We start from the raw sequence: 57,671 nt of genomic DNA on the forward strand, positions 1-57,671 counted from the left end.
AGTGCGGCCGGGTGCGGCCTCAGCCGGCCGGTCGGCGCCGCGGATCCGCGGGGCTGTCGGACTGCGGGTGGCGGATGCCCGGGTGGCCGGGCGGCAGCGCCCGGCGCAGCACCCACCAGCTCACCGCCAGGCACGCGGCCACCAGCGGCCACGTCAGCACCGTCTGCGCGGCCGTGAGCCACAGGACCGACCCGGCCCACCAGAGCGGGATGAACACGGCCAGGCGGATGCAGTACTGCCCCACCCACACCCAGCTCGCCCGCTGATAGGCGCGCAGCAGGCCCGGGTCGCGCCGCCAGCGGGTCCGCTGGCCCAGCACCGTGCCCACGATCAGGCCCAGGAACGGCCGGCGGACCAGGATGCTCGCGGCCCAGGCCAGGACGCTCACCGCGTTGGTGAACACGCGGACGCCGAAGAAGTCCGCGGCCCGGCCGGTGCGCAGCGCGACGAGGGCTCCGGCGCAGACCAGCAGCAGGCTGAACACGGTGCCGAGGGGGCGCCGGCCGGCGGTGATCCGCCACGCGGCGACCGCGGCCCCCGCCAGGACCGCGACGCCGGCGCCGAGCGGTATCGAGTGCCCGCCGGCCAGCCAGCCGGCCGCGAACCCGACGAGCGGCACGGCGGTCTCGACGGCCGACCGCCAGCCTCCGAGCAGGTCGGCCAGCGACTCCGGAGCCGGAGCCTCGCGCTCGCTCGCCAATCGAACCCCCGCCTGCCGCCACCGCGCCCGGGACGAAGGTTAGCCTGCCCTAAAGCAAACCTCTACCCGTGACTCACCACCAGCGAATAGAACTTGACCTTCGCGCCGTTCGTCGTGCTCTCCGAGGAGGACTGGTTGTAGGAGCCGGCCTTGAAGTACATGCCGTACTGGTTGAACGACGACGGGATCGCGTAGCTCGTGGTACTCCCGTTGACCGTCAGCTTGATGGTGTTGCCGCCGGTCACCGCGATCACGTAGCTCCACTTGACCCCGAGCGGCACGTTACCGACCGTGTGCAGCGTCTGGCCGCCGTCCGGCGAATTCTCGGTGCCGAGGATGATGTCGCCGTTGGGCCGGTAGTACAGCTCCAGCAGCGGCTTCGTCGACGGGCCGCCGGTGCCGAGGTGGATCTGCCCGACGCACACGTTCTTCGTCACCGACGCGATGCGCAGGGTGGCCGAGAGCTTGTGCGAGCCGGCCAGCCTCCAGTCGGCCGCGGAGCCGTTCGCGTTCATCTCCCGCAGTTCCGAGCGCGCATAGTTGGAGTTCGGCGTGGTCACGCCCTTCTCCGGCGCCCAGAACGTCATCGAGCCGTCCGTCTTGTCGGTGAAGAAATAGGCCGGATTCGTGTACCCGCCCGCGCCCCGCAACTGCGCGGGCGCAATCGTCGTCGGCGACCCGGGGCTGCCGGTCGGGAGCTGCAGCTGCCAGATCGACAGGTCGAAGTTGCCGCCCGGCGCGACGGTGGGGTCGAGGCCGGACGCGGGCGGCGTGGTGGGCGCCGACGGGCCGCCGGGCAGCGTCCACTGCTGGTTCGCGGTGCCCGTGCACGACCAGATCTGCAGCCGTGTCCCGTTCGCCGAGCTCTGCCCGGTCGCGTCCAGACACTTGCCCGAACCCGCGTTGACGAGCGCGGACCCGTCCGCCGTCCACTGCTGCGCGGCGGTGCCGTTGCAGTCGTAGAGCTGGATCTGGGCCCCGTTCGCGGTCCCGGCGGCGCTCACGTCCAGGCACCGGCCGGAGCCGGCGTTGACCAGGGCCGAGCCGCTGAGCGTCCACTGCTGCACCGCGGTGCCGTTGCAGTCGTACAGCTGGATCGCGGTCCCGTTCGCGGTGCCCGCGGCGGCCGCGTCGACGCACTTGCCGCCGATGCCGGTGATGGGCCCGGCGGTTGCCGCGGTGGCCGCGGTGACCCCGAGCACGGTGAAGGTGCCGCCGACCGCGGCGACGGTGAACCCGATGAGGATCTTGGAACGGCGTTCCATGGCACTCCCTGACGGAGGACAAATTGGCAGGATGCCTAACTGATAAAGTGCCTGCCAATTAACACCGTCATCGATGGGTTGTCAACCCTGGCGCGGCAGGTCACCCGGGTCGACAAGGGCCTCGGCGCCGTCCCCGGCGATGTCCTGGCGCAGCTGGTCGAGGCGGCCGAGCAGGGACACCGAGTCGAGGGCGGCCACTGCCGTCGGGAACACCGTGTACACCCGCTCGACGGCCGCGATCAGCGCGGCCCGCAGCGCGGTGTCGTCAACGCTCTCGCCCGCGACCCGGCGCTCGAGCAGGTCCGCCAGCGCGTCGAGCAGCGCCCGCAGCGTGTCGCGCCCGAGGGCCGGCGGCGGCCCGGGCCGGTCGTAGAGCCGGTCGGCGGCGAGCGATATGGCCCGGACCTGCAGCGTGACCCGGACGAGCCAGAACTGCTCGCCGCGGACCTGTTCGACATCCCGGCGTACCCCCCGGGCGAACACGTTGAGCAGCGTGACCTCTTCGACACCGGCGAAGGCGGCCGCGGCCTGGGCCGCGACCTCGTTGAGCCGGCGCGACTGCGCGATCCAGCCGTGCCGCTCGGACGGCGCCAGGGGCTCCCCTTCGGCCCGGGTGGCGAGCTCCTCGGCGATCGAGCGCAGGACGGCGACGGCCTCGCGGCCCCACTCGTCGAGCGTCTTGCGGATCTTCGCGATCCGCGGCCGCTCCGGCACCACCACCGCGATCGTGAGCCCCACGACGGAGCCGATGGTCACGTCGATGAAGCGCCACTGGCCGTATCCGTGGGCGACCGGCGCGAGGACGAGCACGGCGAGGGTGGCCACGGTGAGCTGGTTGCGGGCCAGGGGCGTGTTGGTGATCTGCCGGGCGACCGCGAGCGCGGCGAACGCGGCCAGGGCGAGCGACCACCAGGCCAGGCCGAGCAGCTGCGTCCAGGCGATGGCGAGCGCGGTGCCGACCAGGTTCGCGAAGAGCAGCTGGGCACCGGCGGCGATGGAGCCGTACACACTCGCCTGCAGTGTCAGCACGGCGATGACCGGCGCGAACAGCACGGCGGCGTTCTCCCCGAGCTGCTTCGCGAGGACCCAGGCGACGGTCGCGGCGAGCGTGGTCTTCACGATGGTGATCCAGCTCGGCTTGCTCTGCGGCACGCTGGCCAGCAGGGCCCCGAGCGGCTCGGTCACGATCTCATGCGGTCTGCGCGCCACCCGCTGATCCTTCCAGACGGGCACCGGCCGCGGCCGCGAACGTCCTCAGCGTCCGCCGGGCGGCCAGCCGCCGGCCGCGGCGCGCACGAGGTCGGCGAGCTGCGCGACCGAGCGGCCGTCGGTGTCGACGCACAGGTCACCGACGCCGGCCGCGTCGAGCTCCCCGGCGATCCGCGCGGCCCGGTCCGCGTGCGCGCGCAGCCGCGCCTCCGGCCGCCCCCGCAGCTCGTCGCCCATGATGGCCGGCCCCCCGCCGCGGCCGCGCAGCATGATCCGCTCGGCCAGGGTGCCGGGCCCGGCGCGCAGCCGGCACACGGTCCACGCCGCCGACGGGACGGCCCGCGCATAGCGGCCGACGGTCGCCCGGTCGGTGACGCTCCCGGACACGATCAGGCACCCGGCGCCGGCCGCGCGGAACCCCTCCAGGAGCCGCGCGAGGTGGCGGGCCTTGAGCCGGTGCTGCTCGGGATCGCCGGCCGGCGCGGGCCGGGCGAAACCGATCTGGGCCAGGTCGACATAGGCCGCCGTGACCCCGGCCGCGCGCACCCGCGTGAAGATCTCGTACCCCACCGTGGACTTGCCGACCGCGGGCGGGCCGCACAGCCACAGCACCGGCACCGTCCCGGCGGCCCCGGCGGGCGGCGGCGGCGCGGTCGGCGGCGCGGACACCGGCCGGGGCGGCAACCACCCCGGCCAGCCGGCGGCGCGGACCCGCGCGACCACGTCCGCGACGGCCAGCCCGGCGGTGTCCACGACCAGATCGGCGAAGCCCGAGCCGTCGAGCTGCGCCGCGTTGCGGACCGCGTCCTCGGTCAGGTGCAGCAGCGACCCCCGGCCCGCGATCCGGCCGCGCAGCTCGTCGGCGCCGACCCGCAGCCGGCACACCGTCAGCGCGGTGCCGGCCACCCGGCTCGCGGGCCGCCGCACCTCCTCGGCGCTGTCGACGACGCCGCTCACCACCAGGCACTGCGCGCCCGCCGCCCGGAAGCCCGCCCAGACCTCGCCCAGATTGCGGGCCTTCAGCCGGTCGTTGCGCGGGTCGTCGCCGGGCGCCGGATAGCAGAGCCCGAGCTGGTCCAGGTCCACGTAGGCCGCCGCCGCACCGGCCCGGCCGAGCTGGTCGAACAGCGCGAATCCGGCCGAGGACTTGCCGACCCCGGACGGGCCGCAGAGCCACAGGAACGGGACCGTGTCACGACGCACGGGCGCGACGCTAGCGCGGCCGGCCGGGTCCGGCGATCGAATTCCCGAGCGGCCGGCGCTAAGGTTCGATGCCGTGCGCAGCTATGAGCATCCCAACCTGTTCAACTTCCGTGACCTGGGTGGATACCCGACGGCCGACGGGCGGGTGACCCGCTGGCGGCGCCTGTTCCGGTCCGACTCGCTGAGCCGCCTCGACCCCGCCGACGCCGCCTCGTTCACCGCCCTCGGCGTGAAGACCGTCATCGACCTGCGCCGGCCCCGGGAGGTGGAGCGGGACGGGCGCGTCCACGCGTTCGCCGGCCTGACGTACCACCATCTGCACCCGGCCCACGCGGAGTGGGAGGCGGCCGTCGACGCCGACGAGCCCGACGACGCCCGCTGGCTGGCCAACCGCTACCTCGACATGGCCACCGACGGCCGGGCCGCGATCACCGCCGCGGTCGAGGTGATCGCCGACGCCGGCAACGCGCCGGTCGTCGTGCACTGCGTCGCCGGCAAGGACCGCACGGGCGTGGTGTCGGCGGTGACGCTCGGCGCGCTCGGCGTGCCCGACGACGTGATCGCCGAGGACTACGCGCTGACCCAGGGCGCGCAGGAGCGCAGCCTGGCCTTCCTGCGCGCGCTCAACCCGGAGGTGGCGAAGATGCCCACCCGCTGGCTGGCCTCCCCCGCCGAGACCATGACGATGTTCCTCGACGACCTGCGGTCGCGACACGGATCGATTCGGGGGTACCTCGGGCTCCCCGAAACCACGTACGCCCGCCTGGAGGAGCACCTGCTCGAAACGCCCGCCTGACGGCGCCGCGCAGATCGTGAACCCGGCTCGGCTTTTCGGGTGATTCCGGCAGGGCCGGGATGCTGCCATAGTGCCCTCGCAATATTCGCGGGGGAGGCACATCCAATGAAGCGCGTGGCGTTGCTGGCGTGTGCCGTGGCGCTCGCCGCGGTGGCGGCCGGCTGCGGCGGACCGACGGTGGGCGACGGGGACCTGACCGACGACTGGGCGATGCTGGCCACGGCCAAGGTGCCGGAGCCGGCCGCCGGCTCCTGCTGGACGTCCTCGGCCAACCAGGTCCGCGACACCACCATGTCGGAGGCGCAGCTGCAGCCGTGCGACATGGACCACGTCATCGAGACGGCGAGCGTCGGGCACTTCACCGGCGAGGCGGCCGCGGGCCGGAAGCGGCCCACCGGGGCGGCGCTCGCCCCGGCCTGGGCCGACTGCGACAAGGCCGTCACCGAGTATCTGGGCGCCGAGTGGCAGTCCGGCCGGGTGGTCGCCGTGCTCGTCCCGCCGAACCCGTGGCAGTGGGACGGCGGCGCGCGCTTCTACCGCTGCGACGTCGTATCCGTGCGCACCGAGCTCGGCGTCCTCGACCCGCGCAAGACCACGATGAAGGGCGCCCTCGGCCCCACCGGCGATCTGCGGCTCACCTGCGGCCAGCAGGTCGGCATGACGAAGGACAGCTGGTCGGACATCACGCCGGCCAAGTGCGAGGAGCCGCACGACGTGGAGTACGTCGGCACCATCTCCAGCCCCGCCGCCGACTACCCGACCGGCGCCGGGGTCGAGGCCGCGTTCAGCAAGACGTGCGAGGCGAAGATGCTGGCGTACATCGGCATGAGCCGCGGCAGCTGGAACGGCCAGCGGGCGCTCAACTACGGCTACTGGATGACCGGCAACAAGGACACCTGGGCCCTGGGCAACCACACCGCCCGCTGCTACGCCCTGATCAGCGGCAAGAAGGTCAACCGCTCGCTGCGGGGCGCCGGGGACGTGACCGTGTGAGGCCGGCCCGGGCCATCCGCACCGCCGCGGCCGTCCTGCTCCTGACGAGCGCCCTCGCCGGCTGCGCGAAGCCCGGCGGGACCGACGGCGACCTGCTCGACGACTGGGCGATGCTCGGCGCCGCGAAGGTCCCCGAGCCCGTCGTCGGGCAGTGCCGGGACTCGACAGGCCTCAACGCGTACGACCCGGCCGCCTTCGACGGGCCCTTCAAGGACGTCCCGTGCGACGGGCCGCACCAGTTCGAGATCGTCGCCACCGGGCAGCTGCCCGCCGACCTCGCGGCATCCGGCGAGCGGCCCGGGCGGGACCGGTTCGCGGCGCTGTTCCCGCAGTGCGAGGACCTGGCCGCGAAGTACCTCGGCGGCGAGTGGCAGGCCGGGCGCCTCTACCTGTACCTGCAGCCGCCGAGCACCACCCAGTGGCGCGGCGGGGCCCGGTTCTTCCACTGCGACGTCGCCGCGATCGGCCCCGACGGCGACACGATCGAGCCCGCCACGACGAGCGTCAAGGACGCGGTGCGCGCCGCGGGCCCGCTCGCCCAGGGCTGCTTCGTGACCGCCGGCGCCGACGCCGACAACCTCTTCGCCACCGCCACGCCGATCGCCTGTGACCAGCCGCACGACATGGAGTACGCCGGATACGTCACCGCGCCCGCGAAGTCCGACTATCCGAAGACCGACGACGCCAACGACGACCTGTTCGGCACCGCGTGCGAGAACAAGATGCTGGCGTACCTCGGCATGTCCCGGGCCACGTACGACAGGCAGAAGGACATCTACTACGTGTGGTGGCGCCCGTCCGGCCAGGCCGGCTGGAACGCGGGCGAGCACTCGTCGCGCTGCTACTTCCTGCTGCACAACCGCAAGCTGAGCCGCTCCGTGAAGGGCATCGGCGACGCCACGCTGTAGGACGCTGTGCTACCGTCGAAGGCGATGTGATCTCCAGACCTTCCCGCACCCGCGCCTGAGGACCGTTGCGTCCCGGCGGGTGGAAGTGTCTACCGTCTGGTGGTCCTCCTTGCTACCCCTCATCGCCGACGACCTCGTGCGCACCTACGGCAACCGCCGCGTCCTCGACGGCGTCTCGCTCGTCGCCGCCCCCGGCCGCCGCATCGGCCTGATCGGGGAGAACGGCACCGGCAAGTCGACGCTGCTGCGCCTGCTGGCCGGCGCCGACACGCCCGACGGCGGCACCGTCACCCGGCCGGCCGACCTCGGCTACCTCCACCAGGAGATGCCGTACGAGCCGGCGGCCACCGTCGCCGACGTCGTCGCCAACGCCCTGCACGAGTCCCGCACCTGCCTCGCCGGCATGGACGAGGCCCTCGCCGCCGGCCGCCTCGACGACTACGCCGCGCTCCTCGAGCGGGCGCAGCAGATCGACGCCTGGGACGCCGACCGCCGGGCCGATGTCGTCATCGGGGGTCTGGGGCTTGTGGGGGTACCGCCGCAAAGGGCTCTGGAAACGCTGTCGGGCGGGCAACGCGGACGGCTCGCGCTCGCGGCACTGCTGATCCGGCGCCCGGGCGCGCTGCTGCTCGACGAGCCCACCAACCACCTCGACGACGGCGCCGCCGCGTTCCTCGAAGAGCAGCTGCGCACCCTGCCCGGCGCCGTCGTCCTGGCCAGCCACGACCGCGCGTTCCTCGACGCGGTCTGCACCGACGTCGTGGACCTCGACCCGGCAGTGGACGGCCCGACGCGCTACGGCGGCGGCTACTCGGCGTATCAGGACGCGCGCCGCGCCGAACGCGAACGCTGGGAACGCCGCTTCGCGCAGGAGCAGGAGGAGCTCACCGCCCTGCGCCACGCCGTCGCCGTCACCGCCCACGAGGTCGCGCACAACCGCCCGAAGCGCGACAACGAGAAGATGAACTACGGCCGCACCACCGGGCGGGTCGAGGGCCAGATCTCGCGCCGGGTCCGCAACGCCGCCCGCCGCCTCGACACGCTGACCCGCGAGCAGGTCCGCAAACCCCCGCCCCCGCTGCGGTTCCGCCCGCCCGACCTGCCGGTCGCGGACGGCCTGCTGCTGAGCGTGCGCGACCTGCACGTGCCCGGCCGCCTGACCCTCGACTTCCTGGACCTGGCGGCCGGCGAGCACCTCCTCGTCACCGGCGCCAACGGCACCGGCAAGTCCACCCTCCTGGCCGCCCTGGCCGGTCGCCTGCCGGCCGAGGGCATCCACCGCCGCCGCGGCCTGCGCGTCGCCCTCCTGGCCCAGGACACCGCCTTCGACCGCCCGGACCTGACCGCGGCCGCCACCTACGAGCTGGCGCTGGGCGAGCAGCGCGCGGCCGCGGTGCCGCTGCGCTCACTGGGCCTGCTCGGCGCCCGCGACGCCGCCCGCCCCGTGGGCGAGCTTTCCGTGGGCCAGCGCCGCCGCCTCGACCTGGCCCTGCACCTGGCCGACCCGCCCGACGTGCTGCTCCTGGACGAGCCGACCAACCACCTCTCCCCCACGCTGTGCGACGAACTGGAAGCGGCCCTGCAGACGAGCCCCGGCACGTTCGCCGTGGCGAGCCACGACCGCTGGCTGCGCAGCCGCTGGCCGGCGAGGACGCTGGAACTGCGGTGACCGCGGCGCGCCCGCCCGCGCACCGCAACGATCAGGAACGGACGGCTTGCACGGCACGGCCCGCTTGGACCAGGGGACTTCGCACCCCGAGGTCGTAGGAGTCGTGCCGGGCGCGCGGCCCGTGGGCGTGCCGTCGCGCTTCGGCCGGCCGTGGCGATCAGCCGGTGGTGGCCGTGGCGAGGGGAAGCTCGGCGCGTTCGCCGGTGGCCTCGTCCCAGACGTCCACGTGGCGGCCGTCCGGGGGGCGGTGGCGGGGGTTGGTCAGGAGGCCGGCGAAGCGCTGGACGCCGTTGTGCCACCACGTGCCGGCCGGCAGCCCGAAGAGGTCGGCGTCGAGGTCCGAGTGGACGGTGACGGTGAGGTCGGTCCAGGCCGGGCCGGGGGCGGCGGGCGGGGTGGTGGCGTGGATCGTCGTCGTGCGGGACAGCTCCGTGTACCACATGCCGGAGCGGATGATGTCCGCTACCGGGCGGGGGGCGGCCGGGACCGTCGCGCCGCGGACGGTGGCCGACAGGGCGCCGTTGTGGTGGAGGGTGACGTCGACAGTGGGTGTCGACGGGGCCAGGCGGAGCAGGTCGGCGGCGGTCCAGGCGGCGATGACCAGGGGCCAGTCCGCGGCCGGGTAGGCGCCGAAGTACAGGCCGGGGTTGGCCTTCACGGAGCCGGCCACCGACCTCACCCGAGTGCGAAGACTCGGTAACCCGTTGTCAGCCACGGCGGAGACTTTTGCAGTCGCGCCCTTCGATGTCCAGACCCTTGCACCCTGCCGTTGAGATTTAACAGAAGTCCTAGGGGGTGAGCTGCGCGACGGCGGCGCGGCCGGCCCGGTTGGCGCCGACGGTGCTGGCGGAGGGTCCGTAGCCGATCAGGTGCAGGTTCGGCTCGCGGACGACCCGGGTGCCGGCCATGCGGATGCCGCCGCCCGGCTCGCGCAGGTGCAGCGGGGCCAGGTGGGTCAGGGCGGCGCGGAAGCCGGTGGCCCAGATGATCGCGTCGAACGGTTCGAAGTGGGAGCCCCACACGGCGCCGCCCGGGACCAGGCGGTCGAACATCGGGTGGCGGTCCAGGGCGCCGCGCTCGGCGGCCCGGCGGGTCAGTGCGGTCCAGCCCAGGCCGGTGACGCTGACGACGCTGCGCGGGGGCAGGCCGGCCTCGACGCGGGCGGCGACCCGGGCGACGACGGCGCGGCCGTGCTCCTCGCTGAACTCGCCCTCGTGGAACACCGGCTCGCGGCGGGTCACCCAGTATGAGGAGGGCAGCTCGGCCAGCAGGTGGATGGCCGAGGCCCCGCCGCCCACGACCAGCACGCGCTGATCGGTGAACGCCGAGGGCCCGCGGTATGCGGCGTAGTGCCTGGACGTACCGGCGAAGTCGGCAATGCCGGCGACGAACGGCACGTAGGGCGCGCTCCAGGTCCCGGTGGCGTTGATCACGAACCGCGCGGAGAGGCCCGCGACGTCGAAGCGGCCGTTCGCGAGGCGCGACACGGACCGCACGACGGCCGGCCGCACGACGGGCAGCGAGAAGGCGGCCTCGTAGGAGCGGAAGTACGAGGACACGACGTCGGCGGCGGTGCCGGACGCGGGCGGGGAGAACGGCAGCCCGGGCAGGTCGAAGATCCGGTGCAGGGCCGAGACCGAGAGCGACGGCGACCGGTACTGCCACGCGCCCCCGGGCCCGGCGGCGGCGTCGAACACGGCGAAGGACAGGCCGCGCCGCTGCAGCCAGTACGCCGCAGCCAGCCCGGCCTGCCCCGCCCCGATCACCGCCACATCCACGTCCACATCAGCGCGAACGCCGCCGCGGACCGGGATCATGCCGGTCAGTGAGCAGCCTTACTTCGCCTTGCCCTTCACCAGGGCCCAGGCGGTCGTGTTGAGCGTGTCCTCGGTGCCGAGCAGACCCTCGTCCGGCGTGTACGCGTCCTCGCCGAAGTCGTAGTCGTAGTCGTCGGCGGTGCCGCCGACGTTGTCGGGGCCGACGCCGAACAGGCCCGGGAACGCGCCGCCGGCGTCCATGAGGTTCGGGGTGCTGTTGAGCGGGTCGGTGTGGAAGTTGCCGTACAGGTGGCCGGCCTCGTGGGAGATCACGTTGCCGAGCGCCGTGCCGATGAACTTGATCTTGTTGCTGGCCGGCGTGATGTACGTGTTGAGCGACGCGTCCTCGCCGGCCGGGTCGCTGAGGATGTCGAGCAGGATGATCGCGCTGTCCTCGGTAGCGTAGTTGCCCGGGTCGATGTACTGCGCGATGCCGATCGTGTCGATGCCCGACTCGGCGACCGTGCCGCCGACGACGAGCCGGTGCACGTTGGGCTGGCCGAACGGGTCGGCGTCGTCGCGGCTGTTGAGGATCTTCAGGCCGATGCGCGGGTCGGTGCCGCGGGCCTTCGCGTCGGCCAGGATGTTCTCCCGGACGGTGGCGATGACCTGGTTGATCACCTTGTCCTCGTCGGCGGCGCTGAGGCCCCACCGGCCGAGGAAGCCCTGCAGCGGGCTGAGCTGGCGCACGCCGGGGCCGCCGAAGATGGCGGTGTTGATGCGGGCGCCGTCGAAGTCGAGGAACAGGGTCTGGGTGGTGCCCGCCTCCAGCGACTCGGGCCCGGGCCGGTACGCCTCGAGCGTGACGTCGTACTGCCCGGAGGTACCGCCGATCTGCAGCGTGTAGCGGCCGTCGCGCGGCGCCACGTAGGACACGACAGCGTTGCCGCCGCCCGGCAGCGGCGAGGCGGGCGCGTAGATGAAGCTGGCGTCCTGGTCGGAGCCGAAGACGACGCGGCCGCCCGGGTCGCGCACGGTCAGCAGGTTGCTGTTGCCGGTCACCGATGCGCCGATGACGTCGCCGGCGAGCAGGTCGACGGCGTAGAAGTCGAGGTCGGGGTACGCGAGGGAGGCGGTCAGGCCGTAGGCGCCCTCGCGGCCGGCACCGAGGCCGCTGCCGGAGTCGAACGGGTCCTCGGGCAGTGCGGTGCCGAGGCCGTAGCCGGAGACCAGCAGGAAGTAGTCGCCGTCGGCCGGGATGGTGAAGTCGAGCAGGCTGAGCAGGCCCGGCCCGCCGTCGTCGTCGGCGGCGATGAGCACGCCGGCCGCGTTGTACAGGCTGATCACCGTGTCGGTGCTGCCGCTGGTCCCGGCGACGAGCTGCTGACCGGCCCGGGCGTGGACCCGGGAGAAGTCGAAGTCGCCGCTGCCGTCGCCGGCGCTGCCGTGCGGGCCGTCGCCGATGGTGCCGGTCGTGGTGTACGCGTTGCGGCTGGTGCCCAGGCCGAACTCGTAGGCGAGAGGGATCGACCCGTCGTCCTCGGTGGCCGGGTTCAGGGTCGAGGGGCTCACCGAGTCGGGCGAGAACTGCCCGAGGATGCGGACCTTGTTGTTGAGCTTCTTGCCGGTGCCGAAGCCCTTGATGAGCTCGGCGGTGGCGTGGGAGTCGTTCGAGCCGTGGGTGCCCTTGGGCTCCGCCTCGTCATGGATGATCGGGCTGGCCGCCGCGGCGAGGGACTTGTTCTGCGTCTTCTTCTGCTGGGCGCGGGCGGCGGACGCGGCCTTGGCCTGCTCCGACCAGTAGTACTTGTCGACCTTCGACGGGTCGCGCAGCAGCGCGGTGTACGGGTTCGCCGTGCCGTTCGCGGCCAGTTTGCCCACCGCTGTCTGCTTGGGCACCACCTGGATGCCGGCGGCCAGCTGACGCTTGATCCCCGCCTGCAGGTCACCGTACGGCGACGAGGGTGCCGCGCTCGCCGGTGCCTGGGCGACCACCACCACGGTCCCGGCGATCAAGCCGGCCACGGCGATGCTCGCGAGCCTTTTCCTCACTTGGCCTCCCCATTGAGTAAGGCTGTTTCGAGCACGCTATGACCAGCAAGGTCACTTGCACCACCCTTTCCGCGGGAAATATCTCGATCAATGCGTAATGCGATCTTGCAACCGATCGTCGTCAATGTATTACGCTCCGGTACGGTGGACCGGTGCCCGCCGCCATCAGCCCGACCCAGCAGCAGCTGACCCCGCAGGCCGTCGCCGCCCTGCTCCACCGGCGCTTCGGCCGCATCGCCGTCCACTGTGGACCGCTCTCCGGCGGCACGTTCGCCGCCGTCTGGGCGGTCACGCTCGATGACGGCACGGAGGCCGTGGTCAAGATCGGCCCGCCGCCGGGCGTGCCGCTGCTGCGCTACGAGCGCGGGATCATCGCCGCCGAGGCCCGCTACTACCGCCTCGCCGGCGCCCGGCCCGGTGTGCCCGTCCCGCCGGTGCTCGACGCGGACGACGACGTCATCCTCGTCGGCCGCCTGCCCGGACGCCCCCTGTCGGAGCTGCCGCAGGAGCAGCAAGCCACTGCGGCTCCCGGTGTACGCCGAGCGCTCGGCGCCGCACTGCGCGACCTGCACGAGGTGCGGGGTGAGCGGTTCGGCTACGACGGCGAGGGGCGGGCGAGCGGCGGCACGTGGCCGGAGGCGTTCGCGGCGATGACCGCCGACCTGCTCGCCGACGGCCGGGACTGGGGCGTCGAGCTGCCCGTCGCCGGCGACGCGATCCTGGCCGCGGTGGACCGGCACGATCGCGCGCTGCGGGAGGTACAGACGCCGGCTCTTGTGCACTTCGATCTGTGGGACGGCAACATCCTGTGCCACGAGGGCCGGCTCACCGGCCTGGTCGACGGGGAGCGCTACTTCTGGGGTGACCCGCTGTACGACCTGGTGTCGCCGGTCCTCGGGCGGCGGATCGAGGAGGAGCCGTCACACCCGCTGCTGCAGGGGTACTTCGGGGCGGTGCCGCACGCGTTCACACAGGCGCAACGGACGCGGCTCAGGCTGTACCGGATCCAGTTCAGCCTGCTGCTGCTGATCGAGATGCCGAGCCGGGCCATGGTCGGCGACACGGAGCGCGAGCGCCGGGACTGGGTCACGCCGTGGCTGCTGAAAGATCTTCGCGATCTGGGCTGATCAATCACAATATGGTATGAATGACGTCACCTACGGTGAGGGCGGTCGATGGACAAGCTGGAGGGCAGGCGGCTCCTGGCCGGTTACGCCGGGCTGATGGCGGCGCTCGCGCTCGTGCTCGCCGTGTGGCCCGCCCTCGACTCCGTCGTGTGGGCCGCGATCGGCCTGAGCTCGGCCGGTGCGATCGTCGCGGGCATCTCGCGGCACCGGCCGCAGCACCCGGGCCCCTGGTGGGCCCTCGCCGCCGCGCTCGTCGCGATGATGATCGGCGACTTCGTCTACGGCCTCATCACCGAGACGCAGCCCGAGCCGCCGGTGCTGGCCGAGCTCGCGTACCTCGCGATGTTCCCGATCGTCGCCGTCGCCCTGGTCGGCCTGACCCGCGGGGGCGCCTTCCTCGAGGACCGCTCGCGCCTGCTCGATCTGCTCGCGCTGGGCACCGCCGCGCTGCTGGCCGGCTGGGTCTTCATCGCCTCGCCGCACATGGCGACCGGGATGAGCGCCGCCGACTGGTCGACCCAGGCCGCGTTCACGCTCGGTGACGTCATCGTCCTCGTGGTCACCGTCCGGCTGCTCACCGCATCGCCGCGCAACAGCGCCGCACAGCTGCTCGCGATCGGCGCGGCCGGCATGCTCGTCGGCGACGTGGCCTACGGCGTCGCCCAGGCCGACGGCGGCCTGCACCCGGGCGGGCCGGCCGACTTCGCATACGTCCTGCTGTACGCCGCGTGGGGCGCCGCCGCCCTTGACCCGTCGATGGCCAGGCTCACCGCGCCGCCGCCCGGCGCCGTGCGCGGCCCCCGCGAGCCCGTCCGCGGCCTCGGCCTGGCCCTGCTGCTGGCCTGCGTCGCGTTCGCCCCGCTGGTCCTGCTCGTGCAGGCCCTCACCGGCGGCGTCCACGACGGCCCGATGATCGCCGTGACCTCCGGCATCACGCTCGTCCTGCTCGTCGTGCGGCTCAGCGACGCGGTGGGCCAGCACGCCGGCGCCCTGCGCCGGGAGCGGGCCCTGCGCGAGACCGGCACCGTCCTCGTCGGCGCCCACGACGCCGGCCAGGTCGCCGCGGCCGTGAAGGCCGCCGTCGCCACCCTCCTGCCCGCCGAGGCCCCGCACGCGATAGTCGTCGACTTCAGCCTCACCGACCTGCTGCCCCTCGGCGAGCTGTCAACGCCGCGCATCCAGCCCGTCGGCGACATCCCGCCGCTGTGGGGCGCCAAGCTCTCCGAGTGGGACCACGTGCTGGTCTGCCCCCTCGACGCCGGCGTGCTCTACGTGGCCGGCCGCCGCCGCGACCTGCTGACCGCCGTCGACGCCGTCTCCGTCGTCGCCGGCCAGGCCGCGCTGGCCCTGGCCCGGATCGGCCTCACCGAGGCGGCCAGCCGCCGCGACAGCGACGACTACCTGCGGGCCGTCACCGAGCACGGCGGCGACGTCGTGCTCGTCCTCGACGACGACCAGCGCATCCGCTACACCAGCCCGTCGGTCACCGAGGTCCTCGGCATCTGGCCGACCCCGTTCGCCACCCTCCGCGAGATCGTCGCCCCCGAGGACCGCGACCAGGTCGCCCGCACCGTCGAACGCGCCCGCGCCGAGGACCGCGACGGCACCCGCGACCAGTGGAGCCTGCGCCGCCCCGACGGCCGCCGCATCCTGCTCGAGGTCATCTTCCGCGACCTGCGCGACGACCGCCTGGTCCGCGGCATGGTGGTCACCCTCCACGACATCACCGAGGACCGCCGCGCCGGCCACGAGCTCCTGCGCCGCGCCTTCACCGACACCCCGGCCGCCCAGAACCGCGACAGCTCGGCCCGCAAGTTCACCGGCCCCTGACGCCGCGCCATCCAGATCACCATCGCCTCCGGCGCCGCCACCGTCCTTGCCACCTACTCCCCTCGGCTGGAGGATGACGATCCATGGGGGAGCCGAGCACCGACGACCGCGTCCCGGTCCCGGTCTGGATCATCGCCGCCGCGTTCGTCGCGCTCGAGCTGGCGTTCAGCACCGCGTACGGCTTCCAGCAGGACGAGCTGTACTTCATCGCCGCCGGCCGCCACCTCGCGCTCGGCTACGTCGACCAGCCGCCCCTTGCCGTGCTCCTCGACCGCCTGGCCGTGCTGCTCGGCGGCGTCCACCCCGCGGCCGTGCGCGTCCTGCCGGCCCTCGAAGGCGGCGCGATAGTCGTCCTCGCCGCCCGCCAGGCCGCGATCCTCGGCGCCGGCCGGGCCGGGCGCATCCTCGCCGCCCTGTGCCTGGCCACCGCGCCGGTCCTGCTCGGCGCCGTCCACATCGCCAACACCACCCCACCGGCCCTGCTGGCCTGGACCGTCGTCGTCCTGTGCGCCAGCACCGCCGTCGCCCGCGACCGCCCCCGCCAGTGGCTCGGCGCGGGCGTCGCCGCCGGCCTCGGCCTGCAGACCAACAACCTGATGGCGCTGCTGCTGCTGGCCCTCACCGCCGGCCTCCTGGCGACCCGCCGCCTCGACGTCCTGCGCTCCCCCTGGCCCTGGCTGGCCGCCGCGATCGCCGCCGTCATCTGGCTGCCGAACGTGCTGTGGCAGGCGACCCACGGCTGGCCGCAGTTCGCGATGGCCGCGGCGCTGCACCGGCAGAACACCTCGGCGGCCGCGTACCTGGGCGGCCTGCCGGCCCAGCTCATCTACGGCGGCCTGCTCACGTTCCCGATCCTCATCGCCGGCGTGGTGCGACTGTGGCGGACCCCTTCGGTGCGGTACCTGGCCGTCGCCGTGTCACTCGTCGCGGTGTACGTCCTGGCCTGGGTTCCCGGCAAGCCCTACTACACCTCCGGTCTGCTGCCGGTGGTACTGGCGGCCGGCTCGGTGGCCACGGAACGCTGGTTCGCTCGCGGCAGACACCCCCGGCTCCGGCCGCCCCTCGTCGTCGGGCCCATCCTGCTGGCGACGCTCGTGACCCTGCCGTCGGTCCTGCCGGTCTGGCCCGTGCGCGACCTGCACGCCCACCCGACGGGCAACGACGTCGCCGACACCGTGGGCTGGCCCCAGCTGGCCGCCTCCGTCGAGGCTGCGGTGTCGGCGGGCCCGCGGCCGACCTCGATCTTCACCGGCAACTACGCGGAGGCGTCGACCCTTGACGTCCTGGGCCGCGCCGATCTGCCGCCGGTGCTGTCGGGGCACAACGCGTACTCCATGTGGGGCCCGGGCAGCGCCTCCGACACCACCGTCCTGGCCGTGGACGCCGCCGACCGCCTGCGTCAGTACTTCGCCGACTGCCACCCGGTCGGCACGTTCACCGCCCCGCACGGCGTGGACAACGACTTCAGCCCTCTGGACCTGAGCCTGTGCACGGGTCCGTCCGCCGGCTGGCCCGAGCTGTGGCCCCACCTGACCCACTACGACTGATCACGGCACGACGGTGACGGGCCAGCGCCCCGCCTTCACCAGCCGTACCGCGAGCGACCCGATGAACCGATGCCCGAACCGCCGGCTCGCGCCCACCACGACGGCATCGGCCCGCAGCTCGGTGGCCACCCTGACCAGCTCCTGATACGGGTCCCCCCGCACCGCCACGAAGTCGGTGCTCACCCCGGTGTGCAACGCCCCCTCGTGCACCTGCCGCCGCATGTCCTCGGTCGACTCGGCAACAGCCTGCTCGACCGCCCCGGCCGCCTCAGCCACCAACCGGCTGGCCGCCGGCGCCCCGGTCACGAACACCACCACCAGCCGAGCCCGCTGCCGCCGCGCCAGCCCGGCCGCGTAGGCCCCGGCCCGCATGGACGTATCCGTACCGTCGACCCCAACCACAATGACCTTGGGCCCGTCGGTACCGTACTCGAACTGCACGCGAACAGGATGCCCCAACCGACCCGCACCTTCACCCCGGGACCGCGCCAACCTCCGGGTCGTGAAGAACTTGTCATGTACCGCGTCGAGCCGAGGCCACCAGCGACCGCCCGGCCGGCAACCGCGGGGGTGGCGGTCAGTCGGCGGCCGGCGGGCGGGCTCGCAGGTAGGACAAGACGGCCCGGACCCGGCGGTCGTCAAGCGGTGTGCCGGCGATCGCGAGGCGGTCGAAGATATGCTGGATCTGCGTGCCGACCGTCTTCGGCGACACGTCCAGCCGCGCGGCGATGCCCCGGTCGGTGAGCCCCTTCGGCCATCAGGGCGAGGACGTTACGCTCCCGCGGCGACAGCACTCGCAGCGCGGCCGGGACCGCCGGCCTGTTCAGCAGCGCCTCGACAAGTGCGGCGTCCACGACGACCTCGCCAGCGTGGACCCGCCGGACGGCGTCGCGCAGCGCGTACCGGTCCATGACGCGGTCCTTCAGCAGGTACCCGACGTGCGTGCGGCGGTCGTCGAGCAGTTCCACCGCGTAGGCGGCCTCCAGGTACTGCGAGAGCACCAGGACCGCGGTCTGCGGATAATCGCGCCGGATCCGCGCGGCCGCCCGGCTCCTCGACGACGCTACCGACCAGCTGCGGCAGTCGCTCGCCCAGCTGCGCGATCTGGCCCGCGGCCTGCACCCGGCCCTGCTCGCCGAGCGCGGTCTCGCCGTGGCCGTGGCAACGCTCCTCGACGGCGCCCGGGTCGCCGCCACGCTCGCCGCCGACCTGCCGGCCCGGCCCGACCCGGCGATCGAGGCTGCCGCCTTCTTCGCGGTCGCCGAGGCACTGCAGAACATCACCCGCCACGCCCCGGACGCCCGCGCCGCGGTCACGATCCGCGCGGCGGACGGCCGCCTCACGGTCACGGTCGCCGACGACGGCCCGGGCGGGGCCGACCAGGGTGCCGGCACCGGCCTGCGCGGCATCACCGACCGCGTCGCCGCCGCCGGTGGGACCCTGCTGATCAGCAGCCCACCCGGACGGGGCACGACGATCACGGTCGATCTGCCGATGTTCAGGATTTTTCCCGATGCCCCACCCCTCGCACCGGTGGTTCCCTCGACGACATGACCACCACCACCACCGCGATTCGCCGCATCGGCGTCCTCGCCGCCGCACTGGCCGGGCTGCTCGCAATCGGGGCCGTGGCCGCCCGGCCGGCCGCGGCCATCGGAACGCTCAAGCAGGTCTGGAGCCACCGGTACGTCCACGGCGTCACCCGCTGAGCCCGCCCGGGTCCGCCGCCGCCCCGCCATCGCCGCGGTGGGCGGCGGCTTGCGCCGGCCGGGGTGGGGTTCGTCGTCGCTGGCGAAGCGGTCGGCGAAGCGGCCCGCGTCCAGCAGGCGGAGCAGGGGGATGTAGCGCATCTCCAGCGAAGGTCCGGTCGCCGGCGGTCGAGCCGCGCAGCTCGCGCTCGTAGCCGAGGGCGTAACGTCAGCGCGAACGCGACCGCCAGGCGACCGATCAGGACGAGGTCGTGCGCCACGCCGGAAGCATGGAAGGGGCCCGGTAGATGAAGCGCTCGGTGACCGCGAACCGCAGGACGAACGCGAACCCCAGCGTCACCACGTTGGCGAGCAGCTCCGGCATGCCCCAGTAGGACACCAGCACCGTGAGCAGGGGTAGGCGGACGGCCAGGTCGAGGTTGTTCAGGACCGCGAACCGCGCCAGCCGGACCCAGCCTCGGGCCGACGAGCGGCGGGTGCGGTACACCCACAGATCGACAAGCACGAAGTTCCACAGGATTGCCACCTCGGTCGCGGCGACGGCGGCTGCCAGGTAGTGGACGCCGAGCGAAGTCAGCAGCCACATCACCGCGAGGTTGGGCGCGATGCCCGAGGCGCCGGCGGCGCCGAAGGCGGCCAGCCGCAGCGCGACCTTCACCGGGTCACCTTCCGGATCTCGATGTCGCCGAAGCGCTCGACCGGCTGGGACTCGGTGATGGCGCGGCGCAGCGTGGGCAGCCCGGACAGGGTGCTGTCGGCCTGCGGGGCCAGGACCACGTAGTCGATGGAGGCGGCGCCGTCGGGGAGTGTCTCCTCCATGACGGCCGGGTCGGTGTCGACCTTCCAGAGCCAGACCGGGCTCGTGAAGCCGGCGAGTTTCAGGTCGAGCCAGATGTAGTCGTCGGTGACGACGACCTGGTCCTTCGGGACGTGGTCGATGACCCACTTGGTGGCGGCGCGGGAGTCGGCGCTGCCGTCGGTCTTCGACTGGGCGTACATCGTCGTGGACCAGGCCGGGACGACCACGAGCAGGGCCAGGGCGGCCGGGACGGCCACGAACGCGAGCCGCAGCCGGGACAGGACGCCCGCGACGAGGAGGGCGGCGAAGGGGAGCATGGCGATGACGTAGGCGAAGGGCAGGTAGCCGCCCCGGCACATCATCACGACCTGGATGAGCAGGGCCAGGGCCACGGGCCGCAGGGGCTTCACGAAGAAGGCCGGCAGCACCAGCAGTACCCCCGCCAGCAGGAGATAGGGGTCGAGGTCGACCCAGGAGTGGGCCAGGGCGTAGGTGCCGGACGACGGGTCGAGGAGGCTGCCGCTGCCGCTGCGCCCGAACAGCTGCCACCACAGCGCCCAGCTCAGGCTCACGTGGCCGTCGCCCGGGACGAGCTCGTTCTTCAGCAGGGCGAAGACCGGGTACGACGCGACGAGCCCGGCGAACGTCACGCCGAACAGGCCCAGGTTCCAGACCCTCGTGCGGCGGTCGGTGTGCTGGACGAGCAGCCAGACCAGGGCCGGCAGCAGGATGACGGCGGTCTCCTTGCACAGCACCGCGCCCGCGAACCACACGGCGCTGTACAGGGCCGCGCCGACGCTGCGCCGCGGTGAGGCGGCGGCGGCCAGGGCGGCGATGGTGAACATGGTGGCCAGGTTGTCGAGGAACACCATGCGGTGGAAGAAGACCGCGAGCGGGCTGAGCGCGAACAGGGCCACGGCGACCGCCGACCAGGCCCGGTTGAAGCCGAGGCGGCGGGCCAGCAGGAACAGCAGCGCGCAGCTCACGAGGACGGCGATGAGCATCACCTCGCGGCCGACCATGACGCCGCTGGGGGCGCGGGCGAAGCCGTCGGTGAGGCCCGCATAGCCGGCGATGATGGCCCAGCCGAGGAACGGGTGGTCGTACCAGTACGTGTAGTGGGCGAGGGAGCCGTGGTCGAGCATGGCCCACGCCTGGTCGACGTAGGTGCCCTCGTCGTCGTTGATCCGCCCCGGCCAGCCGTGCAGGTTCCAGCCGTTGACCAGGCCGGCGACCAGCAGCAGCGGGGGCAGGACCCACCAGGAGCGACGCTGCGGCCGCGACGCGACGGGCGGGTCGGCGACGTCCGGCGCGTGTTCGATGACCGCCGTCATGACGCCAGCACCGGCCGGTGGTGCCCGCCGTGCGCCGTCTTGTGCCACACGGTGTTGCCGTCGACGTGCTGGTACACGGCCCAGAACGCCGCCGCCATCAGCACCCACTGATACACCGGGGCGCCCACGAGCAGGAACGCGTAGTGCCGCCACAACACCCGCTGCCGGTAGGAGCGGGCGAACTCCCGCAGCCCGATCAGCTGCGTCGCGAGCGTGATGACGATCGGCAGGAACGGCGCGTACATCAGCATCGCCACCGCGACCGGCACCTTCAGCCACACGATCGTGGCCACCGACAGCGGCAGCAGCAGCGCCGAGAACGCCTGCAGGAACGGTGTCGCGAGGATGTACCCGGCCAGCAGCCGCTGCCGCAGCGTCGGCAGCGTCGACCAGCGCCCTTCGAGCAGGATGCTGAGGAACCCCTGGTTCCAGCGGACCCGCTGCCAGAACAGTGATCCCGCCCGCCGATCGCCGATCGTCTGGGGTACCTCCTCACGCGTAGCCAGCTCCGGCTCGTACGCGGCGACCACGCGGGCCCCGTACTTGGTGCACAGCAGCACCCCGAGCGCGCAGTCCTCGGTCAGGTTGTCGGGCCACCCGCCGGCCCGCTCGAGCAGGTCGCGGCGGATGAACACGGTGTTGCCGCCGAGCGGGACGAACCCGGTCCGCACCTGGTAGAACATGCGGCTGGTGAACCAGAAGAAGTACTCCATGACGTTGTGCACCTTGAACCAGTCCCGGGCCCGCGTGCCGAGCGTCATCAGCTGGACCCCGCCCTGCACGACGTCGGCGCCCGTGCGCTCCAGGAGCGTGTCGACCCGGCTCAGCAGCTGCGGGGCCACGTCGTCCTCGGCGTCGACGACCCCCACGACGCTCCCGGTGGCGACGGCGAGTGCGGCGTTGAGCTGGCGCGGCTTGTTGGACCGCGTGTAGGCCCGGATCACCGTGCGGACCCGCCCGTGCGGATCGGACTCCGCCTGCACCCGGTGGACCTCGGCGATCGTCGCGTCGTCGCCCTCGCACAGCGAGACCAGGATCTCGAAGTCCGGATGGTGCTGCTGCAGCAGGTGCTGCAGGGTGCCGGCGATCACCGCCTCCTCGTGCAGGGCCGGCACGATTATCGAGAACGTCCGTCGCGAGATGCGCTCGGTGTCGGCGGGCCACTTCATCTGCTCGACCGCCTCGGGTGTGCGCCACCCGTAGAGCCGCCACCGCACCTCCAGGGCGCCGACGACGGTGTTGTAGAGGGCGACGAGCGTCACCAGCAGTGCCAGCACCGCCGCCCCGGACAGCGGGGCCGCGGCCAGCCCGACGGTGACCGCCGCGAGCAGCGCCAGGGCCGTGCCCCACCGTGCGACGGGCGTGGCGAACCAGGTCGCCGCCCGCAGCGCCGGCAGCTGCCGCAGGTACAGCAGCCCCTGCCGCAGATCGCCCTTGCTCTCCCCGGCCAACCGCGCCCCGAACTCCAGCGGCACCTCGGTGCGCCGCAGCCGCGGGTACCGGGCCAGGATCTCCAGCAGGATCTTGAACCCGCGGGCCCGCAGCCGGTCGGGGTCGACCCGGTCGAGGCGCACCCCGAAGAACCCGGTCATCGGGTCCGTCACGCCGCGCAGCGCGACCGGGAACGCGGCCCGGGCCAGCAGCGTCGAGCCGGTGGACACCACCCGGCGCAGCGGCCCGTCGAGCCCGCCGCTGCTGCCGCCCTCCCGGTAGCGGCTGGCCATCACCAGGTCGTGGTCGTCGAGCGCGGCGAGCATCGCCGGCACCAGCTCCGGCGGGTGCTGCAGGTCGGCGTCCATGACCAGCACCTTGGTGGCGCGGGCCCGCCGATAGCCGTCGGTGACCGCGCCGGCCAGGCCGCCCACCCGCTCGGCCCCGCTGCGGTGGAAGACCCGGACGGTCAAGGGCGACACGGCAGCGGCGATTGCGGCGACCGTATCGCCGGTGTCGCTGTCGTCCACGAAGAGCAGCTCGACATCGCTGAGGACCGCACTGAGCCGTTCGATGAGCGGGCCGACGTTCTCCTCCTCGTGCCGGCAGGGGATGACGATCGTGGCCTGTGGGATGGTCACGGAATCTCCTCGATCTCGACGACAATCACAACCGGACGACCGAACAGCGCGCCAGTGCGCCGCCACCGCGCTCGAAGTACTCGACCGTGATCGTGTGGTCGCCCTCGAGCAGGGTGGTGTCGTACGTGAAGGTGGCGGGTGGGTGTTCGGACCAGCCGTCCACGACCACGTCGGCGTCGACGAGCACGCGGATGCCGTCGTCGCTGGTGGCGGTGATGCGGTAGGTGCCGGCGGCGAGGTGGTCGGTGCGGGTCCAGCGCACGGCGAACCCGTCGGCGGGGACGGCCGGGCCGGGCGAGCCGGTGCCCCAGTCGAAGTCGATGGCGCCGTCGGTGCGCAGCATGGCCGGGGCGCCGCTCATGTCCGGGGTGGCGTAGTAGGCGCCGGTCCAGCCGGCCGGTGCGGCGACGTCACCGACGCGCCTGTAGCCGAAGTGCAGGCGGGCACCGGCGGCGTGCTCGTAGTATTCGACGACGATGTCGTGAACCCCGCCGAGCAGCGAGATGTCGGCGCTGAACCCCTCGTTCTGGTCGCGCCACTTGTCGACGATCGGCAGCCCGTCGACGAAGACCCGCACACCGTCGTCGGCGGCGCCCTCGAAGCGGTACAGCCCGGCCGGGAGCACGACGCTGCGGGTGTAGCGCGCCGAGAAGTCGTCGGGCCCGATCCCGTTGCCGGGCCCGCCGTCACCCCACTCGTGGTCCACGCCCGTCTCGGCGACGACGAGCTCGTGGCCGTTGCCGGTGTACGTGGCCACGTAGGGCGACGGGGCCGGCAGGTCCCCGGTCCGTTGCCAGCGCAGGCGGGCCAGGGCGCCGCCGCCGTTCTCGTAATACTCCATGACGATCGTGTGTGCGCCGTTGCCCAGCGGCAGCCGTGCGGTGCGGTCGGTGGCGCCCTGGTCGCGCCAGTGGTCGATGGCGAGCTGCCCGTCGACCCACAGCCGCACGCCGTCGTCGGTCGTGGTGGTGAAGTCGTAGTAGCCGGCGGACAGCGTCAACGCCCTCGACCATCGGGCCGCGAAGTGGTCGACGTCGACGGTAGTCCCGGGACTGCCGTCACCCCAGTCGAAGTCGACCTGGGCCTCGTCGCGCTGCAGCGTCGGTGCGGTCGTCGGCATCGTGGGCTGGTCGCCGGCGCCGGGCGTGTTCCAGTACTGCGCGGTGAACACGTCCCGTGGCTGGTCCGGCGTCGTGTCCCAGGCGAGCCGGGCGCTGGCGTCCACGACGTTGTCGTAGAACTCCATCCGGATCGCGTGCGGCCCGGCGCCGAGGTCGGCCACGTAGTCGTAGGCGGTCGGCCCCTGGTCGTGCCACTGGTCGATGACGAGGTCGTCGTCGATGTAGAGCCGGGCCCCGTCGTCGGAGGCGATCGTGAACCGGTAGCGGCCGTAGGCGAGGTACTCGGTCTTCGTCCAGCGGGCCGAGAAGTGATCGGCATCGACGCCCGGACCGGGCGAACCGGTCGACCACACGAAATCGACGTTCCGGTCGGCGCGGACCAGCGCCGGCGATCCGGCCAGATCCTGGTTGTTGAAGTACTCGCCGGTGAACGGCGCCGACGGGGCGTAGGTGGCCGTGAACGTGGCGTCCGCGGCCGGCGTCGTCACGAAGTGCCGGACCGCACCGCCGTCGGACCAGCCGGTGAAGTGGTAGACGTTCCCGGCCGCGTCCGTCGCCGTCGGTGGCGCCGCGAGCTCGCGCTGGAACCCGGTCACGCCCTGGACGGTGTCGGGTGTGGCGATCGGGACGCCGTCGAGGGTCAGGCCGAGCCCCGGCGGGCTTGTCGTGAACGTCATCGTCGACGTGCGCGGGTGGATGAACACCGATTTCGCGCTCGACAGCCCGTTGCGGTCGGTGACCGTCACCTTCACCTCGAACCAGGTGTTCGCCGAGGCCTCCCCCGTCACCGGGATCGTGAACTGTCCGACCCGCCCGGTCAGCGGTCCGGCGAACGGGTGCACGTGGGTGTTGTGGTGCAGGAACACCTCGGTCTTGATGTCGCCGTCGGACACGTCGTAGCCGGCCGCGTCGTTGCCGAAGGCGTTGTACGTGATCGTGTCACCGGCGTTGTACGCGCTGCCGTCGACAGGGGCCGCGATGCGCACGGCCGGCGGGGTGCCGACCTGGATGACGATCGGCCGGGAGGTGACGGTGGTGGCGCCGTCGGACACCGTGAGCGTCGCCGAGTAGACCCCGACGGCCGGGTACACCTTCGTCGGGTTCGGCGCCGTGCTGCTGCTGCCGTCGCCGAAGCTCCACGCGTAGCGCAGGTCGTCGCCGTCGGGGTCGGCGCTGCCGGCCGAGGAGAAGTGCACGGTCAGCGGGGCGCCCCCGCCGGTGACGTCGGCGGCGGCGTGCACGGTCGGCGCGCTGCCGGCCGGGCTGTACGCGACCCGGTACAGCTGGCCCGGGAAGTACGTGAGGTAGTACAGCGCCCCGTCCGGGCCGACCTTGAGGTCGACGACGCTGCCGGCCTCCGGATCGAAGTCCTCGACCCGGGCCACCTGCCCGTCCGCGTCGAGCACGGCCCGGCGGATGAACCCGCGGGAGTAGTCGCCGAAGAACAGGCTGCCCGCGTACTCGGCCGGGAACTGGGTGCCGTGGTAGACCGGCCCGGCGGTGACGGCGCCGCTGCCGCCGTCGTGGTTGTACGCGGTGACCGGGTCGGTGTACCCGGCACAGGCGCTCGCGCAGCGCCCCTCGTGGACGGGCCAGCCGTAGTTGCCGCCCCTGACGACGAGGTTGAGCTCCTCCCACGTGTAGTCGCCGACGTCGCCGGCGTAGAGCCGCCCGGTGGCCGCGTCGAACTGGAAGCGCCACGGGTTGCGAAACCCGTACGCCCAGATCGCCCCGAGCCGGCCCGGCTGCCCGGCGAACGGATTGTCGGCGGGAATTGACCCGTCCGGATTGATCCGCAGAATCTTGCCGTGCGGATTGGAAAGGTCCTGCGCATTCGGCGGATATCCGTTGTCACCGACGGCGAAGTAGAGTTTGCCGTCCGGGCCGAACCGGATACTTCCGCCGACGTGCAGCAGCTGCGAGGGCGACTGCGTCTCGAAAATGGTGTACGGGCCTTCTGTCCCGACATCGCCGGACGCGTCGAATCGCACCAGGTGATTGCGCAGATCGTGCCCGGTGTAATAGCAGTACACCCAGTGGTTCGCGACGCCGAACCCCGGATCGAACGCGATGCCGATCAGCCCGCGGTCACCGGACGCCTCCGACGGCAGGTCCGCGAACGGCTGCGCGAGCAGCCGCCCGTCCTTGAAGATCTTGATCTTGCCGGTGCGTTCAAGGATGAAGATCCGCCCGTCGGGGGCGATCTCGAACCCGCTGGGCCCGTCCAGGCCCGCCCCCACCACCAGCTGCGTGGCGAACCCGGGCGGCGTCGCCGCGCGGGCCGCGGGCATCGGCCCGAGCACCGCGGCGACAAGCGCCAGCACGAGGAGGAACGGCAGCGATCTGCGCACGCCGAGAATGCTGGCCCCGCCATGTGAGAGACGCGTGGCGGTTGCACCAATGGGCCGTCACAACCCTGATTCGGCGCCGTTTCCAGCAATTCGAGAATGCTCGTCCGGGCGGTGCGGATGACGCAAGCCGAAACACGCCATTGGTCAGATCGTCACCGGCAGCGATTCGAACCCGCGCAGCACCCGGGTGGTACGTCGATGTGGTTCGCCGTCGATGCGCAGGTCGGGATAGCGCTCGAACAGCATCCGCAGCCCGATCTCACCCTCCAGCCGGGCCAGGGCCGCGCCGAGGCAGTAGTGCGCGCCGCCGGAGAACGACAGATGCTCGCGGGCGTTCGCCCGGGTCACGTCGAACTCGTCCGGATGCTCGAACACGTCCGGGTCGCGGTTGGCGCCGGCGAGCATCGACATCACGACCTGCCCCGGCTCGATCCGGGCGCCGCCGAACTCGGTCGCCCGCCGGCACACCCGGGCGGTCACCTGCACCGGCGAGTCGTAGCGCAGGGTCTCCTCGACGGCGTTGCCCCACCGCTGCGGTTCGTCGCGCAGCACGGCCAGCTGCTCCGGGTGGCGCATCAGCAGCCAGGCCCCGGTGCCGAGCAGGTTCACCGTCGTCTCGAACCCGGCGGCCAGCAGCAGGCCCGCGGTCGCCAGCAGCTCGTCCTCGCTCAGGTCGTCGAGCTGGACCAGCTGGCTCAGCAGGTCGTCGCCGGGCTCGCGGCGCAGCCGGGCGAAGTGGCCGCGCATCCAGTCGTTGACGCGCTTGATATTGACTTCGGTGCGGCGGTACGTCGAGAAGCCCAGCCCCAGATCGAGCGTCGGCGCGGCCGCGTTGCCCCACGCGAGGAACTGGCGGCGCATGTCGAGCGGGACGCCGAGGATCTCCGCGATCACCGTCACCGGCAGCAGCGAGGCGAAGTCGGCGACCAGGTCGACCGGCTTGTCGCGCAGGAGCTCCGCGCAGGTTTGCTCGATGCGCGGCCGCAGCCCCTCGATGGCCCGGGCGGTGAACACCTTCGAGACCAGCCGCCGGTACCGGCCGTGGTCCGGCGGGTCGGTCACCAGCATCGACGGCGGGTCGACGGGCCCGATCGGCGAGCTGCGCCGGCTGTAGCGGAAGACGGCGCCGACCAGGCCCGGCATCGCCCGGTCGGAGAAGCCGACCCCGAACGCGTCGTGGCGCAGGACGGCCCCGGCCAGGTCGTGGCGGGCGGTGGCCCACATGAGCCGGCCGCGCACGACCGGACCGGCCGCGCGGACGGATGCGTAGAAGGGGTACGGGTCGGCCCGCACCGCCGGATCATTGAAGAACCGGGCCTGCTCGTCGCCCTTGCGGGCGGCGGCGCGGATGCCCGCGCGCATGAGCCCGTGCTTCGTGCCCCACCGCAGCGCCGTCCCCGCAAGCATGCCGCACCCCCTTGGTACCCCACGGTACCAAGGGGGTGGGCGCGGGTCTAGCTTCCCTCGACCGCCCCGGCGCGCAGGGTGATCTCAGTGATCTCACTCGGGGCGAAGACCCGGAACGGCGGGCCCCAGAAGCCGGTGCCGCGGCTGGTGTAGAGCTGCGTGCGGTCGCTGTGGCGGGTCAGGCCCTGCACGACGGGCTGGTCGAGGCGGACCAGGTAGTGGAAGGGCCAGATCTGGCCGCCGTGGGTGTGCCCGGAGATCTGCAGGTCGATGCCGTGGGCCACGGCCGCGTCGATCTGCTTGGGCTGGTGGGCCAGGAGCAGGACCGGCAGCGCGGGGTCGGCGCCGTCGAGGGCCAGCGCGTGGTCGGCGCGGTGACCCTCCAGGCCGGTCCCGGCGGCGGTGCGGTCATCGACGCCGGCCACCACGAGCCGGTCGCCGCCGCGCTCGACGACGACGTGCCGGTTGTGCAGGGGCTCCCAGCCGAGGGCCTGCATGTGGTCGAGCCAGCCCTGGGCCTCGCCGAAGTACTCGTGGTTGCCGGTGACGTAGACGCGGGCCAGCCCAGCCCGGATGTCGCCGAGCGGCGCCGCCTGCGCGGTGCGCATGCCGACCGTCCCGTCGGCGATGTCGCCGGTGTGGGCGACGATGTCGGGGTTGAGGGAGTTGACGACCTCGGTGACGCCCTTGGACCAGGCGACGCGGTCGATCGGGCCGTAGTGGGTGTCGGTGAGCTGGACGAGCCGGAGGCCGTCGAGGCCCGCCCCGAGCCTCGGGATCCGCACCTCGACCCGGCGGACCCGGGGGACGCGCATCGCCTCGCGGTACCCCCACAGGCCCAGACCCAGCGCGACGACCGCGGTGAACCCGGCCGCCACCCGCGACCGCACGGGGTCGTCGACGCCGGCGGCCAGCAGGGCGAGGCGCAGCACGTCGCCGATGACGGCCCAGACGAACAGGATCCAGATCGCGCCGAGGATGGTGTCGGCGGTGCGGCTGGCCCAGTCGACGCCGCGGCCGTGCCCGAGGAACATCAGGAACGGGAACGTGACCATCGCGGCCGCGAACACCACCGTTCCGAGGACCTGCACGCCCGCCGGCCAGTCGTTGCCGGCCATGACGAGCGACCACCACGGCACCCCGAACAGCAGCGCGAGCACCAGCCCCACGGTCGCCGCGAACGTCAGGGAGCGCAGCAGCGACCGCCGCCGCACGGATTCTCCGGGAACCGCCTCAGTACTCGCCATCCGACAATCATGACACGCAGTGCCATCGTGAACCTGAGAGCGGGCTGTGCGGCCGGTTGCGATCTGGGATCATGGCGCCGTGCAATCGACGCTGGCGATAGCCCGCCACTGGTGGCGGGGCACGACGCGGGGCGCCCGGGTCGTAGTGGCGGCCGCCGTTGGCGGCGCCGTCGTGGGCGCGGCCCTGGGCCTGCTCGTGCTGGAGTCCGGCGGCGCGGCCCTGGCGGTGGCGGCGGTGGGCGTCATCGTGGCGATCGCCCCGCTGCGCGGCATCGCCGAGCGGTGCATGGGCGTGGCCGCGCTGGTGCCGGCCTCGGTCCTGTGGTTCATGGTGTGGAGCGCCTTCGGCTTCCCCGGACCCGGCTGAGCGGCGCCCGGAAGACCCGGACGCCGCCCCGCCGTAGGAGAACCTATTCGTCGATGCGCTGGCCGCCGACCGAGACGGCGGTCAGCGGCGTGGCCACGTGCTCGAGGGACTTGCCCTCGGCGTCCACGCCGAGGAACACCTCGACCAGACCACCGATGATCATGACGGCGGCCCCGATGAGGTACCCGATGAACAGCTGCCCCGGGTCGGTGCCCTCGCCGATCAGCCAGCCGTAGAAGATCGGGCCGATGGCGCCGAAGCACTGGGCGATCGCGAAGAACACCGCGATGGCCTGGGCCCGGATCTCCAGCGGGAAGATCTCGGAGACGGTGAGGTACGCCGAGCTCGCCCCCGCCGAGGCGAAGAAGAAGATGACGCACCAGGCGAGCGTCTGCGTGAACGCGTTGAGGATGCCGGCGTCGAACATCCAGGCCGAGATCGCCAGCAGGACCCCGGACAGGATGTAGGTGCCGGCGATCATCTTGCGCCGCCCGATGGTGTCGAAGAGGTGCCCGAGCAGCAGCGGCCCGGCCAGGTTGCCCACGGCGAAGGCGATCAGGTAGATCGGGGTCTTCTCCGCGTCGACGTGGTAGAACTTCGACAGCACGAGCGTGTAGGTGAAGAAGATCGCGTTGTACAGGAACGACTGCGTGATCATCAGCGAGGCCGACAGCGTCGAGCGGGCCGGCAGCTTCGTGAACAGCACCTTGATCAGCGCAAGGTAGCCGTGCCCGGAGGCGGGCTTGACCTCGATGGCGTCGCGGTCGTCGACCGGGGCGAGGGTCTGCCCGGAGCGCTCGACGTCGCCCTCGATCTGCTGGATCGCCTCTTCGGCCTCCCGCTCACGGCCGTGCATGATCAGCCAGCGCGGGCTCTCCGGCAGGTGCCGGCGCAGGTTCCAGATGAGCAGGCCGATGATCGGGCCGATCAGGAAGCCCAGCCGCCAGGAGATGTTCAGCGAGATGTGGTTGAGCAGCACGTAGGTGCCGAGCGTGCCGATGATGGCGCCGCCCCAGTAGGTGCCGTTCACGCCGATGTCGACGCGGCCGCGGTACTTGGCCGGCATCATCTCGTCGATCGCGGAGTTGATCGCGGCGTATTCGCCGCCGATGCCGGCTCCGGCGATGAACCTCGTCAGGTAGAGGAAGACCAGGCCGAAGGCGTCGTTGCCCCAGGTCAGCGCCGTGAGGGCGTTGCCGGCCAGGTAGACGCCGAGGGTCACGACGAAGAGGTTCTTGCGGCCGAGGGCGTCGGAGAGCCGGCCGAAGAGCAGCGCGCCGAAGACCTCGCCGAGCAGGTAGACGGTGGCGATGGCGCCGACCTGCGTGCTGGAGAGCCCGAGGGTCTCCTGCTTGTTCAGCACGGCCCCGACGGCGCTGGCGATGGTGATCTCGAGGCCGTCGAGCACCCAGGCGGTGCCCAGGGCGATCACCATGCGGGTATGGAACGGCGCCCACGTCAGGCGGTCGATCCGGGCGGGGATCAGACTTCGGATGACCCCGCCGGTCGAGGCCGATGCGGATTGCGTGTCAGCCAATGTGCACCTCCCAGGCGCCTTGGGGACGACGATGTGCCCCTCTGCGACAGCACCTTCCCGCTGGGTCAGACATCAAAACCCACCACTTGACGACGGCCGCCCTCCTGGACGACCCTCTCACTGAGAGAGCGCTCTCTTCCGCCATCCCTCCGCCGACGCCCCAACCACGTCTAAGGAGCAGTTCCCATGCTCATCAGAAAGCGCCTGCTCGTGAGCGCGCTCTCCGTAGCGGCCGTCATAGCCGGCTACGCGGCGTTCACCCTGGGCAGTGCCAGCGCCGCCAGCACCCTGCTGTCCCAGGGCCGGCCGACCACCGCCTCATCGACGGAGAACGCCGGCACGCCCGCCGCGGCCGCCACCGACGGCAACACCGCCACCCGCTGGTCCAGCGCGTTCAGCGATCCGCAGTGGATTCAGGTCGACCTGGGCCAGAGCGCCACCGTCGACCAGGTCGTGCTCAACTGGGAGGCCGCCTACGCGAAGTCCTTCCAGGTCCAGACCTCGGCCGACGGCACGGCCTGGACGAACGTCTACAGCACGACGACCGGCACCGGCGGCGTGCAGACGCTCAACGTCTCCGGCACCGGCCGCTACGTGCGCGTGAACGCCACGGCCCGCGGCACCGCCTACGGCTACTCGCTGTGGGAGTTCCAGGTCTTCGGCACGCTCGGCGGCGGCTCCTGCGGCACGTCGAACTACGCCCAGGGCAAGCCCGCGACCGCCTCGTCGACGGAGAACGCCGCCAGCCCGGCCGCGGCCGCGTTCGACGGCAACACCGGCACCCGCTGGTCAAGCGCGTTCACCGACCCCCAGTGGATCCAGGTGGACCTCGGCGCCACCGCCACCGTCTGCGGCATCGACCTCACCTGGGAGGCCGCGTACGGCAAGGCGTTCTCGATCCAGACGTCAGCGAACGGCACGACCTGGACGAGCATCTACAGCACGACCAGCGGCGCGGGCGGGGTGGCGCACCTGACCGTCTCGGGCTCCGGGCGCTACGTGCGGATGTACGGCACGGCCCGCGGCACCGCCTACGGCTACTCGCTGTACGAGTTCGGCGTGCGCGTCTCGGCCGCCACGCCGCCCCCGCCGACGAGCAACCCGCCGACCAGCCCGCCGCCCCCGGACCAGTTCTGGGGCGACACCGCCGGCATCCCGGCCGCCCAGAACGTCGTCATGGTGAAGGTGCTCAACCGGACCAACGGCCGCTACCCGGACAGCCAGGTCTACTGGAGCTTCAACGGCCAGACCCACTCGATCGCCGAGCAGCCGTACCTCGACATGCCCGCCAACAGCGCCGGCCGGATGTACTTCTACGTGGGCCAGCCCGGCGGCCAGTACTTCGACTTCATCGAGTTCACCGTCGGCGCCGCGGTGTTCAACGGCAACACGACACGGGTCGACGCGTTCGGCCTGAAGATCGCGATGCGGCTGCACGCCAAGGACGGCTACGACGTCCAGGTCGGTGAGGACTACCAGACCTTCACCGAGTCGCGGGAGGCGACATTCGCCAAGTTCATCGCCGAGGTCCCGCCGGAGTTCCGGGTGCTCGCCCAGTCGCAGGCGCCGTACCGGATCATCGCCCCGGGCAGCGACCCGACCTTCCGGGCCGGGGGCGTGAACCAGGGCTACTTCACCGCCTACGCCCAGCAGTTCGGCATCAACGCCGCCACCTCCGACATCTTCGGCTGCGCCGGGGTCCTGGCCAACGACTCCGGCAACTGCTCCGCGCTCAACCGGCACGTCCGGCAGCTGCCGCAGTCGGACTGGTCGACGCCGAGCCTGTACTACCAGGCGGCGCCGGCGAACTACTACGCGAAGTTCTGGCACGACCACGCCATCGGCAAGCTCGCGTACGGCTTCCCCTACGACGACTACGCGGGCCAGTCCTCGTTCGTGTCCCACGGCAACCCGCAGTACCTCCTCGTCGCCGTGGGTTTCTGACCGCCGATTTGTTCAACCCAGATTTATCAGTTTACCTTTACTACATGCACGTTGAAGGTATCGCGGCCAGCCTGCAGATCTCGGTCGGCAGGCTGGTCCGGCGGCTGCGGCAGACCCACGCCCCCGGCGAGCTGACCCTGTCGGAGGCGTCGGTCCTCTCCCGCCTCGACCGTGGCGGCCCGGCGGCCCCCGGCGAGCTGGCCGGTGACGAGCGGGTCAAGCCGCAGGCCATGGGGACCACGCTGCAGGCCATGGAGCAGCGCGGCCTGGTCAGCCGCTCCCCCGACCCGAACGACGGCCGCCGTGTCCTCATGGCCATCACCGACGAGGGCCGCCACCTGCTCACCGACCGCCGCTCGGTGAAGATCCAGGCCCTGACCCAGGCGATCGGCCGCCTCACCGACGCGGAGCGCGAGTCGCTCGTCGAGGCCGCCCGGATCCTCGACAAGCTGGCGGAGCAGCTGTGACCGCCGCCCAGAAAGCCGACGTCGAGGACGTGGCCGGCAAGCCGGACAACTACAAGTGGATCGCGCTGTCGAACACCACGCTCGGCATGCTCATGGCCACCATCGACGGCTCGATCGTCATCATCTCGCTGCCCGCCATCTTCCGCGGCATCGGCCTCGACCCCCTGGCGCCCGGCAACATCGGCTACCTGCTGTGGATGATCATGGGGTACCTGCTCGTGTCGGCGGTGCTGGTCGTGGCCCTCGGCCGGCTCGGCGACATGTTCGGGCGCGTCCGGATGTACAACCGCGGCTTCCTGATCTTCGCCGTGGCCTCGGTGGCGCTGTCCTTCGACCCGTTCCACGCGGGTGGCGGGGCGATGTGGCTCATCGGCTGGCGGATCGTGCAGGCGTTCGGCGGGGCGATGCTCACCGCCAACTCGGCGGCCATCCTCACCGACGCGTTCCCGGCCCGCCAGCGCGGCATGGCGCTGGGCATCAACCAGATCACGGCCCTGGCCGGGCAGTTCCTCGGGCTGCTGCTCGGCGGGGTCCTGGCCGCGATCGACTGGCGGGCCGTGTTCTGGGTAAGCGTGCCGGTCGGCGTGGTCGGCACGATCTGGTCCTACCGCAGCCTGCGCGAGACCGGCGAGCGGCACCGCGCGTCGGTCGACTGGCTCGGCAACGTCACGTTCGCCGCCGGCACGCTGCTAATCCTGGCCTCCATGACGTACGGCATCCAGCCCTACGGCGGGCACCCGACCGGCTGGACCAGCCCGCGCGTGCTCGGCGGGATCGGCCTCGGCGTGCTGCTGCTCATCGGGTTCGTGATCGTCGAGTCGCGCATCGCGCAGCCGATGTTCCAGCTCGGGCTGTTCAAGATCCGGGCCTTCGCGGCCGGCAACCTGGCCGCGCTGCTGGTGGCGATCGCCCGCGGCGGCATGCAGTTCATGCTCATCATCTGGCTGCAGGGCATCTGGCTGCCGCTGCACGGCTACAGGTTCGAGGACACGCCGCTGTGGGCCGGCATCTTCATGCTGCCGCTCACCGTCGGGTTCCTGCTGGCCGGGCCGGTCAGCGGCTATCTCTCCGACCGCTTCGGCGCCCGCCTGTTCTCCACCGTCGGCCTGGTGCTCACCGCGGCCGCGTTCGCCGGGCTCCTGGCCATCCCGATCGACTTCGCGTATCCGGTGTTCGCCCTGCTCCTGCTGCTCAGCGGGCTCGGCCAGGGCATGTTCTCGGCCCCGAACACGTCGGCCATCATGAGCAGCGTCCCGGCCGGCCAGCGGGGCGTGGCCTCGGGGATGCGCAGCACGTTCCAGAACGCGGGCACGTCCCTGTCGATCGGCGTGTTCTTCTCGCTCATGGTCGTCGGCCTCGCCCGCGCGCTGCCGGAGACCCTCGCGAGCGGGCTCACGGCCCAGGGGGTGCACCCACCCGTGGCCTCGTCGGTGGCGTCGCTCCCTCCGGTGAGCACTCTGTTCGCGGCGTTCCTGGGCAGCAACCCGGTCGAGCACCTGCTGGCGCCGTTCGGGGTGCTGCCCACGCTGCCGCCCGCCAACACGGCGACGCTGACCGGCCACGAGTTCTTCCCGAACCTCATCGCCCAGCCGTTCCACGACGGCCTGGTCGTGGTGTTCGGCGCGGCGACGCTCATGACGCTGCTGGCCGCGGTCGCCTCGGCGTCCCGGGGCCGGCACGTGCCCGCCGCCTAGTCGATGCTCAACGCCCCGGACGGGCAGCCCAGCACCGCCTGGCGCACCGTGTCGTGCTCCTGCTCGGGCGGCTCGGCCACGAGCACCACGACCACGGCGTCGTCCTCGCGCTGGTCGAACACCTCGGGCGCGTGCATCACGCACATGCCCGAGGCGACGCACACCGCGGTGTCGGCCCGGATCTTCATCACCAGATCACCGGGACCTCGTCCAGGGCGCCGGTGAGCCGGTCGTCGTGGACCCGGATCTCGTCGACCCCGACCGCCAGGCGCAGGTCGGGGAAGCGGCGGATCAGGGCCGGGAACACCGTGCGCAGCTCGGTGCGGGCCAGGTTGGCGCCGATGCAGACGTGCGCCCCGTAGCCGAACGCGAGGTGCACGTTCGGCTTGCGGTCGACGTCGAAGCCGGCCGGGTCCGCGAACACCGAGTCGTCGCGGTTGGCCGCGCTGATGGAGATGACGACCGCATCGCCGCGGGCGATCGTGACGCCGCCGACCTCGACGTCGTCGTGGGCGTAGCGCAGCAGGCCCAGCCCGCCGGGGGCGGTGATCCGCAGGATCTCCTCGACCGTGGCCGCCACCTGGCCGTCGGGGTCGGCCCGGAACCGGTCGCGGCGCTCCAGGTCGGCCAGCAGCAGCAGCGTGCCGAGGTCGATGCGGGTCGACGTGGTCTCGTGGCCGGCGAAGATGAGCCCGGCGGCCAGGCGGGCGACCTCGTCGTCGGTGAGCGTCGGGTCGGTCGTCTGCGCGGTGACGAGGTCGGAGATGACGTCCGGCGTCGGGTCCTTGCGCTTGGCCTCGGCCAGCCCCGAGGTGTACTCCCGGAACTCCCACATCGCCCGCTGCGCATCGGCCCCGCCGTCGATGCGGCCGATCCGGGTGGACAGGTCGCGGAAGCGGTGCCGGTCCTCCCAGGGCACGCCCAGCAGCTCGCAGATGACCAGGACGGGCAGCGGGAACGAGAGGTGGTCGTGCAGGTTCACCGGCGCGCCGGGGTTCGCGTCCCGGGCCGCCTGCATGTCGTCGAGGCAGCGCGTGGTCAGCTCCTCGATGCGGGTGCCGAGCCGGCGCATCCGGGCCGCCGAGAACGCCGGGGCGAGCAGCCGGCGCAGCCGGACGTGCTCGCGCTCCTCGGTCTCGAAGTCACCCATCGGGCCGTCCTGAATCGCGGCGTGGGTGATCCGCGACGCCTGCTCGGGCGCCGGATGGGAGCGGCCGAAGCGCTTGTCACCGAAGATCTGGCGGGCCTCGGCGTAGGCCGTGACCAGCCACGCCGGGTCCCCGGCCGGGGTGGTCACCAGCGTGATCGGGGCCTCACGGCGCAGCACGTCGTAGAGCGGGGCGATCTCGAGGATGTTGGGGCGGTCGAACGGCAGCCGCGGGGCCGCCTCCGTCGTCGCGGTCATGAGGCCTCTCCCGATGGACGGTATCGACTAAAGTCGATCAGACACTACCACGGGTCACACAACATCATCATAACGTGACGGCCCCACCATCCGAAGTGGACGATGGGGCCGCCGCGCGGGAGCGAACGTCGTTACGCCCCGCCGCCACCGGGCTGGGTGACACCGTTCACCGTGAGGGTGTACGGCGCGTACTGCTGGACCTGCTCCGTCGGCTCGTCGTAGGCCACGACGGCCACGACCTTCGGGAACAGCGACAGCAGCGCCAGCTGGATCCAGTTGAGCGCGATGTTCTTCTGGCCGTTGAACTCGAACTGCCAGGCGAACGCGTGCTGCTCGTCGATGCCGATGAGCTTCACGTTGTAGTTCTTCACCACGATCGGGCGCACCTGGGTCGGCGACTTGAACGGCGCCAGGCTGGAGCCGTCGCTGATCAGGGTGTCGCCGACCTTGACGTCGTCGATCTTGAGACCGCCCTCGCTGGTGCCGCCGTCACTGACGTAACGGAACGACAGCAGGATCGACTTGCCGGCGTAGGCCGACAGGTCGAACGAGTGCGGCTCGAAGCCGGTCGTGGTGCCGTTGAGGCCGGGCCCGAGCGGACCGGCGACGGTCTTGTCGCCGGCGATCGAGGTGTACGTGGCGCCGCCGTCGGTCGAGACCTGGACGTAACCGTAGTCGTACGTGGCCTCCGCGCCGTACTTCGCGAGGAAGGTCAGCGTCGGGTTGGTGGCCGGCACGGTCACCGAGGTGACCGCGGAGACGTCCAGGTTGTCCTCGTTGCCGGAGAACAGCACCGAGTTGCCCGGCCGGTCCGGGTCGTCAGTGGCAAGTGTCCACGCCAGCGGCGCCACCGGCAGGGTGTCCACGCCGCTGAACTTCAGCGAGCGCAGGTCCTTGCCGGCGATGGGCTGGCCGTTCTTCTGCAGCAGCACGTAGTCGGCGCCGTTGGGAGCCGCACCGGGCACGCTGTAGGACTGCGGGTTGGCCAGGTTCACCGTGGAGCGCAGGGTCTTCGACGTGACCTTGCGCTTGTCGGCGCCGAGGACGATGCCCCACTGCGAGTCGCCGACGATCCGGTCCAGCAGGACCATGCTCTGGTAGTCGTGCAGGACCGAGTAGAAGTCCTTGGCCCCCTTGGCCTTCACGGCGGCCTCGACGCTCGGGATGCCCTGCAGGGCGCCGTCGCGGTGCAGCCGCGTGATGATGTCCAGGCCGAAGTGGTCGTAGAGGTACGTCACCAGCTCGTACGCATTGCCGTAGTCGGCGAGGATGCTGCTGCTGGTGCCGCCCTCACCCCAGAGGTTGAGCGAGTTCTGCGCCCCGCCGCAGTCGCGGGTGTTCGGGTTGTAGGGCGTCTGGACGATGCCCCAGCCCTGGAAGCAGTTCACGTGGCTGTCGTTGCCGAACTCGTCGATCTTCTTGGTGGTGTCGACGTAGCCGGTGAGCGTCTGCGCGAAGTCGGACAGACCCTCGTTGAGCCACACGCCCTCGTTCGAGTCCTGGTAGGACTCGAGGAGGTGCTGCCACTCGTGCGCGAACGTGCCCTCGTAGGTGTTGGGCCGGGCCGGCCGGCTGACGCAGACGTCCGACGACGGGTTGTCCGGCGGGTTGTCACCCGTGCGGTGCTGCCAGTCGTAGACGTCGATCGTCATGACGTTGCGGTCGAAGTAGTCGTCGAGCGCCTCGGAGAAGAAGCCCGCCGTGTAGCTCGCCGCCGCCGGGAAGTTGTAGTAGTTCGCGTCCCGGATGTTGTCGACGAGCGCGACCGTCTTGTCCCCGCCGCCCGTGTAGACACCGCCGTTGCCGTTCTTGTCCGGACCCAGGATGGCGTGCGTGCCGTCCCGGCTCACCGGCGTGCTGAAGGTGGCGGTCTCCTTCGGGTACATGTTGGTGTCGAACTCCTGGATGAAGCTCGCCACCTGAGCGTCGGTCACGTCGGTGGTGCCCGCCACCTGGTTGCGGCAGTCACCGGCGGGGAACGCCCGGTCGACGGCGACCCACAGCTCGATCTTCTGGCCGACCCCGCGCAGGACGTAGTCCTTGCGGTAGTTGCGGCCGAGCTGGCTGTCGGAGCCCAGCCATTGCCGGACGGTGCCGACCGGCGGGGTGTCGGCCGCGGCGAGCGTCGAGCGCTTCTGCGCCGTCTGCTTGCCCTGCTGGCCGAGCCCCTGGTTCATGTCCACGACCTTGCCGTCCAGCGTCAGGATCGGCCGGGACAGCCCCTTCTGGGCCTCCCCGGACGAGTCGCTGACGGGGGCCTTCGCCGGGGCCTTTGCGGGGGCCGCGAACGCCGACGACGTCGGCAGCGCGACGAGCACCGGGATGGCCAGGGCGACGGCCGTGGCTGCGGCCAGGCCTTTTCTTGCCATGAAGCCTCCTTGAGACGACGCGCCGGACCGGGCGGGGTGACCGCCGGGGCCGGGCGACGAGTTCCGGATCGTATTGACACCGCACACTATCGTCGCCGTCCATATCGACGGCCGGCGCTGCGGGAGCGAAAGGGTTCACGCAAGGGGTTGCCGGGCTTGCCCATCGTCACGAAATCGTGATTATCGTCGATGTTTGCGCGGATTCCGTCCGCCGGGCCACCGGCACTGCACAGAGTGACGGTCAGATTGCGGTCACCCGATGGGCTGACGCCCGAACCGGGCATCGGGTTGCACACCGGGAGCAAATCGCGGCGGATTAACCCGGCCGGTCGAGGCGACCTACCCGTTCGACGATCACCCACCGCGACGTCCGGAGGTGGGCGGACCGGCCGGACGGATGGGGTTACCGGCTGGACAGTGGTTCACCCAACGTCACGCCGGACCGTATCGTCGCAGCATGGCAGCCCTGACCCTCGCGGTGGAACGACTCGCTGCCGCCACGGTGCTGTCCTGTCACGGGGTGCTGGTGGCGGCCAGCGCGATGCAGCTGGAGACGGCGCTGTCACAGGCGCTGCTGCGGCCCGAGCTCCGCATCGTCGTCGACCTGGCCGCGGTGGCCGCGATCGACTGCACAGGCGTGATGATGCTGCGGGTCACCGCGGGCATCGCCGCCGAGCAGGGCGGCGCGCTGGTCCTGGCCGGGCCGAACGCGCAGGTCGTGCACACGCTGCGTGAGTGCGGATCGCTTGGCGCCATCGCCACCTACTCCACCGTGCAGGCCGCACTCGACGCCGACACCACCGCGCTGATCACCGCGCCCGACACCGTCCCGGCCACGACCGCCTGGCCGATCAACCGCCGCAGCGCGTAGGCCGATCCCGGGCTTACGCTTGCCGCATGGACTCCGAGCACGTCCTGTGGCGCCCGGCGCCGGCCGTGCGCCGGTACGCGGCCTGGTACACCGGCTACGCCCAGCACGAGCTGCCGCCGGGCCGGCACCGCGGCCTGCCGTCGCCGTACCTCACGCTGATCGTCACCATCGGCCGGCCGCTGCGGGTCGTCGCGCATCCGGACCCCTCGGCGCCGCCCGCGCAGTACGCCACCATCGTCGGCGGGCTGCACGTCGTGCCCGCACTGATCGAGCAGGACGGCACCGAGGCCGGCATCCAGGTGGCCCTGTCACCGCTCGGCGCCCGCGCGCTGCTCGGCCTCCCGGCGGGTGAGCTGGCCGGCGCCGACCTCGACGGCACCGACGTCCTGGGCCCGCTCGCCGCCGAACTGCACGAGCGGGTCGCCCTGGCCGAGGGGTGGGCCGCCCGCTTCCGGATCGTCGACGAGCTGCTCACCCGCCGGGCCGCCCCGGACCGCGCGCCCGCACCGGAGGTGTCGTTCGCCTGGCAGCGGCTGTGCGCGACCGGCGGCGCGCTCAGCGCGGCCGAGCTCGCCGGGGAGACCGGCTGGAGCGGCCGCTACCTGGCCCGCCGCTTCGGCGTCGAGATCGGCCTGACCCCGAAGGTCGCCGGCCGGGTGGCCCGCTTCGACCGGGCCCGCCGCCTGCTGCAGTCCGCCGCCGGCGGCCGCCCCCTCGCCGAGCTGGCCGTCGCCTGCGGCTACTACGACCAGGCCCACCTCACCCGCGAGTTCACCGCACTGGCCGGCCTGCCACCGGCCCGCTGGTGGGCCGAGGAGTTCCGAAACGTGCAATCGCCGCAGGCCCTGGCCGGGGCAGACTCGGCGGCATGAGCGATGACAAGACTCCCGCGCCGACCGTCTGGCCCACCCTGCGGGCCACCGACGCCCGCGCGCTGATCTCCTTCCTGGTCGACGCGTTCGGCTTCGCCGAGGTGGCCGCCTTCGGCGACGGCACCCTGATCCACCACGCCGAGGTGGCGTGGCCGGAGGGCGGCGGCATCATGCTCGGCAGCCACCGCGACGACGACTGGAACCTGCGCCCGGGCACGTTCGGCTGCTACGTCGTCACGGCCGACCCCGACGCCGTGCACGCCCGGGCCCTGGCCGCGGGCGCCGAGATCGTGCGCGGCCCGTACACCACCGACTACGGCTCGCGGGAGTTCGCCGCCCGCGACCCCGAGGGCAACCTGTACTCGTTCGGCACCTACCGCGGCGAGCCCCGCCCCGTGTAGGGAACCGCCCCGTGTAGGGAACCGCCCGTGTAGAGAACCGCCGCCCGGCTCCGACCCTGGGGCATGACGAAGTTCCTGCTGCTGCACGCCGAGGGTTCGGCGCCGCCGGCGGATCTGGGCGGCGAGCTGCTCGACGCGGGCCGGCTCGCCGACCCTTCCCTGACGGTCGACGTTCGCGGTGGGTGCGGTTCGGGCCTGTTCCGGTGGTACTGGCTGATCGACGTCGAGTCCGCGGAGCGGGCCGCGCAGATCGCCACCGCGGCGGGCGGGCCGGTTTCGGTGTGCCGGCTCATGACCGACCACCTCGACCCTGATCTCTGACCCCGTGCCGCCCTCCGCGCGCGGGCCCGCGCGGCCGGGAGCCGCACCCCGGGAGGCGGGCGTCAGCGGTGGGAGCCGGCGAGCGCGCCGAGGAGCCGCTTGAGCTCGGCGAGGTGCTCCGGCGGGTAGACGCGGCCCGCCGGATCGACGACCCGGCGGACGTGTCGCAGCAGCTGCCAGGCGTCGGCGGTGTGGCCGAGCTGGGCCAGGGCCTGGGACTCCAGCCAGTCGCAGTACTGCCGGTCGACGCCGTGACCCCGCAGCTGCCGGGCCAGCACCACGACGGCGTCGTCGTGCCCCGCGCCGAGCAGGAGCCGGGCCAGGGCGTCGGTGCCGAGAATCCACTGCCGGGTCCCGGGCACGGCCTCGGCGCGGAGGGCCTCGAAGGTGTCGACGGCGTCCTGCGGGCGCCCGGCGCCGACGTAGCTGCGGCCCAGGTCCAGCAGCGTCGTGGCCCGGTCCTCGCCGGTGGTGGCGGGCAGTTGGGCCTCGGCGAGGGCGGCGTTGCGCCGGGCCTTGCCGGTGCGCACGGCGCGGTGCTCGTAGCCGTGGTGGGTCAGGCGCAGCGCCTCGCCCGGCAGCGCGGGCCAGGTGCCGCGCTCCGGGACGAGCCGCTCGTGGACGCGGCCGGCCCAGTGGACGGCCGAAGGACGAAAGATGCGGGGGGTGTACTGCGTGTACGGCAGCTCGTCGTGCCGATTGTCGATCTGGACCAGCAACGCGTCGGTGCGCGCGGACGCGAGCAGCGCCCGCAGGCGGCCGGGGTCGGCGGTGGCCCGCTCGTCGGCGTCGACGCTGAGCACCCAGTCCGTGCGGCCGGCGGCGGCGAGGGCGGCGTTGCGGGCGGCGGCGAAGTCGCCGGGCCACTCCCCCGTGCTGACGACGGCACCCATGGACCGGGCGAGGTCGGCCGTCGCGTCGGTGGAGCCGGTGTCGTGGACGTGGATGCCGTCGACGATCCCGCCGAGCGACGCGAGGCAGCCGGGGATGTCGGCCGCCTCGTCCCGGACGATGAGGACCGCGACGAGGTTCACCCTCACCCGATCGGCGGGCGCCCGGGCGGCCTTAACGAAACCCGCGACCGGCCGCCGACCGGCGTGGTCGGCGGCCGGGCGGTGCGATCAGCGACCGGCGTTCGCGTGGTACTGGTCGACAATCTCCTGCTTGATGCGGCCCCGGTCGGAAACCTGGAATCCGGCGCCCTGGGCCCATTCCCGGATGGCGCGGTTCTGGTCGCGGTCACCGCGTGTGGTGCCGCGGGCCCGGCCGGCGGCAGTTCGGGCCCCAACGACCGCGCTACGGCCGACCTTGGTGCCCGCGGAAATGTAGGGCTTGAGCGCGCCGCGCAGTTTCTCGGCGTTCTTCTTGGACAGGTCGATCGAATACTGCACGCCATCGAGGCCGAACGTCACGCTCTCATCGGCGGGCTTACCGTCCAGATCGTCGATCAGTTCTTGAATGACACGCTTGGCCATGCCGGCCGACCTCCCGTGAGCGACTTGGGACGGACTTCGGTAAAACGGTGCCCGTGGGAAACAGTATCGCCAATCAATTGATTTCACGCCAGATAGCCAAGGAAATCAGTTCATCACCGTTCGTGTCGGTCCAATTACCGCGATCGGGGTATCGCCTAGGCTGGCCGTCATGAGCGCACCCCCGCTGGACTGGGGCCGCCTGCTGGCGGCCCAGCTCGAGTACTACTGGGACACCCACCTCTGGCCGCGGCTGAATGGGCTCACCGACGACGAATACTTCTGGGAGCCGGTGCCCGGGTGCTGGAGCGTCCGGGCCGGTGCGGACGGTCGATTCCGCCCCGACGGCGTCACCACCAGGAAGTCGCCGGCGCCCGTGACGACGATCGCCTGGCGGATGATGCACATCGCGGTCGGGTGTTTCGTCATCCGGACGGCGACGTTCTTCCCGGGCCCCTCCGACCCGGCCGATGCCGACATGTTCGACCCCCGGCACGTGCCCGGTGATCTGCCGCACACCGCGAAGGCCGGGGCCGCGTTCCTGCACGACAGTTACCGGCAATGGCACGCGCACATCGCCGCCCTGGACGACGAGGCGATGCGCACGCCCCTCGGACCGAAGGGCGCCTATTTCTCGGCCGATCCGATGGCCGCCCTCATCGTGCACGTGAACCGGGAAACGATGCACCACGGCGGTGAGATCGGCGTCCTGCGCGACCTTTACCGGGCCCGGGGTTAAATGGGCGGACAGGCCTCCAGCAGGGCCTCGGCCGCCCGCGCAACCGCGCCGCACCCGGCTGCACCCGGTCTGCACCCCGTCGGTGCCCGATCGGCTGGCAGAGCCCCGGAAAAAGGGCCAATAGCCTGGCAAAGGCTCGTGACCGCGGTACCGCGGCCGAAGTCAAGCTCGCCGCCGCGAGGAGCGCTGCGACGGTACACCCGAAGGCACCACGGACGGAGCGCACAGATGACGTCGATCAGCGGGATCAGCGCGATCTCAGGCTCGTACAGCGTGCAGTTCGCGACCACCCAGCGGGCCGATCGCCCCCGCGGGGGGCAGGACCCCCTCGAGCCGGTGGCCAGGGCGCTGGGCCTGTCGACCTCGGACCTGAAGGGCCAGCTCCAGAGCGGCCAGAGCCTCACCGGCCTGGCCGACGCGAAGGGCCTGTCCCACGAGGACCTGATCGCCGCCATCAAGGCCGGCAAGCCGGGCGACGCCCCCGCCGGCCCGAACGGCGTCTCCGACGACGACGCGGCCGGGAGGATCGCCGCCCAGCCGGGCCTCCCCGGCGGCCCGCGCGGACCGGGCGGAGCGGGCGGCGATCCGGGCGGCGGCGGCTCCGACGGCTCCGAAGGCCCGGCCGGCCTGCGCGACCGCTCCAAGGTGCAGCAGCTCAACGCGCTGCTCGGCAACGGCGGCGACGCGGGCGGAGACCTGTCGAAGCTCAGCGCAACCGATCTGGTGAAGAAGTTCCAGACCCAGGGCGTCGACCTCAACCAGCTCCGCTCGGTCCTGGAGAGCGGCGACCTCCTGGACGTCAAGGCCTAGCGCCCCGGCCCCGCGTGAGCGGGCGCTCGTCACGGGAGACCGCGCGCACGACGAGCGCCCACCCCGCGACGGGCCGGACCACCTGTGCGGTCCGGCCCGCCGGGAGTCAGCGGCCCGGGGTCTCGGCCAGGGTGGTGGCGCCGGTCATGATGGCGACCGCCTCCGGCATGGTGTGGGTGGCCGGGGTGATGACGCCGGCGCAGCGGCCCAGGCGCTGGATGTGGATGCGGTCGGCCACCTCGAAGACGTGGGGCATGTTGTGGCTGATCAGGACCACCGGGAGGCCGCGGGCGCGGACCTCGCCGATCATCTTCAGGACCTGGTTGGACTCGCGGACGCCCAGGGCGGCGGTCGGCTCGTCGAGGATGATGACCTTGCTGCCGAAGGCGGCGGCGCGCGCCACGGCGACCGCCTGGCGCTGGCCGCCGGACAGGGTCTCGACCGGCTGGGCCGTGTTCTGCAGCGTGCCGATGCCCAGATCGGACAGCGCCTTCGCGGCGTCGGCGCGCATGCCCTTCTTGTCCAGCATGCGCAGGACGGAGCCCAGCACGCCGGGGCGGCGGCGCTCCCGGCCCAGGTACAGGTTCCCGGCGATGTCCAGGGCGGGCGCCACGGCCAGGGTCTGGTACACGGTCTCGATCCCGGCCTCGCGGGCGTCCTGCGGGCGGCGGAAGTGCACCGGCTCGCCGTCCAGCAGGATCGAGCCGGCGTCCGGGACCAGGGCGCCGGTCAGGCACTTGATGAGGGTCGACTTGCCGGCGCCGTTGTCGCCGATCACGGCCAGGACCTCGCCGGGGAACAGCTCGAGATCCACGCCGTCCAGGCCCACCACGCGGCCGAACGTCTTCACCAGGCCGCGCGCGGCCAGCACCGGAACGGTCATGCCTTCACCCGCCGGATCCACTGGTCGACCGCGACGGCGACCAGGACGAGGAGGCCGACGGCGAGGACGCGGTACTGGTCGTCGACCCCGGCCAATGACAGGCCGCTGCGGAACGCGCCCACGATCAGGGCGCCCAGCAGCGTGCCCAGGACCGCGCCGCGGCCGCCGAACAGGCTGGTGCCGCCGATGACGACGGCCGTGATGCTCTCCAGGTTGGCGTCGGCGATCGCGTTGGGGCTGGCCGCGCCGGCCCGGCCGATGAGGATCCAGGCGGTCAGGCCGTAGATCGCCCCGGCCAGGGTGTAGACGCTGACCAGTACCCGGTCGACGCGGATGCCGGCCAGGCGGGCGGCCTCCTTGTCGTCGCCGACCGCGTAGACGTGGCGCCCCCAGGCGGTGTTCGCCAGCGCGAAGCCGACGATGCAGTACAGCACCAGGACCAGGACCACGCCGACGGTGATGTGGAAGCGGCCCACGCTGAACGTCTCGCCGGTCCAGTTGACGAAGCCGGGCAGGTCGGCCTGCTGCACGCTCTGGCCCTTGGAGTACAGCAGCCCGATGGCGGTGAACACGCTCAGCGTGCCGAGCGTGACGATGAACGGCGGCAGCCCGATCCGGGTGACCAGGGCGCCGTTGAGCAGGCCGGCGACCAGCCCGACGGCGATGCCGGCAAGCACCGCGAGGAAGCCGGGCACGCCGTTGCCCTCGGCGAGCTTCGCCGACAGCATCATCGCCAGGATGGTGATCGCGCCGACCGAGAGGTCGATGCCGGCCGTGAGGATCACGAGGGTCTGGCCGACCGCGAGCGCGCCGATGACGGCGACCTGCTGCAGCACCAGCGACAGGGAGTTGGGCGCCGCGAAGCGCGGGTTGATCAGTGAGAACACGACGGCCGCCGCCACGAGGACGAGCAGCGGGCTGATCGCGGGGTGGGCGTGCAGCAGGTGCTGGACGCGCTGGAGCGGCGACTGGCGGCGCCGGGCGAACTGCTCGGCCGCCGTCGTGGCCGGTGCCGAGGCTGAGGCTGAGGCTGAGGCTGAGGCTGAGGCTGGGGTTGGGGCCGTCACTTCTTGCCCCAGCACAGGTCGGTGCCCTTGGCGGCGTCGATCGAGTCCACTCCCGGCGCCGGCTTGTCCGTCACCAGCGCGACGCCGGTGTCGTAGAAGTCCAGGCCGCTTGTCACCTGCGGTTTGGAGCCGCCCGTCGCGATCTGCTTGACGGCCTTGACGCCGAGCTGCGCCATTTTGAGGGGGTACTGCTGCGACGTGGCATTGATCAGGCCGTCCTTGACCTGCTTGACGCCGTCGCAGCCGCCGTCGATCGACACGACGATCGGGCTCTGCACGCCCGCCGCCTTGAGGGCCTGCTGCGCGCCGACGGCCGCGGGCTCGTTGATCGTGTAGACGACGTTGATGCCGGGGTTCTTGGTCAGGCAGCGCTCCATCGCCGTGCGGCCGCCGTCCTCCGCACCGTTCGTCGGCTCGTTGCAGGCGATCGTGTAGGTGCCGCCGCCCCCGCCGGCCGCCGAGTACTTCCCCGACTTCTCCTCGTCGCCGTTGCGCTTCTTGTCCTTGGTGTCGATGCCCATGCCGGTCAGGAAGCCCTGGTCGCGGTTGTAGTCGACCGACACGATCTTGTCGTTGAACAGGTCGAGCAGTGCGATGACCGCGGGCTTGTCGGCCAGGGTGGTGGCGGTCCACCGGCCGATGAGCTCGCCGGCCTTGAAGTTGTCGGTGGCGAACGTGATGTCGACGGTGTTCGCCGGGTCGGGCGGGGTGTCGAGCGCGATCACGTACAGCCCGGCGTCGCGGGCCTTCTTGATCGCCGGGTTGACGCCGGGGCCGTTGGGCGTGATGAGGATGCCGGCGTCGCCGCGGGCGATGGCGTCCTCGATGGCCTGGACCTGCCCCGCCTCGTCGCCGTCGGCCTTGCCGGCGGCGATGGTGATTTTGATGCCCTCGGCCGCGGCGGCCTGCCGGGCGCCCTCCTGCATGGTGACGAAGAACGGGTTCGTGGAGTTCTTGGTGATGAGGGCGACCGAGACGCTCTTGCCGCCGCCGCCCTGGTCGTCGCCGCACGCGGCGGCCGGCAGCACCGTGAGCACGGCGGCGAGCGCGATGAGGGCTCTGCGCATGGTGTCTCCTCCAAATGACAACGTTGTCAAACACTCTCGTCAGACATCACGATGATTGTCAATACATCCAGCTCCAAGATCTTATATAACAATCTGGATACGTTGATATTCAGAAGACAACGTTGTCAAAGCGGTTTCCCGGTACGCTGGGCCACCGTGGACGCCCGACCGACTCTCCGCGACGTGGCCCAGCTGGCCGGGGTCAGCCCCAAGACCGTGTCCCGCGTCGTCAACGACGAGGCCGGTGTCAGCGAGGTCAAGCAGGGCCGGGTCCGGCGGGCGATCGAGCAGCTGGGCTACCGGCCGAACATGACGGCGAGCCGGCTGCGCCGGGCCGACGGCCGCACCGCCGCGATCGCCGCCCTGCTCGAGGACATCGCCAACCCGTTCTCCTCGGCCCTGCAGCGCGCCCTGGAGGACGTGGCCCGCGAGCGCGGCGTGCTGATCTTCGCCGGCAGCGTCGAGGAGGACCCGGAGCGCGAGCGCGCGCTCGTCCACGAGTTCGCCCGCCGCCAGGCCGACGGGCTGGTGATGGTCCCGGCCGGCGACGACCAGGCGTACCTCAACCGGGAGCTCAACCCCGACACGCCGGTCGTGTTCGTCGACCGCCCGCCGGTGGGCCTGCACGCCGACGCGGTCCTGGCCGACAACGAGGCCGGCGCCGCCGCGGCCGTGCACCACCTCGTCGCCCACGGCCACCGCGACATCGCCTACCTGGGCGACCTGCGCTCCATCGCGACCGCCCGCCAGCGCTTCACCGGCTACCGCGAGGCCCTGGCCGAACACGGCATCGGGCGCAACCAGGCGCACGTGGCCCACGACCTGCACACCGCCGACGCCGCCGAGGCCGCGTTCCTGGCGATGCTCGACGCCCCGAACCCGCCGACGGCCTGCTTCAGCGCCCAGAACCTGGTGACGCTCGGCGCGATCCGGGCCCTGCGCCGCCGCGACCGGCACACCTCGGTCGCCCTCGTCGGCTTCGACGACTTCCCCCTGGCCGACCTGCTGCAGCCCGCGGTCACGGTGGTGGCCCAGGACCCCTACGCGATGGGCCGCCGCGCCGCGGAGCTTCTGTTTCGCCGCCTGGACGGCGAAACCTGGGACCCCTCGGCCCACGTGGTGCCGACCCGCCTGATCCCGCGAGGATCAGGCGAGATCCCCTACCGCTCGGCAAGCACCTGATCGATGGCGTACTTCCCCAGCGCCCCGAAGTACGCATTGCGCTGCCGGTAGTAGGCGAAGGCCCCGAGCCCGACACTGAACGCCCACGCCCTCCCCCGCCGCCAGGTCGCCGCGTCGGCCCCGACGAGCTCGCGGAACGTCCCGCGGGCAGCGGGGCCCATCGCGAGCCAGGCCGGCATCAGGTCGATGGCCGGGTCCCCGGTCGTGAGGCAGCTCCAGTCGAGCACGGCCGTCAGCCTCCCGCCGCGCGCCAGCAGGTTGGCCGGGTGCAGGTCGCCGTGCACCCACACCGGCGGCCCGCCCCACTCCTCGACGTCCCGGTCGCCCTGCCAGACCGCGGTGAGCAGGGCCGGGTCGTAGTCGCCGGCCAGCTGCGCGATCCACTCGGACACGTCGCGCCCGCGCAGGCTCCCGCCCCGCCCGCCGTACCGCGCCGCCGGCCCGCCGCCCGCATCGATGTCGCGCAGCGCCAGGACGAAGTCCGCCAGGTCCGCCGCGAGGTCGTCGAGCCGGTCCGGGTTGGCGCCGTCGAGCCAGCGGTACACCGCCCACGGATGCGGGTAGCCGAGGCCGGGCGCCCCGACGGCCACCTGGTCCGGCACGGCGGCCGGCAGGTGCGCGGCGAGCCCGGGCAGCCACCGCCGCTCGAGCTCGAGCTGCCCCACGCCGTTCCCCCCGAGCGGCATCCGCACCCCGAGGTCCGGGCCGAGCCGGAAGATCGTGTTGTCGGTCCCGCTCGACGCGAACCGTGACACCGGCAACCCGGCCCACTGCGGAAACTGGGTGGCCACGAGCGCGCGGACCAGATCGACAGCAACCATCCGCAGATCCTCCCAACCTGCGGCTTCGCATAACAAACGCTTAATTGGCGACTTACTTTAACTATTAGGCTTGTTTACCTTGTGCTCGGCGCGATCGATGCCCGATGATGCGACGGAGCGGATCCGCCCATCCCTCCATCCGTCCTCACACCCGAAGGACCTCACCCGTGCGCAGAAAGCTGGCGCTGGCCGCGCTTGCCCTGTTGACGGCGGTGGGCGTGGGTCTCGTAATCCGCCCCGCCCTCGCCGCCGCCACCCCGTTCAAGGTGCTCGCGTTCTACAACGGCACCTACGACGCCGCCCACATCGACTTCGATCAGGAAGCGCGAAGCTGGTTCCCGCAGCAGGGCGCCGCGAACGGCTTCACCTGGGAGGCCACGACCGACTGGAGCCGGCTCAACACCGGCAGCCTGGCCGCCTACAAGGTGATCATGTTCCTGGACGACGCGCCGCCCAGCGCGCAGCGGGCCGCGTTCCAGCAGTACATGCAGAACGGCGGGGCGTGGATGGGCTTCCACGTGTCCGCGTTCACGACCGATCCGGGGTCGTGGAGCTGGTACTACAACACGTTCCTCGGCTCCGGCGCGTTCCGGACCAACACCTGGGGACCGACCAGGATCACCTACCGGGTGGAGGACCGCAGCCACCCGTCGATGGCCGGGCTGCCGGCGACGTTCCCCTCGGCCGTCTCCGAGTGGTACTCGTGGAGCAACGACCTGCGCCAGAACCCCGCCATCGACATCCTGGCGTCGGTGGACGCCGGCAGCTTCCCGGTGGGCACCGACCCGAACCAGTCGTGGTACAGCGGCTACTACCCGATCCTGTGGACGAACCGCAACTACAAGATGCTGTACGCCAACTTCGGCCACAACGGCATGAACTACGACACGAACACGCGGACCTCGTCGACGTTCGAGAGCGCCGGCCAGAACCGCTGGATCATCCAGGGCATCCAGTGGCTGGCCGGGCAGAGCACGACGCCGCCCACGTCGAACCCGGGCTCGCCGACGCCGGGCACCACGCCGTCGGGCGGGTCGCCGACGCCCGGCACCTACTACCAGCTGGTGAACCGGGCGAGCGGCAAGTGCGTCGACGCCCGGGCGGCCGGGACCGCGAACGGCACGGCGATCCAGCAGTACACCTGCAACGGCACGAACGCGCAGCACTACCGGTTCCAGACCACCGACGCCAGCTACTACCGCATCGACAACCAGGGCAACCCGGCGCAGTCGCTCGACGTGACCGACAGGTCCACTTCGGACAATGCGCCGATCCAGCTGTGGTCGTACAGCGGCGGCACCAACCAGCAGTGGCAGCCGGTCGCGGAAGGCGGCGGGTACTACCACTTCGTGAACCGGGCGACGGGCAAGTGCCTGGACACGCCGGGCGCGTCCACGGCCGACAGCGTGCAGCTGGTGCAGTACGCCTGCAACGGCACCGGCGCGCAGTCCTTCCACCTGGGGTAAACGCTTTCCGGTAACTTTCACGATCCCGGGGCCGCCGCACGCGGCCCCGGGATCGACCACTTTCGAAACCTCCGGACTCGGGGCTACCGTCCGCCGCAACGTGGCCCCGCGGGAAAGAGGAGCGAAGTGCGAAGAGCAGTGGCCGCCTCGGCGGCGATTCTGGCGGCCGGAGCCGGTGCCGTGACGGCGGTGCACATGGCCTCCGCCGCGGCCGCGGGCTGCCGGGTGAGCTACACGGTGACCAACGAGTGGCAGGACGGCTTCGGCGCGAACGTCGACATCACCAACCTCGGCGACGCGATCGGCGGCTGGACGCTGACGTGGACGTTCGCGAGTGGACAGTCGGTGACCCAGGCGTGGAACGCGACGGTCACGCAGAGCGGGACGGCGGTCACCGCGAAGGACGCCGGGTACAACGCCGCCATCGCCACGAACGCGACCGTCTCCTTCGGCTTCAACGGGGCCCGCAGCGGTACGAACCCCGTGCCTGCCGCATTCGCGCTCAACGGCGTGACCTGCACGGGCACGACGACGCCGCCGACCTCGGCCCCGCCGGCGTCCTCATCGCCCTCGCCCACACCGTCCACCTCCACGCCACCCCCGGCCGAGAACGGCCGGCAGATGGAGAAGCTGGACCGGGGCCTGATCTCGGTGCGCTCCGGCAGCGGCAACCTGGTGTCCTGGCGGCTGCTGGGCACCGAGGCGTTCGGCACGAGCTTCAACGTGTACCGCGGCGGCACGAGGATCGCGTCGGTCACCGACTCGACGAACTATCTCGACAACGGTGCCGCCGCCGACGCCGCCTACACCGTCCGCGCGGTCGTGAACGGCGCCGAGCAGGCCGCTTCCCCGGCGTCGCTGCGGTTCACGGGCGGCGCCTACCTCGACGTGCCGATCCAGAGCCCGGGCTCCATCTACTCGGCCAACGACGCGTCGGTCGGCGACCTCGACGGTGACGGGCAGTACGAGATCGTGCTCAAGTGGGACCCGTCCGACGCCAAGGACAACTCGCAGTCCGGCGTCACGAGCAACGTCTACGTGGACGCGTACAAGCTCAACGGCACCCGGCTGTGGCGGATCAACCTGGGCCGCAACATCCGGGCCGGGGCGCACTACACCCAGTTCCAGGTCTACGACTACGACGGCGACGGCAAGGCCGAGGTCGCGATGAAGACGGCCGACGCCACGACCGACGGCACCGGGCGGGTCATCGGCGACGCGAACGCCGACTACCGCAACTCCTCCGGTTACGTGCTGTCCGGCCCGGAGTACCTGACCATGTTCAACGGGCAGACCGGCGCCGCGATGTCGACGGTCGGCTACGACCCGCCGCGCGGCACCGTCTCGTCGTGGGGTGACAGCTACGGCAACCGCGTCGACCGGTTCCTGGCCGGCACCGCATACCTCGACGGCAGGCGACCGTCACTGATCATGGCGCGGGGGTACTACACCCGCACCGTCATCGCCGCCTGGGACTTCCGCAACGGGTCGCTGACCAAGCGCTGGACGTTCGACAGCAACGCCTCCGGCAACAGCGCCTACGCCGGGCAGGGCGACCACCAGCTCGCCGTCGCCGACGTGGATGCCGACGGCAGGGACGAGATCGTCTACGGCTCGATGGCCGTGGACGACAACGGCGGCCGGCTGTGGAACACCAACAACGGCCACGGCGACGCCATGCACGTCGGCGACCTCGACCCGTCCCGCCCCGGCCTCGAGGAGTTCAAGGTCGACGAGGACGGCTCGAAGCCGTCGAGCTGGATGGCCGACGCCCGCACCGGCCAGGTGCTGTGGACGACGCCGGCCAACGGCGACAACGGCCGGGGCGTCTCCGACGACATCTGGCCGGGCAGCCCGGGCGCCGAGTCGTGGTCGGCGGCCGCCGACGGCGTGCGCTCCCCGAGCGGCGCGGTGGTGTCGTCGCGCAAGCCCGGCTCGACGAACTTCACGATCTGGTGGGACGCCGACACGACCCGTGAGCTCCTCGACGGCACGCACATCGACAAGTACGGGACGAGCGGCGACACCCGGCTGCTCACCGGCGCCGACGTGCACTCCAACAACGGCACGAAGTCCACGCCGTCGCTGTCGGCCGACCTGTTCGGCGACTGGCGCGAGGAGGTCATCTGGCCGACGACGAGCAACAGCGCGCTGCGCATCTACAGCACGACCAGCCCGACGACGACGAAGTTGTACACGCTGATGCACGACTGCCAGTACCGCGAGGCGATCGCGTGGCAGAACACCGCGTACAACCAGCCGCCACATCCGTCCTACTTCATCGGCTCCGGCATGGCCGCCCCCAGGCAACCGGTCATCTACGTCCGATAAGGGGGCATTCCGGGGCACCTGTCCCACGAGGTAGGGTGCCCCGGTGACGAACGGCTGGGAGCTGATAACCGACGCGGCCGACTCCGCGCATCCGCGACTGACGTTTGAACCCTCCGTCACCGGACCCGAACTCGCCGCCGCCCTGCGCAGCCTCCCGCCGGAGGTGTCGGCCGTCGTCGAGGTGGTCGCGCTCGGCCGCGGCCGCGACGGCGGACGGGTCGTGGCGGCGCAGGCCGCGGCCGACCTCGGCGAATCGGTGACGCTGCGGACCACGGCGACGGACGGCTGGACCGACCCGGCGGCGGTGCTGCGCTGCCTGCCCGACGGGCGGGAGAAGGTGGTGGCGTCCACGCCGCCGCAGCCCGGCCTCGTCGCGATCGACGCGGCCACGTACACCCTCGACGAGGACTGGCTGGTCCGCGTCTCCGGCAACGGCCTGCACGCGATGCCGGCCGGCCCCGCGGTCCCGGCGCCCGCACCGTACGAGCCGCGACCGGGCGCACCGTACCGGATCGTCGTGGGCACCCCGGGGGCGCCCATCGCCGACCCCGTGTGGCCGGTGCTGTCGGCACTGCTCATCGCCGCGCTGAACGGCATCCCCGGCGAGGTCCTCATCGAGGTGGCCGGGGAGCCGACGGCCTGGGGGCGCACCGCCGCGGCCGAGCTTGCCGAGCGCTACGGGGGCAGCCACACGGCCACCGTCGTACTGCCGGTCGTGCCGGCCGAGGAGCCCGTGCGCCGGCGGCGCCCGGGCCGGCTCCTGATCGCTGCGGCGGCGGTCGTCGTCGCGCTCGGAGCCGGGACGGTGGCGCTCGTCTGGCCGCACGGCGGTGACGGCGACGGCGCGGCCGGCTCGCCCGCGAACGGGTACACCGGGCCCGGCGTCGCCCCCGACGCCTCCGGCTCGGCCGCGGGCGCCCGGGGCCAGGCGTCGGTGCGGGCCAGCCGGTCGTCGGCCCGCCCGAGCGGCTCGGCGTCGGCCACCGCCTCCGGACCGCCGTCGCCCGGCCCCGAGGGCTCCGCCGGCCCCAGCCAGCCGCCGCTCAACCTCAACGTGTTCAACCTGGCCGCCGGGCGCGTCACCCGCGACAGCGGGCACGCCGACGTCTACGGCTCGGGCAACGTCGCCGACGCCGACCCCGGCACCTACTGGGAGAGCCGCAGCAACGCGTTCCCGGCGTGGGTGCAGGTCGACCTGGGCAACCCGGCCACGGCCCGGCGGGCGGTGCTGCGGCTGCCCCCGTCGGACTCGTGGCCGGCCCGCACCCAGCGCATCGAGCTGCAGGGCAGCAACGACGACAAGACTTTCACGACGGTCGTGGGCGCGGCGACGTACAGCTTCGACGCCGCCTCCGGGCAGCGGGCGAGCGTCACGCTGCCGGGGACGCCGTGGCGCTACATCCGCGTCGTCTTCACCGCCAACTCGCTGCAGGCCGCCGGGCAGCTCTCGAGCCTGGAGCTCTACCTGGCCTGAGCGCCGGGACCCGGTGCAGACGCCGGACGGCGGCGGGGCGGCAGCGGGCGCACCGGACACCGGCGCGGTCCGGCCGGTCGGGCGCGTCGCCCGACCGGCCGGGAATCCCCCCTGTTATGCGCAGGCGGCGCCGTTGAGCTTCACCCCGGACGGGGCCGGGCTCGACGGGCCGTTGGCGGTGAAGCCGATCGTCACCGAGGCGCCCGCGGCCAGCGACGGCGCCCAGGTCGGCGCGGCCGCGGTGAACGTGGTGCCGGACTGGGTGACGGTGGCGTTCCAGCCGCTCTGCAGCGTGACGCCGGACGGGACGGTGAGGGTGGCGGCCCACGGGTTGACGGCCGCCGTGCCGGTGTTCTTCACGGTGACGCTGGCCTGGAAGCCGCCCTGCCACGCGTTGTCAATCTTGACCGTGGCCGCGCAGCCGCCGGTGGGGTTCGGCGGCTGCGACGCCGAGCGGCTGACGCTCACCGAGACGCTCGGCGAGCCCGTGTTCGTGCCGCCGCCGACGGGCGGGATCAGGTACGGCTGCAGGATCGACTGCTTCTGCTGGTTCACCGTCTTCCAGTCGTCGCCGACGATGCCGCCGGTGTCGCCGGAGTTCGGGTTCCACGACCAGTACGTGAAGTTCATGCCCGTGACCCCGGTGCCCATGTACTCCATCAGCTTCTGCAGCCACACGGCGTCCTGCGGGTTCTGCAGGGTGCTGCCGAACTCGCCGAGCAGCACCGGTGCGACGTTCTGCTTCTGCAGGTAGCCCCAGAACTTGTCCCAGATGCCGGGGAGGTTGTTCGGGAAGTTCGGGTCGTCGAACCAGCTCTGGTGGAACACGGAGTTGGCGTACTCGTGCGCGGAGTACACGAGCTTGTTCGGCTTGCTGAGGCGCACCGGGAACTCGCCGGCCTTCGACAGGTTGCCGCCCCACCAGCCGCACGGCTCGTCGGGGATGTTGTCCCACGCGTTGGCGTTGCCGCCGCTGGTGCAGCTGACGCCCTCGACGACGATGAGCCAGTTGGGGTTGGCGTCGAGGATGGCGTTGCCGGCCCGCTCGGCCGCCAGGCGCCAGTCGCGGTTCACGTCGCCGCAGCCCCAGCAGGCGCCGGTGCCGTTCGGGTCGGTGCCGTCGGCGTGCGGCTCGTTGTGCAGGTCGGCGCCGATGACCGTCGGGTTGTTCGCGTAGTGCCGGGCGAGCATCTGCCAGTTGCTGATCCAGGTCGCCTCCGGGGTCGCCGGGACGTACCACAGGGCGCTCTGCCCCGCCGACGTCGGGCGGTGCCGGTCGAGCAGGATGCGCATGCCCTTGCTGCCGGCGTAGTCGATGACCTTGTCCAGGATCTGCAGCGGGGTCAGGCCGACGAGGTCGGCGTTGCTGTAGCCGTCGACGCTGTTGGCCTGGGCGCCGGGCTTGAGGGCGTCCTCGGAGAACGGCACCCGGATGGTGTTGTACCCGAGGCTCGCCATCTGGTCGAGGGTGTCCTTCCAGGGCCGGGCCCACAGCCCGTGGAAGGTCTTGTTGTCGGTCTCCATGCCGAACCAGTTGAGGCCCGTGAGCCGCACCTTGGTCCCGGTGGCGTCGATGAGCTGCGCCCCCTGGGTGCTCAGGTAGCCGGTGCCGGTGCCGCCGGTGGCCGCGGACGCCGTGCTGTTGAGGCCGATCACGGCGACGGCGCCGACGAGTGCCATGCTGCTGGCCGCGACGGCGGCCCAGAGTCTCCTCATGCCGGGAAGTTCAGGGCAGATGCGTCACACCGCGCACTCCCGCACGCGTGGATCGCACGTTTCTGCAGCTCAGAGCGGTACAGCCGCAGAAACTTACACTGTTGGCAGCGCGGCCAGGAGCTTGCCGTGGGCCTCGAGGATCTTCGCGGCGGCGGCCTTCGCGGCCGGGTCGGCGCCGGCGGTGCCCTCCGACGTCGCCAGGTGCGTGGTGCCGGTGAGATGCTCGCGCAGCGCCGCGACGGCCCGGGCGAGCCGCTGGTCGGCGGGCGCGTTGCGAACCGCGGCGAGGTCGTCCTCGAGGACCATCCCGGGCAGGTCGTGCCCGGCGTGCTCGGCCGGGTTCTCCTGGCCGCCGCCGGCGGCCATGGCCTTGCGCAGGTCGGCCAGCTCGTCGCGGTGCCCGGCCATGGCGGTGCCCATCAGCGCGGCGAGCGCCGGGTCGTCCTTCAGCAGCTCGAACAGCGGCAACGCGCTGGTGTCGAGCGAGATCATGAGGTTGAGGAACGCGAGGTCGGTCGGGCTGAGCGACGCGGTGAGCGACGGCGGCTCCGCCTTCGGCGCGACCGGTTCGTGCGCGGGCCGGGCCCAGAGCACGACGACGGCGAGCGCGGCGACGACCACCACGACGACGGCCAGAATCCGGCGCCATATATCGCGCTTTTCGGGGAGTTCTCCGCCCGGCGCGGCCGCGGCCGGTGACGGCGCGGTGACAGCTTCTTCCGGCTCCGGCTCGGCCGACAGCGCCACGCTGGCTCCGTTGATGGGTGCGTCGCCATCCTGGGTCACCGCTCGACGGTAAAGCCCAGGCCGGGACCTACTCTATTAGATCTGTATTAAGTTGTGCCGATGATTTCCGGCGACGACGAATAACGCTTTTAAAGCGGATTTCAGGGAACCGTCCGATCGCCCGACACGGCCGTCTCCGCAAATACCTGAAAATGATCTCGTGCTGCGTCTTCTGCGTGTCCCCGTCGTGCTCGTGTTCGCCGCGATGTGGGCGCTGGGATCGTACGCGCTGGGCTTCCTGTGGCTCCCCGACGACCGTACCGCCGCCCTGGCCGCCGCGTGCATCGGCGGCCTCGCGGTCACCGCCGCCCTGGGCAGCCTGATCAGCCGCCCCTGGCCGGTCGTGCTCGCCCTGCCGCTGGCCGTCGGCGCGCTCACCACCTCGGTGTACGCGGCCGGCCAGCACCACCTCGGCCTCCAGGCGCACGCCGCGCTCGCCGCGGGCCGGGTCCTGGTCCCACTCCTGGCCGCCTACACGCTCCTGCTCGGCATCGCCGGGACCATGGCCGACGC

At 72.2% G+C, this 57,671-nt stretch carries 51 protein-coding genes (1 of these 51 cut by a window edge); 24 read left to right on the forward strand and 27 right to left on the reverse strand.

The genetic code is table 11. The annotated features are described in order from the left end of the window. Positions 1-19: 19 nt before the first annotated feature. The 4 genes from Dvina_RS33990 to Dvina_RS34005 form a co-directional block, all read right to left on the reverse strand. On the reverse strand, positions 20-700 hold the full coding sequence (locus Dvina_RS33990; RefSeq protein ID WP_223093372.1) for a DUF3159 domain-containing protein: 681 nt from the start codon (positions 698-700) through the stop codon (positions 20-22). 62 nt (positions 701-762) lie between these two features. Then, on the reverse strand, positions 763-1,965 hold the full coding sequence (locus tag Dvina_RS54690) for a polysaccharide lyase family 7 protein (RefSeq protein ID WP_246655497.1): 1,203 nt from the start codon (positions 1,963-1,965) through the stop codon (positions 763-765). 81 nt (positions 1,966-2,046) lie between these two features. After that, positions 2,047-3,174 (reverse strand): FUSC family protein, encoded by a 1,128-nt coding sequence (locus Dvina_RS34000; RefSeq protein WP_223093373.1) that lies wholly within the window; start codon positions 3,172-3,174, stop codon positions 2,047-2,049. A 45-nt stretch (positions 3,175-3,219) separates the two neighbouring features. Beyond that, positions 3,220-4,377: a nucleoside/nucleotide kinase family protein gene (locus tag Dvina_RS34005; protein WP_223093374.1), complete on the reverse strand. Its 1,158-nt coding sequence runs from the start codon at positions 4,375-4,377 to the stop codon at positions 3,220-3,222. 73 nt (positions 4,378-4,450) lie between these two features. Between Dvina_RS34005 and Dvina_RS34010 the strand changes: the two genes are divergently transcribed. From Dvina_RS34010 to Dvina_RS34025, 4 genes are all read left to right on the forward strand, one after another. After that, positions 4,451-5,173: a tyrosine-protein phosphatase gene (locus tag Dvina_RS34010; protein WP_246655498.1), complete on the forward strand. Its 723-nt coding sequence runs from the start codon at positions 4,451-4,453 to the stop codon at positions 5,171-5,173. Positions 5,174-5,287: 114 nt separating this feature from the next. After that, entirely contained in the window at positions 5,288-6,166 is an 879-nt protein-coding gene (locus Dvina_RS34015) for a septum formation family protein (RefSeq protein WP_223093376.1), read from the forward strand. Beyond that, the gene (locus tag Dvina_RS34020) at positions 6,163-7,074 is read left to right on the forward strand and encodes a septum formation family protein (protein WP_223093377.1); all 912 of its coding nucleotides are present in this window, start codon (positions 6,163-6,165) and stop codon (positions 7,072-7,074) included. The genes Dvina_RS34015 and Dvina_RS34020 overlap by 4 nt, the downstream gene beginning before the upstream one ends. Positions 7,075-7,153: 79 nt before the next feature. Beyond that, the gene (locus Dvina_RS34025) at positions 7,154-8,743 is read left to right on the forward strand and encodes an ABC-F family ATP-binding cassette domain-containing protein (RefSeq protein WP_246655499.1); all 1,590 of its coding nucleotides are present in this window, start codon (positions 7,154-7,156) and stop codon (positions 8,741-8,743) included. A 157-nt stretch (positions 8,744-8,900) separates the two neighbouring features. On the opposite strand, the gene Dvina_RS34030 is transcribed toward Dvina_RS34025, so the two are convergent. The 3 genes from Dvina_RS34030 to Dvina_RS34040 all read right to left on the reverse strand — a co-directional run bounded on the left by Dvina_RS34030 (position 8,901) and on the right by Dvina_RS34040 (position 12,552). Then, positions 8,901-9,413, reverse strand: coding sequence for a hypothetical protein (locus tag Dvina_RS34030; RefSeq protein WP_223093378.1), 513 nt, complete (start codon positions 9,411-9,413; stop codon positions 8,901-8,903). A gap of 118 nt (positions 9,414-9,531) precedes the next feature. Further along, complete coding sequence (locus tag Dvina_RS34035; protein WP_246655500.1) at positions 9,532-10,521, reverse strand: FAD-dependent oxidoreductase; 990 nt, start codon at positions 10,519-10,521, stop codon at positions 9,532-9,534. A 57-nt stretch (positions 10,522-10,578) separates the two neighbouring features. Continuing rightward, positions 10,579-12,552, reverse strand: a complete 1,974-nt coding sequence (locus Dvina_RS34040) for a PPC domain-containing protein (protein ID WP_223093380.1) — start codon at positions 12,550-12,552, stop codon at positions 10,579-10,581. A gap of 152 nt (positions 12,553-12,704) precedes the next feature. Here Dvina_RS34040 and Dvina_RS34045 point away from each other — a divergent pair, with 152 nt between their 5' ends. The 3 genes from Dvina_RS34045 to Dvina_RS34055 all read left to right on the forward strand — a co-directional run bounded on the left by Dvina_RS34045 (position 12,705) and on the right by Dvina_RS34055 (position 17,056). Further along, a complete protein-coding gene (locus Dvina_RS34045; RefSeq protein WP_246655501.1) occupies positions 12,705-13,679 on the forward strand; it encodes a phosphotransferase family protein in 975 nt (324 codons plus the stop codon). 48 nt (positions 13,680-13,727) lie between these two features. Next, entirely contained in the window at positions 13,728-15,509 is a 1,782-nt protein-coding gene (locus Dvina_RS34050) for a PAS domain-containing protein (RefSeq protein WP_223093381.1), read from the forward strand. 83 nt (positions 15,510-15,592) lie between these two features. Next, positions 15,593-17,056 carry an ArnT family glycosyltransferase gene (locus tag Dvina_RS34055; protein WP_223093382.1) on the forward strand — a complete coding sequence of 488 codons (1,464 nt, stop codon included), beginning with the start codon at positions 15,593-15,595 and terminating at the stop codon, positions 17,054-17,056. Here the strand turns inward: Dvina_RS34055 and Dvina_RS34060 are convergent, their stop codons facing one another. Both Dvina_RS34060 and Dvina_RS54695 read right to left on the reverse strand, forming a co-directional pair. Further along, positions 17,057-17,497, reverse strand: coding sequence for a universal stress protein (locus Dvina_RS34060; protein WP_246655502.1), 441 nt, complete (start codon positions 17,495-17,497; stop codon positions 17,057-17,059). A 197-nt stretch (positions 17,498-17,694) separates the two neighbouring features. After that, a complete protein-coding gene (locus Dvina_RS54695) occupies positions 17,695-18,024 on the reverse strand; it encodes a transcriptional regulator (protein ID WP_246655503.1) in 330 nt (109 codons plus the stop codon). Positions 18,025-18,208: 184 nt separating this feature from the next. On the opposite strand from Dvina_RS54695, the gene Dvina_RS34070 reads away from it, so the two are divergent. Both Dvina_RS34070 and Dvina_RS34075 read left to right on the forward strand, forming a co-directional pair. Continuing rightward, positions 18,209-18,610: an ATP-binding protein gene (locus Dvina_RS34070; protein ID WP_223093384.1), complete on the forward strand. Its 402-nt coding sequence runs from the start codon at positions 18,209-18,211 to the stop codon at positions 18,608-18,610. Beyond that, entirely contained in the window at positions 18,607-18,765 is a 159-nt protein-coding gene (locus tag Dvina_RS34075) for a hypothetical protein (protein WP_223093385.1), read from the forward strand. The genes Dvina_RS34070 and Dvina_RS34075 overlap by 4 nt, the downstream gene beginning before the upstream one ends. 238 nt (positions 18,766-19,003) lie before the next feature. Here Dvina_RS34075 and Dvina_RS34080 read toward each other — a convergent pair whose 3' ends face one another. The 6 genes from Dvina_RS34080 to Dvina_RS34105 form a co-directional block, all read right to left on the reverse strand. Next, positions 19,004-19,423, reverse strand: coding sequence for a GtrA family protein (locus Dvina_RS34080; RefSeq protein ID WP_223093386.1), 420 nt, complete (start codon positions 19,421-19,423; stop codon positions 19,004-19,006). Next, a complete protein-coding gene (locus Dvina_RS34085) occupies positions 19,420-20,898 on the reverse strand; it encodes an ArnT family glycosyltransferase (RefSeq protein WP_223093387.1) in 1,479 nt (492 codons plus the stop codon). The genes Dvina_RS34080 and Dvina_RS34085 overlap by 4 nt, the downstream gene beginning before the upstream one ends. Then, positions 20,895-22,970 (reverse strand): glycosyltransferase family 2 protein, encoded by a 2,076-nt coding sequence (locus Dvina_RS34090; RefSeq protein ID WP_223093388.1) that lies wholly within the window; start codon positions 22,968-22,970, stop codon positions 20,895-20,897. The genes Dvina_RS34085 and Dvina_RS34090 overlap by 4 nt, the downstream gene beginning before the upstream one ends. Positions 22,971-22,995: 25 nt before the next feature. Further along, positions 22,996-26,442, reverse strand: coding sequence for a PA14 domain-containing protein (locus Dvina_RS34095; RefSeq protein WP_223093389.1), 3,447 nt, complete (start codon positions 26,440-26,442; stop codon positions 22,996-22,998). A 144-nt stretch (positions 26,443-26,586) separates the two neighbouring features. Then, positions 26,587-27,849, reverse strand: a complete 1,263-nt coding sequence (locus Dvina_RS34100) for a cytochrome P450 (RefSeq protein ID WP_223093390.1) — start codon at positions 27,847-27,849, stop codon at positions 26,587-26,589. Positions 27,850-27,896: 47 nt separating this feature from the next. Next, the gene (locus tag Dvina_RS34105) at positions 27,897-29,096 is read right to left on the reverse strand and encodes a metallophosphoesterase (RefSeq protein WP_223093391.1); all 1,200 of its coding nucleotides are present in this window, start codon (positions 29,094-29,096) and stop codon (positions 27,897-27,899) included. 79 nt (positions 29,097-29,175) lie between these two features. Here Dvina_RS34105 and Dvina_RS34110 point away from each other — a divergent pair, with 79 nt between their 5' ends. Next, complete coding sequence (locus Dvina_RS34110; RefSeq protein ID WP_223093392.1) at positions 29,176-29,463, forward strand: hypothetical protein; 288 nt, start codon at positions 29,176-29,178, stop codon at positions 29,461-29,463. A 43-nt stretch (positions 29,464-29,506) separates the two neighbouring features. On the opposite strand, the gene Dvina_RS34115 is transcribed toward Dvina_RS34110, so the two are convergent. Beyond that, complete coding sequence (locus Dvina_RS34115) at positions 29,507-30,898, reverse strand: MFS transporter (RefSeq protein ID WP_223093393.1); 1,392 nt, start codon at positions 30,896-30,898, stop codon at positions 29,507-29,509. 288 nt (positions 30,899-31,186) lie between these two features. Between Dvina_RS34115 and Dvina_RS34120 the strand changes: the two genes are divergently transcribed. The 3 genes from Dvina_RS34120 to Dvina_RS34130 are packed head-to-tail and all read left to right on the forward strand — an operon-like array spanning position 31,187 to position 35,105. Beyond that, positions 31,187-32,944 (forward strand): discoidin domain-containing protein, encoded by a 1,758-nt coding sequence (locus Dvina_RS34120; RefSeq protein WP_223093394.1) that lies wholly within the window; start codon positions 31,187-31,189, stop codon positions 32,942-32,944. Between the two features lie 44 nt (positions 32,945-32,988). Then, positions 32,989-33,411 (forward strand): MarR family winged helix-turn-helix transcriptional regulator, encoded by a 423-nt coding sequence (locus Dvina_RS34125; protein WP_223093395.1) that lies wholly within the window; start codon positions 32,989-32,991, stop codon positions 33,409-33,411. Further along, positions 33,408-35,105, forward strand: a complete 1,698-nt coding sequence (locus tag Dvina_RS34130) for an MFS transporter (RefSeq protein WP_246655504.1) — start codon at positions 33,408-33,410, stop codon at positions 35,103-35,105. The genes Dvina_RS34125 and Dvina_RS34130 overlap by 4 nt, the downstream gene beginning before the upstream one ends. On the opposite strand, the gene Dvina_RS34135 is transcribed toward Dvina_RS34130, so the two are convergent. The 3 genes from Dvina_RS34135 to Dvina_RS34145 all read right to left on the reverse strand — a co-directional run bounded on the left by Dvina_RS34135 (position 35,102) and on the right by Dvina_RS34145 (position 38,879). Next, positions 35,102-35,293: a ferredoxin gene (locus tag Dvina_RS34135; protein ID WP_223105866.1), complete on the reverse strand. Its 192-nt coding sequence runs from the start codon at positions 35,291-35,293 to the stop codon at positions 35,102-35,104. The genes Dvina_RS34130 and Dvina_RS34135 overlap by 4 nt on opposite strands. Then, positions 35,293-36,510 carry a cytochrome P450 gene (locus tag Dvina_RS34140; RefSeq protein WP_223093396.1) on the reverse strand — a complete coding sequence of 406 codons (1,218 nt, stop codon included), beginning with the start codon at positions 36,508-36,510 and terminating at the stop codon, positions 35,293-35,295. Before Dvina_RS34140 ends, Dvina_RS34135 begins: the two co-directional genes overlap by 1 nt. Before the next feature lie 131 nt (positions 36,511-36,641). After that, on the reverse strand, positions 36,642-38,879 hold the full coding sequence (locus tag Dvina_RS34145) for a choice-of-anchor J domain-containing protein (RefSeq protein WP_223093397.1): 2,238 nt from the start codon (positions 38,877-38,879) through the stop codon (positions 36,642-36,644). A gap of 457 nt (positions 38,880-39,336) precedes the next feature. Here Dvina_RS34145 and Dvina_RS34150 point away from each other — a divergent pair, with 457 nt between their 5' ends. The 4 genes from Dvina_RS34150 (at position 39,337) to Dvina_RS34165 (ending at position 41,344) form a co-directional block, all read left to right on the forward strand. Continuing rightward, entirely contained in the window at positions 39,337-39,750 is a 414-nt protein-coding gene (locus tag Dvina_RS34150) for an STAS domain-containing protein (RefSeq protein WP_223093398.1), read from the forward strand. A gap of 26 nt (positions 39,751-39,776) precedes the next feature. Then, a complete protein-coding gene (locus Dvina_RS34155) occupies positions 39,777-40,622 on the forward strand; it encodes a helix-turn-helix domain-containing protein (RefSeq protein WP_223093399.1) in 846 nt (281 codons plus the stop codon). Beyond that, on the forward strand, positions 40,619-41,023 hold the full coding sequence (locus Dvina_RS34160; RefSeq protein ID WP_223093400.1) for a VOC family protein: 405 nt from the start codon (positions 40,619-40,621) through the stop codon (positions 41,021-41,023). Before Dvina_RS34155 ends, Dvina_RS34160 begins: the two co-directional genes overlap by 4 nt. A 63-nt stretch (positions 41,024-41,086) precedes the next feature. Continuing rightward, positions 41,087-41,344 carry a YciI family protein gene (locus Dvina_RS34165; protein ID WP_223093401.1) on the forward strand — a complete coding sequence of 86 codons (258 nt, stop codon included), beginning with the start codon at positions 41,087-41,089 and terminating at the stop codon, positions 41,342-41,344. A 62-nt stretch (positions 41,345-41,406) separates the two neighbouring features. Here the strand turns inward: Dvina_RS34165 and Dvina_RS34170 are convergent, their stop codons facing one another. Both Dvina_RS34170 and Dvina_RS34175 read right to left on the reverse strand, forming a co-directional pair. After that, on the reverse strand, positions 41,407-42,378 hold the full coding sequence (locus tag Dvina_RS34170) for a glycosyltransferase (protein ID WP_223093402.1): 972 nt from the start codon (positions 42,376-42,378) through the stop codon (positions 41,407-41,409). A gap of 87 nt (positions 42,379-42,465) precedes the next feature. After that, the gene (locus Dvina_RS34175) at positions 42,466-42,819 is read right to left on the reverse strand and encodes a histone-like nucleoid-structuring protein Lsr2 (protein ID WP_223093403.1); all 354 of its coding nucleotides are present in this window, start codon (positions 42,817-42,819) and stop codon (positions 42,466-42,468) included. A gap of 169 nt (positions 42,820-42,988) precedes the next feature. Here Dvina_RS34175 and Dvina_RS34180 point away from each other — a divergent pair, with 169 nt between their 5' ends. Together Dvina_RS34180 and Dvina_RS34185 are read left to right on the forward strand one after the other, a co-directional pair. Further along, on the forward strand, positions 42,989-43,555 hold the full coding sequence (locus Dvina_RS34180) for a DinB family protein (RefSeq protein ID WP_223093404.1): 567 nt from the start codon (positions 42,989-42,991) through the stop codon (positions 43,553-43,555). 228 nt (positions 43,556-43,783) lie between these two features. Continuing rightward, the gene (locus tag Dvina_RS34185; RefSeq protein ID WP_223093405.1) at positions 43,784-44,365 is read left to right on the forward strand and encodes a hypothetical protein; all 582 of its coding nucleotides are present in this window, start codon (positions 43,784-43,786) and stop codon (positions 44,363-44,365) included. A 106-nt stretch (positions 44,366-44,471) separates the two neighbouring features. Here Dvina_RS34185 and Dvina_RS34190 read toward each other — a convergent pair whose 3' ends face one another. Genes Dvina_RS34190 through Dvina_RS34200 form a run of 3 tightly spaced genes read right to left on the reverse strand, consistent with a single transcriptional unit; the run spans position 44,472 to position 47,382 of the window. Further along, positions 44,472-45,248: an ATP-binding cassette domain-containing protein gene (locus Dvina_RS34190; RefSeq protein WP_223093406.1), complete on the reverse strand. Its 777-nt coding sequence runs from the start codon at positions 45,246-45,248 to the stop codon at positions 44,472-44,474. After that, entirely contained in the window at positions 45,245-46,315 is a 1,071-nt protein-coding gene (locus Dvina_RS34195; protein ID WP_223093407.1) for an ABC transporter permease, read from the reverse strand. Before Dvina_RS34195 ends, Dvina_RS34190 begins: the two co-directional genes overlap by 4 nt. Next, positions 46,312-47,382: a substrate-binding domain-containing protein gene (locus Dvina_RS34200; protein WP_223093408.1), complete on the reverse strand. Its 1,071-nt coding sequence runs from the start codon at positions 47,380-47,382 to the stop codon at positions 46,312-46,314. Before Dvina_RS34200 ends, Dvina_RS34195 begins: the two co-directional genes overlap by 4 nt. A gap of 156 nt (positions 47,383-47,538) precedes the next feature. Between Dvina_RS34200 and Dvina_RS34205 the strand changes: the two genes are divergently transcribed. Further along, the gene (locus Dvina_RS34205; protein ID WP_246655505.1) at positions 47,539-48,564 is read left to right on the forward strand and encodes a LacI family DNA-binding transcriptional regulator; all 1,026 of its coding nucleotides are present in this window, start codon (positions 47,539-47,541) and stop codon (positions 48,562-48,564) included. Here the strand turns inward: Dvina_RS34205 and Dvina_RS34210 are convergent. Beyond that, positions 48,543-49,385: an aminoglycoside phosphotransferase family protein gene (locus Dvina_RS34210; RefSeq protein WP_223093410.1), complete on the reverse strand. Its 843-nt coding sequence runs from the start codon at positions 49,383-49,385 to the stop codon at positions 48,543-48,545. The two genes, Dvina_RS34205 and Dvina_RS34210, sit on opposite strands and share 22 nt — an antisense overlap. 167 nt (positions 49,386-49,552) lie before the next feature. Between Dvina_RS34210 and Dvina_RS34215 the strand changes: the two genes are divergently transcribed. From Dvina_RS34215 to Dvina_RS34225, 3 genes are all read left to right on the forward strand, one after another. Continuing rightward, entirely contained in the window at positions 49,553-50,851 is a 1,299-nt protein-coding gene (locus tag Dvina_RS34215) for an RICIN domain-containing protein (RefSeq protein ID WP_246655506.1), read from the forward strand. Between the two features lie 126 nt (positions 50,852-50,977). Beyond that, positions 50,978-53,182, forward strand: a complete 2,205-nt coding sequence (locus Dvina_RS34220; RefSeq protein WP_446682180.1) for a rhamnogalacturonan lyase family protein — start codon at positions 50,978-50,980, stop codon at positions 53,180-53,182. 43 nt (positions 53,183-53,225) lie between these two features. Further along, positions 53,226-54,656: a discoidin domain-containing protein gene (locus Dvina_RS34225; RefSeq protein ID WP_223093411.1), complete on the forward strand. Its 1,431-nt coding sequence runs from the start codon at positions 53,226-53,228 to the stop codon at positions 54,654-54,656. Positions 54,657-54,770: 114 nt separating this feature from the next. Here Dvina_RS34225 and Dvina_RS34230 read toward each other — a convergent pair whose 3' ends face one another. Both Dvina_RS34230 and Dvina_RS34235 read right to left on the reverse strand, forming a co-directional pair. After that, the gene (locus Dvina_RS34230; protein ID WP_223093412.1) at positions 54,771-56,372 is read right to left on the reverse strand and encodes a cellulase family glycosylhydrolase; all 1,602 of its coding nucleotides are present in this window, start codon (positions 56,370-56,372) and stop codon (positions 54,771-54,773) included. Positions 56,373-56,465: 93 nt separating this feature from the next. Further along, complete coding sequence (locus Dvina_RS34235; protein WP_223093413.1) at positions 56,466-57,158, reverse strand: DUF305 domain-containing protein; 693 nt, start codon at positions 57,156-57,158, stop codon at positions 56,466-56,468. Between the two features lie 160 nt (positions 57,159-57,318). Here Dvina_RS34235 and Dvina_RS34240 point away from each other — a divergent pair, with 160 nt between their 5' ends. Beyond that, a protein-coding gene (locus Dvina_RS34240) for a hypothetical protein (RefSeq protein WP_223093414.1) crosses the window boundary here: on the forward strand, positions 57,319-57,671 show its 5' portion. 40 nt of this gene lie beyond the right edge of the window; the window shows 353 of its 393 coding nt (coding positions 1-353); the start codon lies at positions 57,319-57,321; its stop codon lies beyond the right edge, outside the window.

The sequence above is a fragment of the Dactylosporangium vinaceum genome, from assembly GCF_019904175.1.
GTDB lineage: Bacteria > Actinomycetota > Actinomycetes > Mycobacteriales > Micromonosporaceae > Dactylosporangium > Dactylosporangium vinaceum.

Coding starts and splice junctions, on each gene's coding strand:
- Dvina_RS34175 (WP_223093403.1), bottom strand. CDS start 42,819: ATGGCCAAGCGTGTCATTCAAGAACTGATCGACGATCTGGACGGTAAG.
- Dvina_RS34165 (WP_223093401.1), top strand. CDS start 41,087: ATGACGAAGTTCCTGCTGCTGCACGCCGAGGGTTCGGCGCCGCCGGCG.
- Dvina_RS34120 (WP_223093394.1), top strand. CDS start 31,187: ATGCTCATCAGAAAGCGCCTGCTCGTGAGCGCGCTCTCCGTAGCGGCC.
- Dvina_RS34055 (WP_223093382.1), top strand. CDS start 15,593: ATGGGGGAGCCGAGCACCGACGACCGCGTCCCGGTCCCGGTCTGGATC.
- Dvina_RS34210 (WP_223093410.1), bottom strand. CDS start 49,385: ATGGTTGCTGTCGATCTGGTCCGCGCGCTCGTGGCCACCCAGTTTCCG.
- Dvina_RS54690 (WP_246655497.1), bottom strand. CDS start 1,965: ATGGAACGCCGTTCCAAGATCCTCATCGGGTTCACCGTCGCCGCGGTC.
- Dvina_RS34150 (WP_223093398.1), top strand. CDS start 39,337: ATGGCAGCCCTGACCCTCGCGGTGGAACGACTCGCTGCCGCCACGGTG.
- Dvina_RS34085 (WP_223093387.1), bottom strand. CDS start 20,898: ATGACGGCGGTCATCGAACACGCGCCGGACGTCGCCGACCCGCCCGTC.
- Dvina_RS34155 (WP_223093399.1), top strand. CDS start 39,777: ATGGACTCCGAGCACGTCCTGTGGCGCCCGGCGCCGGCCGTGCGCCGG.
- Dvina_RS34180 (WP_223093404.1), top strand. CDS start 42,989: ATGAGCGCACCCCCGCTGGACTGGGGCCGCCTGCTGGCGGCCCAGCTC.
- Dvina_RS34135 (WP_223105866.1), bottom strand. CDS start 35,293: ATGAAGATCCGGGCCGACACCGCGGTGTGCGTCGCCTCGGGCATGTGC.
- Dvina_RS34145 (WP_223093397.1), bottom strand. CDS start 38,879: ATGGCAAGAAAAGGCCTGGCCGCAGCCACGGCCGTCGCCCTGGCCATC.
- Dvina_RS34200 (WP_223093408.1), bottom strand. CDS start 47,382: ATGCGCAGAGCCCTCATCGCGCTCGCCGCCGTGCTCACGGTGCTGCCG.
- Dvina_RS34160 (WP_223093400.1), top strand. CDS start 40,619: ATGAGCGATGACAAGACTCCCGCGCCGACCGTCTGGCCCACCCTGCGG.
- Dvina_RS34125 (WP_223093395.1), top strand. CDS start 32,989: ATGCACGTTGAAGGTATCGCGGCCAGCCTGCAGATCTCGGTCGGCAGG.
- Dvina_RS34230 (WP_223093412.1), bottom strand. CDS start 56,372: ATGAGGAGACTCTGGGCCGCCGTCGCGGCCAGCAGCATGGCACTCGTC.
- Dvina_RS34100 (WP_223093390.1), bottom strand. CDS start 27,849: ATGCTTGCGGGGACGGCGCTGCGGTGGGGCACGAAGCACGGGCTCATG.
- Dvina_RS34105 (WP_223093391.1), bottom strand. CDS start 29,096: ATGGCGAGTACTGAGGCGGTTCCCGGAGAATCCGTGCGGCGGCGGTCG.
- Dvina_RS34185 (WP_223093405.1), top strand. CDS start 43,784: ATGACGTCGATCAGCGGGATCAGCGCGATCTCAGGCTCGTACAGCGTG.
- Dvina_RS34190 (WP_223093406.1), bottom strand. CDS start 45,248: ATGACCGTTCCGGTGCTGGCCGCGCGCGGCCTGGTGAAGACGTTCGGC.
- Dvina_RS34115 (WP_223093393.1), bottom strand. CDS start 30,898: ATGGTGATCGCCCTGGGCACCGCCTGGGTGCTCGACGGCCTCGAGATC.
- Dvina_RS34075 (WP_223093385.1), top strand. CDS start 18,607: ATGACCACCACCACCACCGCGATTCGCCGCATCGGCGTCCTCGCCGCC.
- Dvina_RS34050 (WP_223093381.1), top strand. CDS start 13,728: ATGGACAAGCTGGAGGGCAGGCGGCTCCTGGCCGGTTACGCCGGGCTG.
- Dvina_RS34140 (WP_223093396.1), bottom strand. CDS start 36,510: ATGACCGCGACGACGGAGGCGGCCCCGCGGCTGCCGTTCGACCGCCCC.